This window comes from Paenibacillus durus ATCC 35681 (assembly GCF_000993825.1).
GTDB lineage: Bacteria > Bacillota > Bacilli > Paenibacillales > Paenibacillaceae > Paenibacillus_AQ > Paenibacillus_AQ durus_B.
On record NZ_CP011114.1, the window covers coordinates 5299959 to 5357629 of the forward strand.

48 protein-coding genes and 3 pseudogenes are annotated in these 57671 nt (G+C 47.0%); 38 read left to right on the top strand and 13 right to left on the bottom strand.

The features are described 5' to 3' along the window. Nucleotides 1-212 precede the first annotated feature (212 nt). Nucleotides 213-533 carry a helix-turn-helix domain-containing protein gene (locus VK70_RS24780; RefSeq protein ID WP_025700192.1) on the top strand — a complete coding sequence of 107 codons (321 nt, stop codon included), beginning with the start codon at nt 213-215 and terminating at the stop codon, nt 531-533. Between the two features lie 29 nt (nt 534-562). After that, complete coding sequence (locus tag VK70_RS24785; protein WP_046723231.1) at nt 563-1465, top strand: IS3 family transposase; 903 nt, start codon at nt 563-565, stop codon at nt 1463-1465. A gap of 277 nt (nt 1466-1742) precedes the next feature. On the opposite strand, the gene VK70_RS24790 is transcribed toward VK70_RS24785, so the two are convergent. The 3 genes from VK70_RS24790 to VK70_RS24800 form a co-directional block, all read right to left on the bottom strand. Continuing rightward, a complete protein-coding gene (locus VK70_RS24790; protein WP_233277736.1) occupies nt 1743-3311 on the bottom strand; it encodes an alpha-amylase family glycosyl hydrolase in 1569 nt (522 codons plus the stop codon). 43 nt (nt 3312-3354) lie between these two features. Further along, nucleotides 3355-4206, bottom strand: coding sequence for a hypothetical protein (locus VK70_RS24795; RefSeq protein WP_025698272.1), 852 nt, complete (start codon nt 4204-4206; stop codon nt 3355-3357). 113 nt (nt 4207-4319) lie between these two features. Then, nucleotides 4320-6869 carry a glycoside hydrolase family 31 protein gene (locus tag VK70_RS24800; protein WP_036641993.1) on the bottom strand — a complete coding sequence of 850 codons (2550 nt, stop codon included), beginning with the start codon at nt 6867-6869 and terminating at the stop codon, nt 4320-4322. 639 nt (nt 6870-7508) lie between these two features. On the opposite strand from VK70_RS24800, the gene VK70_RS24805 reads away from it, so the two are divergent. The 4 genes from VK70_RS24805 to VK70_RS24820 all read left to right on the top strand — a co-directional run bounded on the left by VK70_RS24805 (nt 7509) and on the right by VK70_RS24820 (nt 14061). Beyond that, nucleotides 7509-9311 carry a glycoside hydrolase family 66 protein gene (locus VK70_RS24805; protein WP_052756040.1) on the top strand — a complete coding sequence of 601 codons (1803 nt, stop codon included), beginning with the start codon at nt 7509-7511 and terminating at the stop codon, nt 9309-9311. An 86-nt stretch (nt 9312-9397) separates the two neighbouring features. Then, complete coding sequence (locus tag VK70_RS24810) at nt 9398-11194, top strand: cache domain-containing sensor histidine kinase (protein ID WP_025695950.1); 1797 nt, start codon at nt 9398-9400, stop codon at nt 11192-11194. A 19-nt stretch (nt 11195-11213) separates the two neighbouring features. Beyond that, complete coding sequence (locus VK70_RS24815) at nt 11214-12776, top strand: response regulator (RefSeq protein WP_025695949.1); 1563 nt, start codon at nt 11214-11216, stop codon at nt 12774-12776. A 22-nt stretch (nt 12777-12798) separates the two neighbouring features. Further along, entirely contained in the window at nt 12799-14061 is a 1263-nt protein-coding gene (locus VK70_RS24820) for an extracellular solute-binding protein (protein WP_025695948.1), read from the top strand. 210 nt (nt 14062-14271) lie between these two features. On the opposite strand, the gene VK70_RS24825 is transcribed toward VK70_RS24820, so the two are convergent. Beyond that, complete coding sequence (locus VK70_RS24825; protein ID WP_025695947.1) at nt 14272-14589, bottom strand: MGMT family protein; 318 nt, start codon at nt 14587-14589, stop codon at nt 14272-14274. 190 nt (nt 14590-14779) lie between these two features. Here VK70_RS24825 and VK70_RS24830 point away from each other — a divergent pair, with 190 nt between their 5' ends. From VK70_RS24830 to VK70_RS29155, 13 genes and pseudogenes are all read left to right on the top strand, one after another. Next, nucleotides 14780-15415: a hypothetical protein gene (locus VK70_RS24830; protein ID WP_025695946.1), complete on the top strand. Its 636-nt coding sequence runs from the start codon at nt 14780-14782 to the stop codon at nt 15413-15415. Between the two features lie 76 nt (nt 15416-15491). After that, entirely contained in the window at nt 15492-15788 is a 297-nt protein-coding gene (locus VK70_RS24835; protein WP_025695945.1) for an antibiotic biosynthesis monooxygenase family protein, read from the top strand. Nucleotides 15789-15815: 27 nt separating this feature from the next. Then, nucleotides 15816-16361, top strand: a complete 546-nt coding sequence (locus tag VK70_RS24840; protein WP_025695944.1) for a DUF1697 domain-containing protein — start codon at nt 15816-15818, stop codon at nt 16359-16361. A 253-nt stretch (nt 16362-16614) separates the two neighbouring features. Then, the gene (locus VK70_RS24845) at nt 16615-17022 is read left to right on the top strand and encodes a hypothetical protein (RefSeq protein WP_025695943.1); all 408 of its coding nucleotides are present in this window, start codon (nt 16615-16617) and stop codon (nt 17020-17022) included. 85 nt (nt 17023-17107) lie between these two features. Beyond that, entirely contained in the window at nt 17108-19222 is a 2115-nt protein-coding gene (locus VK70_RS24850) for a glycosyltransferase family 39 protein (RefSeq protein WP_046723901.1), read from the top strand. Nucleotides 19223-19313: 91 nt separating this feature from the next. Then, nucleotides 19314-20300 (top strand): glycosyltransferase family 2 protein, encoded by a 987-nt coding sequence (locus tag VK70_RS24855; RefSeq protein ID WP_025700680.1) that lies wholly within the window; start codon nt 19314-19316, stop codon nt 20298-20300. A gap of 100 nt (nt 20301-20400) precedes the next feature. Beyond that, on the top strand, nt 20401-21039 hold the full coding sequence (locus tag VK70_RS24860) for a hypothetical protein (RefSeq protein WP_025700678.1): 639 nt from the start codon (nt 20401-20403) through the stop codon (nt 21037-21039). A 205-nt stretch (nt 21040-21244) separates the two neighbouring features. After that, nucleotides 21245-23035: a cache domain-containing sensor histidine kinase gene (locus VK70_RS24865; RefSeq protein ID WP_025700677.1), complete on the top strand. Its 1791-nt coding sequence runs from the start codon at nt 21245-21247 to the stop codon at nt 23033-23035. Then, entirely contained in the window at nt 23013-24164 is a 1152-nt protein-coding gene (locus tag VK70_RS24870) for a response regulator (RefSeq protein ID WP_025700676.1), read from the top strand. The genes VK70_RS24865 and VK70_RS24870 overlap by 23 nt, the downstream gene beginning before the upstream one ends. 43 nt (nt 24165-24207) lie before the next feature. Beyond that, nucleotides 24208-25479, top strand: a complete 1272-nt coding sequence (locus tag VK70_RS24875; RefSeq protein ID WP_036643242.1) for an ABC transporter substrate-binding protein — start codon at nt 24208-24210, stop codon at nt 25477-25479. 416 nt (nt 25480-25895) lie between these two features. Then, on the top strand, nt 25896-28526 hold the full coding sequence (locus VK70_RS24880) for a glycoside hydrolase family 31 protein (RefSeq protein ID WP_046723905.1): 2631 nt from the start codon (nt 25896-25898) through the stop codon (nt 28524-28526). Nucleotides 28527-28630: 104 nt separating this feature from the next. Further along, nucleotides 28631-31165 (top strand): glycoside hydrolase family 31 protein, encoded by a 2535-nt coding sequence (locus VK70_RS24885; RefSeq protein WP_025695852.1) that lies wholly within the window; start codon nt 28631-28633, stop codon nt 31163-31165. A 141-nt stretch (nt 31166-31306) separates the two neighbouring features. Then, nucleotides 31307-31429 (top strand): annotated as a pseudogene (locus VK70_RS29155) (23S rRNA (adenine(2503)-C(2))-methyltransferase RlmN); the annotation flags it as partial. A 74-nt stretch (nt 31430-31503) separates the two neighbouring features. On the opposite strand, the gene VK70_RS24895 reads toward VK70_RS29155, so the two are convergent. Continuing rightward, complete coding sequence (locus VK70_RS24895; protein WP_025695854.1) at nt 31504-31827, bottom strand: winged helix-turn-helix transcriptional regulator; 324 nt, start codon at nt 31825-31827, stop codon at nt 31504-31506. Between the two features lie 185 nt (nt 31828-32012). Between VK70_RS24895 and VK70_RS24900 the strand changes: the two genes are divergently transcribed. Next, entirely contained in the window at nt 32013-32981 is a 969-nt protein-coding gene (locus tag VK70_RS24900) for an NADP-dependent oxidoreductase (protein ID WP_025695855.1), read from the top strand. A 141-nt stretch (nt 32982-33122) separates the two neighbouring features. On the opposite strand, the gene VK70_RS24905 is transcribed toward VK70_RS24900, so the two are convergent. Then, entirely contained in the window at nt 33123-33761 is a 639-nt protein-coding gene (locus tag VK70_RS24905) for an NADPH-dependent F420 reductase (protein ID WP_025695856.1), read from the bottom strand. 171 nt (nt 33762-33932) lie between these two features. On the opposite strand from VK70_RS24905, the gene VK70_RS29625 reads away from it, so the two are divergent. Further along, nucleotides 33933-34217 (top strand): winged helix-turn-helix transcriptional regulator, encoded by a 285-nt coding sequence (locus tag VK70_RS29625; RefSeq protein WP_411431713.1) that lies wholly within the window; start codon nt 33933-33935, stop codon nt 34215-34217. A 120-nt stretch (nt 34218-34337) separates the two neighbouring features. On the opposite strand, the gene VK70_RS24910 is transcribed toward VK70_RS29625, so the two are convergent. After that, a complete protein-coding gene (locus VK70_RS24910; RefSeq protein WP_025695857.1) occupies nt 34338-35330 on the bottom strand; it encodes a LacI family DNA-binding transcriptional regulator in 993 nt (330 codons plus the stop codon). 231 nt (nt 35331-35561) lie between these two features. Here VK70_RS24910 and VK70_RS24915 point away from each other — a divergent pair, with 231 nt between their 5' ends. The 7 genes and pseudogenes from VK70_RS24915 (at nt 35562) to VK70_RS24950 (ending at nt 42301) form a co-directional block, all read left to right on the top strand. Then, nucleotides 35562-36647, top strand: a complete 1086-nt coding sequence (locus VK70_RS24915; protein ID WP_051505083.1) for an extracellular solute-binding protein — start codon at nt 35562-35564, stop codon at nt 36645-36647. Nucleotides 36648-36731: 84 nt separating this feature from the next. Then, nucleotides 36732-37745, top strand: a complete 1014-nt coding sequence (locus VK70_RS24920) for an ABC transporter ATP-binding protein (protein WP_025695859.1) — start codon at nt 36732-36734, stop codon at nt 37743-37745. 11 nt (nt 37746-37756) lie between these two features. Continuing rightward, nucleotides 37757-38797 (top strand): ABC transporter permease, encoded by a 1041-nt coding sequence (locus tag VK70_RS24925; protein ID WP_052756041.1) that lies wholly within the window; start codon nt 37757-37759, stop codon nt 38795-38797. A gap of 13 nt (nt 38798-38810) precedes the next feature. After that, nucleotides 38811-39574, top strand: a pseudogene (locus tag VK70_RS28115) (IS5 family transposase). Nucleotides 39575-39723: 149 nt separating this feature from the next. Then, nucleotides 39724-40314 carry an ABC transporter permease subunit gene (locus tag VK70_RS24940; RefSeq protein ID WP_233277863.1) on the top strand — a complete coding sequence of 197 codons (591 nt, stop codon included), beginning with the start codon at nt 39724-39726 and terminating at the stop codon, nt 40312-40314. 17 nt (nt 40315-40331) lie between these two features. Next, the gene (locus VK70_RS24945) at nt 40332-41180 is read left to right on the top strand and encodes a glycerophosphodiester phosphodiesterase family protein (protein ID WP_051505145.1); all 849 of its coding nucleotides are present in this window, start codon (nt 40332-40334) and stop codon (nt 41178-41180) included. Between the two features lie 146 nt (nt 41181-41326). Beyond that, complete coding sequence (locus VK70_RS24950) at nt 41327-42301, top strand: phosphotransferase (protein WP_046723910.1); 975 nt, start codon at nt 41327-41329, stop codon at nt 42299-42301. 14 nt (nt 42302-42315) lie between these two features. On the opposite strand, the gene VK70_RS24955 is transcribed toward VK70_RS24950, so the two are convergent. Together VK70_RS24955 and VK70_RS24960 are read right to left on the bottom strand one after the other, a co-directional pair. Further along, nucleotides 42316-42924 carry a TetR/AcrR family transcriptional regulator gene (locus VK70_RS24955; RefSeq protein WP_025695473.1) on the bottom strand — a complete coding sequence of 203 codons (609 nt, stop codon included), beginning with the start codon at nt 42922-42924 and terminating at the stop codon, nt 42316-42318. A 30-nt stretch (nt 42925-42954) separates the two neighbouring features. Beyond that, a complete protein-coding gene (locus VK70_RS24960) occupies nt 42955-43971 on the bottom strand; it encodes an N-acyl homoserine lactonase family protein (protein ID WP_025695474.1) in 1017 nt (338 codons plus the stop codon). A gap of 188 nt (nt 43972-44159) precedes the next feature. On the opposite strand from VK70_RS24960, the gene VK70_RS24965 reads away from it, so the two are divergent. The 4 genes from VK70_RS24965 (at nt 44160) to VK70_RS24980 (ending at nt 49752) form a co-directional block, all read left to right on the top strand. Further along, on the top strand, nt 44160-44972 hold the full coding sequence (locus VK70_RS24965) for an N-acyl homoserine lactonase family protein (RefSeq protein WP_025695475.1): 813 nt from the start codon (nt 44160-44162) through the stop codon (nt 44970-44972). Nucleotides 44973-45275: 303 nt separating this feature from the next. Then, nucleotides 45276-47879 carry a phosphoenolpyruvate synthase gene (gene ppsA, locus VK70_RS24970; RefSeq protein ID WP_025695476.1) on the top strand — a complete coding sequence of 868 codons (2604 nt, stop codon included), beginning with the start codon at nt 45276-45278 and terminating at the stop codon, nt 47877-47879. Between the two features lie 156 nt (nt 47880-48035). After that, a complete protein-coding gene (locus VK70_RS24975; protein ID WP_233277737.1) occupies nt 48036-49088 on the top strand; it encodes an alpha/beta fold hydrolase in 1053 nt (350 codons plus the stop codon). 64 nt (nt 49089-49152) lie between these two features. Beyond that, nucleotides 49153-49752 (top strand): TetR/AcrR family transcriptional regulator, encoded by a 600-nt coding sequence (locus tag VK70_RS24980; RefSeq protein WP_046723914.1) that lies wholly within the window; start codon nt 49153-49155, stop codon nt 49750-49752. Nucleotides 49753-49901: 149 nt separating this feature from the next. On the opposite strand, the gene VK70_RS24985 is transcribed toward VK70_RS24980, so the two are convergent. Next, nucleotides 49902-50816, bottom strand: coding sequence for a phosphatidate cytidylyltransferase (locus VK70_RS24985; protein WP_046723916.1), 915 nt, complete (start codon nt 50814-50816; stop codon nt 49902-49904). 97 nt (nt 50817-50913) lie between these two features. On the opposite strand from VK70_RS24985, the gene VK70_RS24990 reads away from it, so the two are divergent. Then, nucleotides 50914-51456 carry a hypothetical protein gene (locus tag VK70_RS24990; protein WP_046723918.1) on the top strand — a complete coding sequence of 181 codons (543 nt, stop codon included), beginning with the start codon at nt 50914-50916 and terminating at the stop codon, nt 51454-51456. Nucleotides 51457-51512: 56 nt separating this feature from the next. Beyond that, nucleotides 51513-51992, top strand: coding sequence for a DinB family protein (locus VK70_RS24995; RefSeq protein WP_046723920.1), 480 nt, complete (start codon nt 51513-51515; stop codon nt 51990-51992). Between the two features lie 115 nt (nt 51993-52107). Here VK70_RS24995 and tlp read toward each other — a convergent pair whose 3' ends face one another. Continuing rightward, entirely contained in the window at nt 52108-52332 is a 225-nt protein-coding gene (gene tlp / locus VK70_RS25000; RefSeq protein ID WP_046723922.1) for a small acid-soluble spore protein Tlp, read from the bottom strand. Between the two features lie 83 nt (nt 52333-52415). Between tlp and VK70_RS28470 the strand changes: the two genes are divergently transcribed. Together VK70_RS28470 and VK70_RS25010 are read left to right on the top strand one after the other, a co-directional pair. Beyond that, nucleotides 52416-52586 carry a hypothetical protein gene (locus tag VK70_RS28470; protein ID WP_158454089.1) on the top strand — a complete coding sequence of 57 codons (171 nt, stop codon included), beginning with the start codon at nt 52416-52418 and terminating at the stop codon, nt 52584-52586. A 9-nt stretch (nt 52587-52595) separates the two neighbouring features. Beyond that, the gene (locus tag VK70_RS25010; RefSeq protein ID WP_082210259.1) at nt 52596-52907 is read left to right on the top strand and encodes a nitrilase-related carbon-nitrogen hydrolase; all 312 of its coding nucleotides are present in this window, start codon (nt 52596-52598) and stop codon (nt 52905-52907) included. 396 nt (nt 52908-53303) lie between these two features. Here VK70_RS25010 and VK70_RS25015 read toward each other — a convergent pair whose 3' ends face one another. Continuing rightward, nucleotides 53304-53915 carry a glycosyltransferase family 2 protein gene (locus VK70_RS25015; protein WP_324607970.1) on the bottom strand — a complete coding sequence of 204 codons (612 nt, stop codon included), beginning with the start codon at nt 53913-53915 and terminating at the stop codon, nt 53304-53306. Next, a pseudogene (locus VK70_RS25020) lies at nt 53915-54651 on the bottom strand (glycosyltransferase family 2 protein). Before VK70_RS25020 ends, VK70_RS25015 begins: the two are co-directional and overlap by 1 nt. Nucleotides 54652-55525: 874 nt before the next feature. On the opposite strand from VK70_RS25020, the gene VK70_RS26835 reads away from it, so the two are divergent. Both VK70_RS26835 and VK70_RS25030 read left to right on the top strand, forming a co-directional pair. Then, nucleotides 55526-56449 carry a hypothetical protein gene (locus tag VK70_RS26835; RefSeq protein ID WP_025699156.1) on the top strand — a complete coding sequence of 308 codons (924 nt, stop codon included), beginning with the start codon at nt 55526-55528 and terminating at the stop codon, nt 56447-56449. A 98-nt stretch (nt 56450-56547) separates the two neighbouring features. Next, complete coding sequence (locus VK70_RS25030) at nt 56548-57558, top strand: hypothetical protein (protein ID WP_025699158.1); 1011 nt, start codon at nt 56548-56550, stop codon at nt 57556-57558. Nucleotides 57559-57671 lie beyond the last annotated feature (113 nt).

Genomic DNA, 57671 nt, shown 5'->3' on the forward strand with positions numbered 1-57671 from the left:
TCAGATCATTGCAAAACAGCTAAAGTGCAGCTTTTTTCGATCAAAAACGTTGTTTCTCAGAGAAAACCTACAATTATACAGGAATTTGAGGCTGTTCTGACTGAATTTGAGGCTCAATGGGAACAAACCTGCATTTTCTCCTAGGCCCCCTAATTAAACTGGAGTCCTCCCACCCAATAATTTAAACTGGAGCTAAGGGGGAGATGACGAGGATGGGAAAGAGGCTGAAAGAGGAAGAACGGCTTAAAGTTGTTAAGGAAGCGTTAGCTGGAGTTAAGGTGGGGGTATTATCCCGCATGTATGACATCCATCCAGAAACCATACGCGGGTGGATTAGGGATCATCGTGACTCCATTCCACCCGAAGATATTCCGGTTGCAGATGAGCATCTTCAAGAACTTCAGCGACTACAGGATGTGGAACAGCGCTACGAAAAGGCCATGAAGGTGCTCGGGGAAAAAGAACTGGAGCTTGAGATTCTGCGAGAACTGCTAAAAAAGAAAGACCCCGCTTATCCGAAAAATTCGAAGTAGCAGACCTATTTATTAAGCGGGGGGAACCGGTGGCATGGGTTCTGCGCATCCTTGGATTATCCGAATCGACGTACTACGATCGTAAAAAACGAGCTGCCCGTCCGGCAACAAAACGCCCACCAGAAGGCCAGATGGGGCGTCCGGTGCCGGGCTACTCCTTCACGGTTACGGGAGAGAAAGTCAGTGACGAACAAATCAAGGAATGGCTGCTTGAGCTCCTCGAAGGCGAAGAGCATGTCTATGGCTACAAACTTCTTGCGCAATGTATTCGTAACCGGTACAGCGTAAAGCTGAACAAGAAGAAAGGATATCGCTTGTGTAAAGAGCTAGGGATTCTTCAGCAATCCCGTAAGCGCCTCCCCTCACATCCACGCCGGCTTCCCAAGAACCGGGTCGTCACAGGGTCCAACCAGTTGTGGCAAATGGACATCAAGTACGGCTACATCATCGGCCAGGAACGTTTCTTTTTCGTGCTTAGTATCATTGATGTATTTGACCGTGTCGTGGTCCAGCAGTACAGAGGACCCGTATGTGAGGCCAAACATGCGGTCCAAACCCTATGGCGAGCGCTACAGAGTCGTCTCCAATCCGGAGAAGTCATGCCCGTGATTCGAACGGACAACGGGCCGCAATTCGTCAGCAAGTTATTTGGAGATACCTGTGAAAGCCTGGACATGATTCACGAACGCATCCCGCCGCGGACACCGAATATGAATGCCTACATTGAATCCTTTCATAGCTTAATGGAACGCGATCTGTTCAGCAAAAGAGAGTTCATGACCTTCGACGAAGCCTATGAGGCCCTCGATCAATATATGGACTTCTACAACAACCGCAAGATGCATGGCAGCTTGAAATTAATGCCTCCAGCGAAGTTTTCAGAGTGGGTTAAAACGCTGGAAGACTCATCGACATTTCATAAAGCCATGTAATATCTTGAAATAAAGAGTTATTTTACGAACGCTTGTTAATTGTAGGGCATGACTCCGGATTAAAGGGGCCTAGCCGTTTTTGCAGGAATGTTATACATAGCTATTCTTAGTCGACCAAAAGATGTACAATTTCAGGTTTTCTGCATTATTTACTTCCCCCCTAAATTAAAGAAGAATCCCCCGCTTCCATTCGGGTGGCCCCGTCCACCTACCTAAATCCCACCTAAAAAAGGGCATCCCATTATGGGACACCCTCATTTGATGTTTAATTTGAGGCTTATTTCAAGCCGCAGGTTGTATAACCCGGGATCGTGATTTCCAGTTGATCGCCGGATTTCTTGACTTTTACGCTATTTGAAGTGGCAAAATCGAGCTTACGCCCTTGCCATTGTTCACCGGACAGTTCGATGGTTACCGTGTCACCGCTCAGATTGTGCAGAACGAGTACGGAGTCATCCTCAAAGGTTCTGGTGTACCCTATAATTCGGCTGTCTCCGGTCGGCATCTCCCGGATGTCGCCCTTCATTAAGGCGGGACTCTCATGACGGATGCGGATTAGCTCCTTGTAATGGGAGAGGAGGGACTCCTTATCCTTCGCCTGCGCCTCTACGGAGACGGCGTCCGGACCTGAATTATCGCGGGAGGGCTCCCAATTCGTCTGCCCTTCTCCGCTTCCCGGGTACCACCGGAACGGCTCGCGGATATTCTCATCCGGCTTCTCCCCGAGCATGCCGATTTCCTCTCCATAATAAATGAACGGGTTGCCCGGCAGGGTGAGCAGGATGGAGGCGGCGGTTTTGGCTTTATTCACGTCCCCGTTCAGTAAGGACATTGTACGTACCTGATCGTGATTGGTCAGGAATGGGGCGTCAATCGGGTTCGAAGCGTAGCTGCTGTACAAATCAAGGGTATTTGACGCAAAAGAAGCCAGCCCGTTGTCCGAACCGTTCTGCACGGCGTCCAAAATCTTCGAGGACACGTCGAAGTTGAACGAAGAATCCAGCGCTTTGTAGTAAGGCGCAATTTTGTACGGGCGGTCCCATACCTCGCCGACCAGATAAACATCCGGCTTCACTTCGGCCAGTCCCCGCTTGAATTCATCCCACCATGCGACATTCTTATCCGCCTCATCAGGCTTGCTGTAGATATGCATGGCTGCGTCGAGACGGAAGCCGTCGGCTCCCTGGTTCAGCCAATGCTTCCCGACATTGATCATCTCTTCACGCACTTTCGGATTGTCAAAGTTCAGATCCGGCATGAAATCTATGAACAAAGCGTAGTAATAGTCCCCGGAACCCGGATACGACTCGTGCCAGAGCTGCTGTCCCCACGGCCCTTTTTCATTCAAATCAGTGTTCTCGTCGGCCCAGATATAATAGTCCCGGTACGGGCTGTTCTTGTCCTTGGCGGCTTCCAGGAACCACGGGTGTTTGTTGCTCGTGTGGTTGAGCGCGAGGTCGATCGTTACTTTCATTCCCCGTTTATGCGCTTCCTGCGTCAAACTCCTGAAGTCTTCCATACTGCCGTACGCCGGATCTACACTGTAGAAATCGGTCGTATCATACTTATGATAGCTAGGGGAAGGACCGATCGGCATCAGCCACAGCGAATCGACGCCCAAATCTTTCTTGGTATGCGGGTTTCCGTCATTCAAATAATCCAGCTTTTGCAGGATGCCGTTCAGGTCACCTTTTCCGTCGTTATTGGAATCAGAGAAGGAATTGACATAAATCTCGTAATAGACGCCAAGGTTGGAGTCGTTCTGAATTTGCGGTTTAGCAAGAGCACCGCTGGCGAAGCTGAACAGCAGGGGTAGAGTTAAGGCCATTGATGTCATTTTTTTCATCGTTTGAAACCTCTCTTCCTTAAAAATAATGGGATTATGCATCTTAATTTGCAGAACCGTAATCAGCGTCAATGATCGAATCCATAGAATGTCCGCTTTCCGTCAACGTTTCAACTACCGGCCCCAAATACAGATCGGTCTGCCAATACCCGGATTCCGGCAGGTCAACGTGTACGGTATGCGTTCCCGGTCCATAGGTTTTAGTCACATTATCGTACACGTGCTGATTCTTGTAAGGCTTGCCGTCTTCCTGAGGAATGACGCCTTCCGGATAGACATAGCTGGAGAAGCTAATCCGGACTTGCCCGATGCCTTCAGGGACCGTAAACGTAGCCGTTCCTCCTTGAACATCGGAGTTGAAATACTGGTCGAACGGACGCTCGGGCTGGTTTGATCCGTCAGCTTCATGGGTTTCCTCTACGGTAATGGAATCGCTCCATAATACACCCGTTCCCGGATGGCCCGGACGCTGATAGGCTTTGAACATATAGTTTCCTTGTTCCAGCACAGCCGGCTTGAAGGTCAGCTCCTGCGATTCGCCGGGAGCGAGTGTCCCGATTACGCCTGAGGCAACAACTTCGCCGTTCTTGGGATTGCCGGTGTCGCTGCGGAATACCTCATAGACCGTTTCGCCCTTCATCCCGGAGCCGCCATTTATAACGGTTGCCGAAATTCCGGCGTAGGTTGTTTCTACCACGGTAAAGCGCAAGGAGCTTTTGTCCCATGCCGCTTTAGCCGGCTGGACCTTGCTGCTTATCTGGCTTTTCGTTTGTCCGTTGTTGACTTTTTCAGCAGATGCGGTATGTACAGGTTGGACAAGCGGGAGGGCCAATAACGATAGGGAAAGGACTGCGGCGGAGACTGTTTTTGTATACTTCACATTAGATATGCTCATTTCTTCGGCTCCTAACTAAGATGGATGCGTCATCGCCTTAAGGAAAAGAAAACGGGTAAATCCGAAGATGCTTACCCGTCTTCCTGTTCTTCCGGCAATAACCGTGAATCGTATTATTGAATTTTTACACTGCGGTCTTCATCGGCTGGGATCTTGACATACAGAACATGTTCAGCCGAATCGAAATAGTAACCACTTTCCTGCTGGTTCAATTGCTCCAAGCTGTTCACTTGGTCATATTTGTGTTTAGCCGCCTGAATTTTCTTCGGCTGCTCGGCATCATGCAGCTTCAGCGTGTAGGACTTAATGGCGGAATCGTAGTTTTGCGCTTTTTTGCCCTGCTCGAACTCGATGTGGTTACCTTTCTTCTCCACCTTGAATTCGGTGATATTGAATTCGCCATTCTTGTAATCCATAGACTCGGCATCGTCTTCGTAGAAGCTGTAGCTGGCTTTATCGTTCAGATACGTGTCGAGGATCAGATTTTCTAGCTTCTTCTCGTCAGTGGATTGCTCTACTTCCTGGCGAGGGATGATCGAATTAGTTTTCACGAAAATAGGCAGTGTTCCAAGATCGGCGTTAACTGTGATCGACTGGTTGCCTTCATACTTTTTGCCTGTCCAATAATCGACCCATGTCTCGCCGGCCGGCAGATACACTTCGCGGCTCGTTTGGCCTTCTTTGACAACAGGAGCAAGCATCATCGAATCACCGAACATAAACTGGTCTTCGATGTTATACGTCTTCGCGTCGTCCTGGAACTGGTAAACGAGCGGTTGTTGAACCGGCTGGCCGTTCTCGGCCGATTCCTTGAACTGGTTGTACAAGTAAGGCAGCAGCTCGTAACGCATCGAGATGTATTTCCGGCTGATATCTTCAACCTCTTTACCGAAATTCCAAGGCTCTTGCCCGCCTGCCAGTCCGGATTTCGCGCTGTTGTCATAGTGGTCGCGGGCAAACGGCAGGAAGGCGCCGACCTCGATCCATCTTGCGAACAGCTCAGGCGTCGGAACATTGCCCGGCGATTTCGCAAAGCCGCCGATATCATTGCCGACAAATGGAACACCGGACAACCCGACGTTGGCGTTCATCGGAATCGACATTTGCAGATGCTCCCAGTTACTTACGTTGTCACCGGTCCAGAGCGCCGCGTAGCGCTGCGTTCCTGCGTACATGTCGCGGGTTAATACAAATGGACGGGTGTTCGGTTTATTTTTGAGGAAGCCGTTATATGTCGCTTCGGTTTCAAGATGTCCATACAGATTGTGGACTTCCGTATGCGGCTTCTTCTCCCCGTTGTCGCCATCAAATACGACATCCAGCGGCATTGTATGGAAAGGACCGTCAAATACGGCAGGCTCGTTCATGTCATTCCAGATGCCGTCCACGCCTTCATTCAAGAGAGTTCCGAGATTGCCGGCCCACCAATTGCGGACATCCGACTTCAGGAAGTTCGGGAAGGCGGATCTGCCTGGCCACACATCGCCGAAGAAGGTGGAGCCGTCCGGATTTTTCGCCCAATAATCCTTGGCCGTTCCTTCTTGGAACATACGGTAGTTCTCGTCCTGCTTGACAGCCGGATCATTGATCGTAATGGCGTGGAAGCCTTCATCCTTCAGCGTCTTCAGCGCTTGTTTGTACTGGTCGTTCCAGGTAAACACGCGGTATCCGTCCATGTAGTCGATGTCAAAATGCATCGTATCGAGCGGAATTTTCTTCTCGCGGTAGGTTTTGGCCACATTCACGAGTTCTTCCGGTGTGTATCCCCATTTACTTTGATGGAAGCCCAGGGACCACATCGGAGGCGTCTCGGATTTGCCTGTCAGCTCGGTATACCGGTCGATAACGTCGCCGATTTCCGGGCCGTTGATGAAGTAGTAAGTAAGCGTGCCGCCATTGGCGTAGAAGTAGTAGTAATCATCCTTTTCACTGGCCATTTCATAATAAGAACGGAACGTATTGTCGAAGAAAATCCCGTATGCTTTCTTATCCTTTAGACCGATGAAGAATGGAATGGACGTATACAGATATTTGGTATTTTTGTTATAGGAATAAGCGTCCGTGTTCCACATGCCAAGGCTTTTGCCGCGCTTATTCAGTCCGCCGGATTGCTCGCCGAAACCGTAGAAGTTTTCACCGGAATCCGTCTTTTTAAATGCATAAGGCTTGCCGTTTTCATAGCCGACACCTTGCGCCGCGTCTTCGTTGATGACATTCCCCTGCTTGTCCAAAAATTTAACGCCGAACGGTTGTTTGTTAATTTTTACAGTAAGCTCGCTTGTAGAAAGGATATATTCTTTATCCGTTTCCTTGGAGCTGAATTTTGGCGTCTTCCAATCTTTCTTGGCGATTCCCGGCGAGATGAACTCGTCTTCACCGTTTTTAACGACCGAGATTTTGGCCATGTCTTCCGAGAAGAGGCGGATAAAGCCCTGGTAGTCGCCCAGGTTCAATTTCACTCCATTGTCCAATGCTTCTAGCGATTGTACGGATAACGGCTGAAGATTCTGTTTGTTTAATGGGGTATCCGCCTCAGGCTGGGTTTCCGCAAACGCCACGGTTGCCGGAAGCAAGCTCGCAGCCGTTCCTGACAGCAAGCTTACGCACATGATCGCCTTTGCCAGTTTCCTAGAAAGGCTCAAAGACTTTCCCTTTTTACGCATACATTACTCTCTCCTTCTCCGATTCAGTTTGTAAAATCGAACCGTCCGCCGGCGCTTGTCCGGCTTCCTGCCCTCTACCAAATTAGCAAGCACCTGGGGGCTGCAACAATGGGGATAACCTCCTACGGGATGGATAGACAGGCTTTATAAGCAGGTGGGAAAACGTTTACAATAAGAGGGTAAATCATTGCCAAACCAGCGCCACGCTTAGGATTCAATCTTTTAAACTCAACCTTTTTTTGCATCCGGAACTCTAATAATTAATTGCCAATTAATTGGATATATGAGGGAAATGATAGTTCCCGGGGTCTATTAAACCGTTTTTTTCCTAAATAGAGAGCGCTGTAGTCAACCTTTTATTTTGCTGTGTATCAAAAAATAGAACACTTTTTCCGGCAAATTTATGCTTCAGGAAGAAGAATCAGTAATTTTAAACCAAATAATGTAATTTGAAGGCGGGTGCAATATCTTTCTCTCTTCCGCAAAAATAAGACACTCTGCCATATGATAGCGGTTACAAGGGTCTCTGGACCATAGAAATTATGCGATACGAGACTCCAAAATAGGTACGTGTCCCAATTGATCACACGGGGTTTTTCACAGATAATGAACTGAAACCAGGGATAGGAGTGAGACAACATGAGACACGTCAGAATGATACGGATAGCCGCTGCTGCTCTGCTCTGGGTGACTGTCTGGCTGATATCGGCTTGCGAGAATGCTTCTGAGATCGTTTCTGACCCGCAAAAGGTTGACCGAATAGAGCGTGGCGTCCTGCTTGAGAAGCTGGTTACCGATAAAGCGGCTTACCGGCCGGGAGAGAATGTCCGATTTGATTTAAAGCTGAGGCGTCCGGCGTCCGGTGGAACGATACATATCCGCTATTTGCATATGGACCGGATCGTAGAGGAAGAAACCTTAAAGGCGCAAGGGGAGGAGATAACCTGGAACTGGACCCCCCCGAAGGAAGACGGCAGGGGTTACTTTGCCGAAGTGTTCTATATAAAGAACAAAAAGCCGGTTGATCAAATGAATATTGCCGTCGACGTTTCCTCTGACTGGGGGAAATTTCCCCGTTACGGCTACTTGGCGGATTTCCCGCAAATGAGCAATGAAGAGAGGTCCCGGGTGATCGAGCGCTTAAACCGGTTTCACATCAACGGCATCCAATTCTACGATTGGCAGTACAAGCATCAGGAGCCGATCCGTTTCGAGAACGGCCGCCCTGCGGCGGATTGGACCGACATTGCGGGCCGTCCGGTATCTTTTGACACCGTGAAAAGCTATATCGACCTTGCCCACAGCCGGGGCATGAAGGCCATGAATTACAACTTGCTCTTCGGAGCCTATGAGGGCGCGGAAAATGACGGTGTGAAGAAAGAGTGGGGAATGTTCAAGGACCCCGCCCACGGCGAGCAGGATAAACATCCTCTTCCGGATAATTGGGCGAGCGATATTTATATGTATGATCCCGCCAATCCGGAATGGCAGAATTATCTAGCCGGGAAGGAAATCGAGACGTTTAAGACGCTTCCTTTTGACGGCTGGCATGTGGACCAATTGGGCGATAGAGGCCCGCTGTGGACTTATGAAGGCAACCCGGTTGACCTGGCCTGGACCTATCAGGCTTTCCTCAAGGCGGCCAAGGAGAAACTGAATGTCGATTATGTCATGAACGCGGTCGGCCAGTTCGGCCAGGAGCATATTGCCCGTGAGGCTCCCGTCAAATTTCTGTATACCGAGGTATGGGGCAAGCATCCGGGCTACCAGAATTTAAAGGAAGTGATTGACCAGAATTCCGCATACAGCGGAAACCGGCTGAACACGGTACTAGCGGCATATATGGATTATCACTATTCCGATTCTCCCGGTGAGTTCAACACGCCGGGGGTCCTGCTGACGGATGCGGTGATCTTTGCCTCGGGCGGTTCCCATCTGGAGCTGGGAGAAAACATGCTGTCTAAAGAGTACTTTCCCCATAAAAATCTCAGCGTCTCCCCGGCGCTCGAAGCGCAGCTGATTAACTACTACGACTTTCTGACCGCCTATCAGAATCTGCTGCGGGACGGGACGGTGGAATCCGGATTAAAGGCCGAAGGGACGGGGGAGCTAGCGATTTCGGACCAGGCTTCGCAGGGGAAAGTGTGGTCTTTTTCCAAGCGGAAGGATGGTAAAGATATTTTCCATTTCATTAATTTCACGGATGCTTCCACAATGAACTGGAATGACGATCAAGGAAGCCAAAGGGAACCCGTGGAGAGACAGGATGTTTCCATATCAGTGAGAACCGATCGGCCGGTGGCCAAAGTATGGTTCGCTTCTCCCGATGTCAGGGGCGGCTCGCCCCAAGCTTTGGAGTTCACGCAGCAGGATGGCAGGCTTGAATGGAAGCTGCCCAAGCTGAAATATTGGGACATGGTGGTTGTCGAATATGAGGAGTAAAGGACTGTTTTCCTATAAGTACCATTGGTATCCAGCTTTGTATCCTGTACACTTTTATTAACGAACATAACACTAGGAGAGGCCGTATGCTGCATAAATTGCGAATATCCAATCGTTTTACCGCTAAGATTATACTGGTCCTCCTGCTGGTTATTATCATTCCAACTCTCTTTACCAGCTTGTCCTTCTATTGGCTGTCCGACTCCATTCTGAAAAAGAACGCGCGGGAGTCAACGATTCAAATCGCGAAACAAACGGCAGAGTCGCTCTCATTCATTCTCGATGTGGGCGTTGACACCTCTGATTTTATTGCCAGCGATATGAACATTCAGCGGGCGGCCATGGAACTGGGCAACAGTCCATCCTACGAAGAGAGCTGGAATTTTCAATATATAAATACACTGCTCAACAATTATGTCTATTCCAATTCCTTTGTCAAAATCGTCTATCTGCTGAAAGAGGAGGGGAGAGGATGGGGCAGCGGCACCTTTTCCGATCAGAAGCTGAAGGAGATCCAGCTGTCCGACCAGAATTGGGTCAAAGAAGCCAAACGTAAAGACGGCGAGCTGGTTTGGCAGGGCCTTCAGTATGATCATTTAAGCGGAGGCGGCGTCAATACCGATTTGGTTCTGCCGGTAGCAAGGGTCCTCAAGGATTTTAATACGATGCGGAATATCGGACTGGTGCAGATTAATTTGGACGGGCAGTCGGTTGTGGGGACGATCCGGCAGCTGCAGCTCGGGAAGACGGGCAAGTTCTTCGTGGTCGATTCCGGGGGGAGGATCATGATCGACTCCAATCCCGATATGATCAACAAGAAAGTGGAGAACCCCGATTTGTATGAGCGGATTGTCGGTGATAACGCCGTGGAGTTCGAGTTTCACATGGGTGGTGTCCCTTATTATGGGGTTAAGCAGCTGCTCAGCAACGGCTGGATGATTGTCGGCACCGTTCCGGTTGCGGAAATCAGCGGGCCGCTGGAGCGTCTTCAGACCTGGATTTTGCTCTCTTCGGCTGCTTTCTCCCTGGTCGCTATCGGAATCGGACTTTTTATTGCTAGGTGGGTGACCCAGCCTGTAAAGCAGCTCACCCAGAGCATGCTTTCCGTTCAGAACGGAGACCTGAGGGTCAGGGCGGACGTTCGGACATCCGATGAAATCGGCTTTTTGAGCAAGCAGTTTAACAAGATGATTCACAAAATTGAACAGTTAATGCGTCAGGTGGAGGATGAACAGAGTGAAAAGTATCATGCTGAGCTCCGCGCGGTCATGCACCGGATTCACCCCCACTTTCTGTATAACACGCTCAGCACGCTCAGGTGGCTTATTGATTCCAAGCAGAATGACCGCGCATCCGAGGTATTGTCCGCGCTGAACCATCTGCTTGAGGCGAATATGGGCAAAAGCGGCAGCAGGATTACCGTCGAAGAGGAACTGGATATTATCCGAAAGTATTTGATTATCTTGGAGCTTCGGTACGAAAAAATCTTTCAGCTGGACCTGGATGTCGAACCGGGCACGGAGAAGGTGATCATTCCCCGGATGCTGCTGCAGCCGTTAGTGGAAAACGCTATCTTTCATGGGATCGTGCCGAAAAATACAGACGGGCGGATATCGATCCGGATTCGGAAGTATGACAAATACCTGGAGTTTCTGGTGGAAGATGACGGTTTAGGCATTGGGGAGGATAAGCTGAAGGTGCTGAACAACCTGGAGACGGCAGTAGAAAATGGAGAGATCGGAATCGGCCTGCGTCATATTTACGATACATTGCGGCTCTATTATGCTCAAAATTGGAATTGTTCGATTACAAGCACGCCCGGACAGGGAACGACGGTGCGCATTTTATTAAAAGTACTATCCGAGATATCCTCAAAGAACTGACAGATCGGAGGAAACATCCATGTACAGAGTACTTATCGTAGATGACGAGCCTATCATCCGTAACGGGATCAGCGCATTTATCGACTGGGAAAAGGAAGGGGCTTCGGTTGAAGAATACGCGAATGGCGCAGAGGTATTGGCCCAATTAGAAAGCCGGGCCTACGATATTCTGATCACGGATATCAAAATGCCTTTAATGGACGGCATTGAACTGATGAAGCGAGCCTTGGTGCTGTGCCCTTGGTTGAAGGTGATCCTCATTAGTAATTACAGTGATTTTAATTACGTAAAGGAAGGCTTAAAGCTTGGCGCCGTCGATTATTTGCTCAAGCTAACGCTCAAGCAGGAAGATCTGCTTGCCGTCTTGCGCCGCAGTATTTCCATGCTTGAGGAGGAACGAAGAAAGGTCTTTGAACTCAAATCTTATCAGCAAGGCGCCTTGTACCTGGAGCGAAAGCGGGCAGAGCAGGAAATCAAAAGACTGATCGTACAAGAGCAGGCTCTATCCGCTTCAACCGTCTGGATTCCTTCATGGCTGGAGCATTCCTATGCCTGCGTGTATCTTATGCTCGATGGGGCTGAGGAATGGAAAGAAAATCACGGATACTTGTATGTTCAACTGCTGCTGGAGGAGCTGCAGGAAGCGTTCTATGAGCGTTCGGAGGAAGGAAGCGCGCTGCTCGCCGCTGAAAGCGGCCTGTTCCTGATCTTTCCCGGCCCGGAGGAGGAGGCCCGGCAGTGGCTTCTGCAGTGGAAGGAGCGGCTGCAAACGGAGTGGGGAATTTCAACGTCGGCTGGCTTCGCTGTAAAGCGGGGGGCAAGCCGGATATTGGCTGGATATTTCGCCAGCCGTTCGGCCTGTCAGAGACGGTTCTTCGAAGGGGTGGGCGGATTATATGCGGCAAGAGATACGGAAACCAGCTCCAGAGTTAAAGATACCGGGCTTGACTATGACTGGCAACCCTTCTTCGAGATGATGCGGAGCGGCGAACCGGTGTCATTCGCGGTTGATCTTGCGGTGGAACGCTGGAAGAGCATGGGGTTGAGTCCGGAAACGGTGCAGCAGGAGGCGATCTCTCTCCTTACCGAAGCCTGCCGGCTCCAAGCCGACAACGGCGCCTTGCTTCCCGAACGGTATGAGCAGCTTCGCAAGACAGAGACCTTGGAGCAGCTGGCGGCATTCATGGTTAATGAGCTGGAGGAAATCGGCAAAGCGTTTATTCCCAAATTGCTTGATAACGGGTACGGCGGACAGCTGGTCACAAAGGCACTGGAGTATATAGCCTCCCATTATACCGAGAACTTGACGCTGCAAAGCGTAGCGGATACCGTTCATCTCAGTAAAAGTTATTTTAGTCTGTTATTCAAAAAGCAGACCGACCGAACCTTTATCGATTATTTGATCGAGCTGCGGATTCGGGAAGCGAAGCGGCTGCTGACGCAGAATGACAGCCGGATTTTCGATATAGCCAAAGCCGCCGGGTTTAAAGACGTTAAATATTTCAGCAAGGTATTTAAAAAAAGTACGGGATTTACTCCCATGGAATACAGGGAAAGCACAAAGGTGTCAACTATTGTATAACGAATAAAGGAGGAAGCTTCGATTGGCCACGCGCTGGGTATCCTTTATTCTGATCCTGCTGTTAACGGCCGGATGTGGAGGGACTTCCATGATCTCGAATCCGGAGAGCGTACAGACCCTTCAAGGGAATGATAAGACCGTTCTTATTTTCTGGCATACGTATAACGATAAGGAAACCCGGATACTGATGCAGGAGCTGGTACCTGCTTTTGAGCGGGATCATCCGGACATCCGGGTCAAGTGCATAAACTTAGCCAACAACAACGAATTAAAGTACAGCTTGATTGCGCGCGCCTCCTCGGGCCGCGGTCCGGATGTCGTAAGGATGGACATCGCCTGGGTACCCGAGTTTTCGCATAAAGGGCTGCTTGAGCCGTTAAACGGTTTTCCGGGCTTCAACGATCTGAGAGACGCGTTTCATCAAAAGGCCATGAGTGCAGGTTATTATAATAACCAGTATTACTCGCTTCCGCTCAACCTGTTCACGAAGCTGACCATATTTAACCGGGAGCTCCTGGCGCGGTCCGGCTATTCGGAGCCTCCGCACACCATGGATGAAATTCTGGAGCTGGCCCGTAAGCAGCATTTTGTAATCGGTCTGGCGGGCTTGGGACCTTGGGACACCCTTCCCTACCTCTACAGTCTGGGAGGCTCATTTATGGACCGGGACTTTACGAGGGCTTCCGGATATTTGAATAGTGACCGTACCGTCCGGGCGGTGGAGAAGCTGGCGGATCTCTACAAGGACAAGCTCATTCATCTCTCGGCCGTGACCCAGGACCGGGATAACTGGGCAGGGGTACGGAACGGAAGCATGTTGTTAACGGATGAAGCACCATGGTTCTTTAGCTTGTTGAAAGAGTCCGACAAGAGACAGGCTCTTAAACAAACCCTGTCTGTACCTTTTCCAAAGGGAAATGGAACGAGCTCGATTATAGGCGGCGAAAATTTGGTCATTATGAAAGGCAGCAAGCATCCAATCGAGGCATGGGTTTTTATGAAATGGATGACTGGCCTCGAAGCGCAGCTGATTATGGCCAAGGCCGGGTTAATTCCGACGAATAAGGAAGCGGTTAAAGCGCTGAACGTTAGCAGGCACTCCTACCTCTATCCTTACGTTGAAGAGGTTGATGACTCTTTCCTGCGGCCGCCTGTGAAGAACTGGAGCAAAATCGATGAGCTGTATACCGTGTACCTGCATCAAATCTTTCTGGGCCATCTGTCCGCGAGGGAAGGCTTGGACCGTGCAGCCGAGGGAATTGACAAACTGCTTAAAGATTATTGAAGGAAAGTTTCTCCTGGATGTAGACGGAGGATGAGTTTCAAGCTGTCATTGCCGGTCTTGGAAATAGAGTGCTAATTGCGGCAAACATTGGCTTAGATACAAAAACTTGCTGGAACAAAGATTCGATGATTGGAAATGCAATAATTTTGAGCTACGATGTCCCGTTTGCTGAATGCACTCGGGCGAAGGAAGCGGTATGCGGACGCCGCGTTAGTCCAGCGGACCCGGATCATAACCGAACCGCTTCAGGTCGACTGCTCCCTGCTCATCGAACTCGACGCCTTCCCCCATGAGGTACAGCCGCTGAATCTCGCCGGATTCCCCATCCGCCAGCGAGATTCTTCCCTGCGCATTGATGATCCGGTGCCAGGGAAGCTTGTGGCTTCGGCTCATGGAGTGCAGAATCCGGACAACTTGCCTCGCCCCGCGCGAGCTTCCTGCTGCTGCGGCTACTCCCCCGTAAGTCATTACCTTCCCTTCAGGGATGGATTGTATGATGCGAATGGCTTTTTCCGTAAACGGCGTCACTTAGAGGAGGCTCCCTTCCTATGGCTGTGTCTTTTGATTATAGCAGAGAAAGGAAGAGCTGACTAAAATCATATACCCGTGCCCGGCTTTCGATTTCCACCTCCTGTTAATTAAAGGTATAATGGGAAGCAGTCAGGGCGAAAGGCCCGATTCATCGATAGATCATTTGATTCGGGAGGTGACCGGGAACATGGCGGATAAGGTGATGAAATACATAACGATGCCCTCGCATTGGGGCAGGGAAGTCAGACATAAATATTACTCGCAGGGATCGGATACGCTGGCGGTTGTTTTTCCGGGGAAAAATTATCCGGCGGAGCTTCCTTTACTGCATTATGCGGGCAAGAACGCACTGGAGCATGGCTGCGATCTGCTGCTGCTGGAATATGGTCACCAAAGCGCGCGAACTGAGCTGAAGCGCGAGGAAATGGGCATCATTGAGGAAGAATGCGCACAGGCGCTTGAGGCGGTTCCCGGCTATAAACGGCTGTTGTTTATCGGCAAAAGCATCGGCACGGTCATCGCAGGCAGTCTTGCAGCTTCTTCCACTTCTTCTATGAAGGCGCAGTGTCTGTATCTGACGCCTTTACGGGAATCGGTTCCTTACATCCAACGTGGGGGCGGCACCGTGATCTACGGCGGAAGCGACCCTTTGTTCAGCGAAGAGGATGCGGCGGGAATCAGCGGTATAACGAACGTAGCATTGTACAAAATCGACGAAGCTAACCATTCCCTTGAAGTCGGCAGCGTCAACGAGTCTTTGGCAGTTCTTATTGTAGTTAATAATTTGGTACATGAATTTTTCAGGGGAGCGCTGAGTTCGTAAGGAGCTCTAGAGGTTATGCGGATGAAAGTTGAACGGATTGACCGGGAAATCACGAATAGTAGAAAGGCGGATAACGATGATACTTGAGGCGGCCATGCTGCACATTAAGCAGGGAATGACGGAGGCGTTCGAAGACAGCTTCAAGGCAGCTTCGCCTCTCATTTCCTCCATCGACGGCTACTTGGGCCACGAACTGCAAAAATGCTTGGAAGACGATCACAAATACCTGCTGCTGGTGCGTTGGCGGAATCTTGAGGACCATACGGTCGGATTCAGGGAATCCCCGCAGTATCTGGAGTGGAAGGCGCTGCTTCATCACTACTACAGCCCGTTTCCGGTAGTGGAGCATTTTACGCGCATCGAATTGGAATAGGCGAAAGACGGAATAGGAGGCCTTCCCATGGAAAAATATATCGCCCTGATTCGCGGCATCAACGTCGGAGGGAATAAGATCGTCAAGATGCAGGACCTGAGGACGATGCTTCAATCCCTCGGGTTTCAGAACGTAAAGACCTATATTCAGAGCGGAAACGTAGTGTTGGACGGCCCGGATGACGGGGATGAGGCGATTGGGGAAGCTATTGAAAAAGGCATTCGCGAGACTTTCGGCTTTGACGCATCCGTAATCATCCGTACAGCGAAAGAGCTGGAGGCGGCAATCGCGAATAATCCGTTCGAGCTGACCGGGGCGGAGGAATTCAAGCGGTTGTATGTTTCTTTTCTGGCCGGAGAGCTTACGGATGAAGCCAGGGAGCGGCTGCGCCCCTATGAAGACGGAGAGGACAAGCTGCGCGTCGTTGGCAAGGAAATGTACATTCTCTACAAGACCAAAGTAAGCGACTCGCCGCTGTTCAAGGTCCCTCTGGAAAAAATAATGGGCGTATCCGCCACATCCCGCAACTGGAATACGGTGAACAAGCTTGCGGCGATGGCGCGGGAAGAATGATATGAAGGAGACGTCTTGTTCGTGAGTTCCTGGATTGGATAATAATGGACGTCAAAATCATGAATAACTGGCGCGCCCATTGATCAGGTGAACATGATTTGATTTCAGGCATTAATATGCATCGAACCGGTATTCGGGAACATGAAATGCTCCCCGGATGCCCCTGGTTCAGGTTGAACCATAGCTGCTTCCGGCGTTTTGCTGGAGGCAGCTTATTTGCTTTGCAATAAGACTTGATGTTGAGGCTTATGCCTTGAAGCGGCAGCAAGCATACCGCCCTATCGCCCTTAGGGCGGCCGGCAGCGGCGGAAGTTTCATCCTAAAGGCGGCAAAGGCGTCCGGTAGCGGCAGAAGGGTTCAAAAAGTTGCTGCGTTTATACATCTTTTTTCTCGTAAAGCCCTCTCCCTAATCCAATTCCTGCAAATGCGCAGGCACTTAGCATCCAATCTCCCCATAGCGGCGTTCAAGCATCAAATTGATGCACAATCGCATCCATTTCTTTTTCCCTGGGCGAAATTCAACGCGGAGCCTGCAGATTTGCAGGAAGTGCGGCCTGCGCTGCCAGCGCTACCTGTTCCCTCTATCCCTTTTCTGCACGACGATATGACCTGCCAAGCCGATCTGTTCCTTCAGAAAACATTCAGCGGGCACTCATTATGAGTTAAGGTAGGGATGCAATAATACAGTACGGAAGAGGAAGCGGCTGCCAACAGGCAGCCGGAGAAACGGGTGGAGAGTGATCAAGATGAGACTAATCAGGAAGCTGGGTTCGGATCTCGTTCTGGCGGCTATTTTGCTGCTTGCGGCATTTTTGTACGGCTACGGGATCTGGAACGACAAGTACGTCAATCTGTACTATACAACTGCGGTGGGAAGCATGCTGCAGAGCTGGCACAATTTCTTCTATGCTTCGCTGGACTCGGCGGGTTCGGTAACGGTGGATAAGCCGCCGGTGGTGTTCTGGATACAGACGCTGTTCGCCTGGATATTCGGGGTGAAGGGCTGGAGCGTCATTCTTCCTCAGGCGCTGGCCGGTGTAGGGTCGGTGCTGCTGGTCTATCTGCTAGTCAAACCGGCTTTTGGCAAAATGGCTGCCCGGATCGCTGCTCTGGCAATGGCTCTTACGCCGGTGGCGGCGGCCGTCAGCAGAACGAACAATATTGACGCCATGCTCGTGTTCACGCTGCTGCTGGCGACATGGTTCTTGTTCAGGGGAACCAGGAGCAGCAAGATCGGCCCCCTGATCGCCGCATTCGCGTTAATCGGCGTGGCGTTCAACGAGAAGATGCTGCAGGCTTATATGGTGGTTCCGGCCTTTTATCTCTTTTATTGGCTGGCGTTAAAGATGAACTGGAAGAAAAAAACAGGCGTCCTGGCGGCATGCACCGCCGTCATGCTCGTTATCTCCGTGTCCTGGGCGGCCATCGTGGATTCGATCCCGGCTAGCCAGCGCCCTTTTATCGGCAGCAGCACCACTAACTCGGTCATGAAGCTGGCCTTCGGTTATAACGGCGTATCGCGTCTCACCGGAGACCGGGGTAATGCAGGGCGCGGCGGGTTCCCGCAGGGCATGAACGGAGAGATGCCGTCATGGAACGGCGGCGAAGGTCAGGGCATGCCCGGAATGGGCGGAGGCCGCGGCGGCATGAACGGCGGAGCAGGCGGTATGTTCAACACCGGCACAGCGGGACCGCTGCGGCTGTTCCAATCGGAGCTGTCGGGCCAAGCCAGTTGGCTGATTCCATTCATCCTTTTAGGCTGCGTCGGCATCTTCTCCGGTCTGCGCAGAAGACATTTCACGCAGAAGCATAAGGAGGCCGTCTTCTGGCTGGCTTGGCTGATTCCGGTTGCAGGCTTCTTCAGTATCGCGGGCTTCTTTCATCAATATTATCTTATTATGATGGCTCCGCCGATCGCGGCGCTGGCCGGGGCGGGCTTTGTCAAGCTGTGGAGCTTGTACCGCGAGCGTACGGACTGGCTCTCCTGGCTGCTTCCGGCGGCTATTCTGGCAACGGCAGGCTTCCAGTCGTATATCCTCAGTCCGTATAACAAAACCATCGGAGCAGGCTGGTCCATCGGCATTTTGGCCGGAGGTATTGCGGCTGCCGGGCTGCTGGCGCTTTGCAAAATCAGCAGGAAGCAGCTGCCTCGAATTACGGCCATTGCCGGACTGCTCGTCCTTCTGATCGGTCCGCTCTACTGGTCGATCACGCCGATTGCCTACGGCCTGAACAGCATGATTCCGGCCGCCGGTCCTGACAGCCGGAGCAGCATGGGCGAAAGGATGAACAGAGCCATCGGCGACGGGGCTGGAGAAGACAGTATGATGGGCAATATGCCTGACGCTGCGGACGCCCAGAGCGGAACAAGCGCCCAGAGCGCAGCAAGCGCCCAGAATAGCGCGAACGGCCAGAATGGTACGGATACCCAGAACGATAACAGCGCACAGGACAGCCGCTTGGGCGGAGGCCAATTCGGTTTCGGCGGCAGCGAGGGCGAGAATGTTAACGAATCGCTGGTCGCTTATCTGAAAGAGCATAATACGGGGCAAGAATATTTATTCGCCACGATGAATTACAGCACAGGCGGGCCTTATATCATCGAAGGCAATAAGGTCGTCATCCTTAACGGCTTCTCCGGCTCAGATGTGGTGTACAAGGCGGATACCCTTCAGGCGCTGGTCCAGAGCGGCAAGGTTAAATACTTCTATATTTCCGGCGGCGGCATGGGCGGCGGACGTGAGGGGAACTCGGAATTGACGACATGGATCACCGAGCATGGTACAGAAATTCCGTCCTCGGAATGGCAGGGCGCAAGCAGCGGTACAGGCGGCACATTGTACGAGGTTGCGTTGAACTAACCGTCAAGACCTTTGGTTATAACAAGCGGGCGTACTGACAATCTATTGCCGGCGCGCCTGCCACCCTATTTTTAAAAAGGAGGAGCTGCTCATGAGTTCTAACGTGCGCTATTCCGTGATTATCCCGATGTACAACGAGGAAGAGGTTATTCAGGAGACCTACCAGCGGATCAAAAAAGTGATGGGAACGACGGGAGAGCCGTATGAGCTGATTTTCGTCAATGACGGCAGCGTCGATAGCTGCGCTCAGATGATCGAGGAGTACAGCTGCTGGGACGAGAGCGTGAAGCTGATCGACCTTTCCCGCAACTTCGGGCATCAGGTAGCGATAACCGCAGGCATGGACTATGCCCTGGGCGATGCCATAATCATTATCGACGCCGATTTGCAGGACCCCCCGGAGCTGATTTTGCAGATGATCGAGGAGTGGAAGAGCGGCTATGAGGTCGTGTATGCCAAACGCGTGAAGCGAAACGGCGAATCTCTGTTCAAAAAATGGACGGCAAGCCTGTTCTACCGGGTGCTGGCGTATTCAACCGACATCAACATTCCGGTAGATACCGGGGATTTCCGCCTGATCGACCGGAAGGTGTGCAACGAGATAAAGCGCCTGCCGGAGAAGAACCGGTTTGTTCGGGGACTGGTCAGCTGGGTAGGCTTTCGCCAGAAGGCGATCGAATACGTACGCGACGAACGGCTCGCGGGGGAAACAAAATATCCGCTGAAACGGATGGTTAAGCTGTCGCTGGATGGCATCACTTCTTTTTCATACAAGCCTTTGAAGCTGGCCGGATACCTTGGAGCGCTGCTGTCGGCGTCGGGCTTTCTGTACCTGTTGTACGTGCTGTATCTCGCCATTTTTACGGATTCGGCGGTTAAGGGCTGGGCTTCCGTCATCGGGATTACCCTTACCTTCAACGGCTTCGTGCTGCTGATGCTCGGAATTATGGGCGAATATATCGGCCGGATCTACGATGAGTCCAAGGGACGTCCGCTGTATATCGTACAGGAAGTGTATCAGGGAAAAAAACAGCAGCAGCCGGTCAGAATGCAAACGGCCCGCTATGAAACCAAGTAACCTATTATTTGAGAAATTTAAAATTTTTATATAATTTTAATAATTTGTTCATCTTTTCCAAGTACAATGAATGCAACTCCCTATTATCGAGGTGCATCCCATGAAAACGAAAAAGACCATCTGGATTCCGGCAATCTTGGCAGCTGTAGCAGCCGTACTGCTCGTCGCTTATTATTTTTACGTGTCTCCTTTAGAGGGAGGCGGAAGGCCGGCAGGCGGCGCTGGGGGAATCCGTCCTCCCAGAGAAGAAGGTCCTGAGGGCAGCAGGGAAATCTTTAAGACGCTCGGCACCATTGCCGTGTTCCTCGGAGCTTGCAGTTTCTCCTGGTTCTGGTTCAAAAGGAAGCTGAAATCGTCGTCGATGTTGGTACGGAGAACCGGGAAGCTTCTGCGTTCTGTGCACAAGCTGCTTGGCTGGGCGACCTTGGCCGTTATCGCAGTTCATGGCATCTATTTTTTGTTTGCCAAACCGGGAGACGACAAAATTTACACCGGTCTTGCGGGATTCGCCATTCTGCTCGCAATCGCCGGGTACGGCTTCTTCATTAACAAGGTTCGTAACAAATGGATGCGCATGGTACATCGTATACTTGGGCTGCTTTGGGTTCCCGTACTGCTGCTTCACGCCGGAGGATCGGTAATCGTAGCGGTCATTGCAAGCCTTGCAGTCTGGGCTCTTGTCCGGGTGCTCGAAAGAAAAGGGGAAGAACCCCTGAAACCGTCTAGCCAACAGAGTTGATTATATAGCGAAGGGACGGTCCCATAAGTCATGAAAGATGACCTAAGGGACCGTCCCTTTTGCTGTGTGCGGATTGAAGGGTGGAAATTAATTCCTAGGTAAGAAGCTGTATTTCTCTAATTATCCAATTATATCCATCCATTTTAATGTATTTCTTGTTTTATAATAGACCGTGACGGAAACCACGGAAAGGAATATCCATGTCATGAAAAGCAGCATCCGTAACCGCTTATTGGTCATGCTTCTCGTATTTATTATCGTGCCCTATTTCATTTCGGTACTGGCCATCTATTTTCATACCAAAGAGAAGGTAGAGCAGCACGAATATCGGATCAGCGAGGTACAGCTTCAAAAGGGCAGTGAAGAGCTCGGGCAATACTTTCAGGATATGGTCAATTTGCCGTATATTTTATACCTTAATCCCGGTTTATTCCGGATATTCGAAAGAGGCTTCGATAAAGAAATTTACTCGAATCAGCTTGAAGTTGATAAATGGTTTCAAGCCTTTTATCTGATGCGCAGAGAAATTCATCAAGTTCGGTTTTTTATGGTAAAAGAGGGGGATTCTTTTACCGTTTACGATGCTAAGGTGAGTGCCCGTATGAAGCGGCCTGATTTATCAGAAAGTCCTCCTATTCGGAACTTGATTAAATCCGACTCTAATTTTTTGATTGAACCACCGCATTTGATCCGGAATTATAATGGTTCTGCTGTTATGCCAATGTCGGATCGGACGTTGGTGATGACGATACATCATAAAATCAAAAATATACTCTCCAACGAATTTTTAGGTGTCGTCACCATGGATATCGACTTAAGCCGGTTTTCCACCATTTGCAGCCGTTTTCTGAAGGAAGGCGAATTGGTTATCCTTACGGATGAGAATGGGACCGTCGTATATTCAACCGATCAAACGCTGATGGGGAAACCTTGGAAAATCGATTCCGGATTGTCTTTAGCGAGTGGAAGATCAGGCGATATTACGATGTCCAAGCCGCTTCCGGGTGAGTTTGGGGAATGGCATTTGGTCAAGGTGACTTCAAGCGGCAACTTATACAGCGATGTACGGCAAACGGCATATATTAGCGCCTTTTTTGGTGTGGGTGTCGTGATTTTGGGGCTTATTATGATTCATTTTATTTCCAATAAGATCACTCGTCCTATTCAGTTGTTAAGTAAAAAGGTCCGAAAGATTGAAGGAGGGCATACGAATATTTGGTTTAATGATAGCGGCCGTGACGAAATCGGTCATTTGGAGAGGCACATCAAGGATATGATGGAACGAATCAACCTGTATATTGATAGGGAATATCGGCTGGAACTCGAGAACAAAACGAACCAATACCGGGCGATTCAATCCCAAATCAACCCGCATTTTTTGCATAATGCTTTACAATCCATCGGTGCGGTTGCCCTTCGTTCCCAAACTCCGCAAATTTATCAATTGGTGACTTCTTTGTCGAAAATGATGCGGTATACGATCCGAATGGACAATTGGGCTTCGATTCGTAATGAAGTGGACTACGTGAAAGCATATTTGGATCTGCAAAAGGAACGATTTCGGGTGGAATTGCGCCATTCTATCTTGGTAGAAGAATCCATAATGGACATGCCCGTCCCGGTCATGATCTTACAGCCTCTCGTTGAAAACTTCTTTAAGCATTGTTTTGAAGAAGGACATTATGGTTCGCATCTCAGCATTCGGGGATGGCTTCAAGAAGGGGTTGTGAAACTTGTTGTGGAAAATGATGGCCCAGGCTTGTCCCTCGAAGAGCTGAACGAATTAAGAAGGAAATTAAACGCAGTCGGCCATGACGCAGCATCACCTAATAACCGGATCGGTCTGAAAAATATACATGATCGTTTAATCTTGAACTACGGTTCTCGAGGAGGCCTGGAGGTGGATTCGAATCCCGGGGGAGGATTTACCGTCCTTATTACGATTCCAACCCAATCAAAGGAGGACGATAATCATGAAAGCTCTTCTTGTGGATGATGAGTTTAATGTGCGTGATGTGATTCGGTATCTGGGACATTGGGAGCAACTAGGCGTGACGGAAATATGGGAAGCTAACAACGGGGAAGAGGCCCAAACCATTATTAAAAGGGAGCGGCCCGAAATCATATTTGCCGATATCAAAATGCCCAAAGTCACCGGTATCCAGCTTTTGGAGTGGTTAAACCAGCAAGCCTACCCGGGAAAAGTGATTATTGTCTCGGGGTATGATGACTATTCTTATATGCGCAAAGCCATACAATACTCCAGCTTTGATTATTTATTGAAGCCCGTTGAAGCAGACGCCTTAAATACGGTCTTGGAGGGCGCCATATTGGCCTGGAACCGTGAGGAAGCCGAACGGCGAAGCGATTCCGTCGTTGCCCAAGAGGCCGAAAGGATGCACAGTAACCGATTAATTACGGCAGCCTGTGAAGGAGAGCCTTGGAATGGGGAGGACCTGGCGAGGTATCTTCCACAAGCCGATGCCTACGATCTTACCTTGCTGTATTTTTACCATACTCACAGCGCCGATACTTACATCAATCCGCTCGCTGAGGAGATGATGGCTCAGGAGTGGGGCAATGCGTTTGTTCTGCAAAACGGCGATTGTATAGGTCTTGTGATCAGCTCGCGCGGCAGCAAGCTCTCTATAGAGCAATGGATTTCAAACCACTTTGATATTCCGGTACGGCTGGTTAGCGGCGACCCGTTGACATCCTTACACGATCTGCCAAATGCTTATCAATCGGCAAAAAAAGCGATGGAGCTGCAGAATTTCAGGACCATTCATCGTCTAAGCGATTTGGATGACGCACGGCGAATGAATGACATCGTCACCTATTTAGAGGAGCACTATACGGAGGAGCTTTCTTTAGACAAACTGGCCAATCGATTCTTCCTAAGCCGGGAGCATATCTGCCGTCGATTTAAACAAGAGCAGGGGATCAACCTATCCAATTATTTAATTCAATTAAGAATTGAACAAGCCAAACGATGGCTAAGTCAAACAGAGGAAAGAATTTACTCGATTGCGGTGAACCTCGGGTATCAGAATGAAAAGTATTTTTCAAAATTATTCAAGAAAGAAGTGGGTATGACGCCGGCCAGGTACCGCAGCCTTCACTGAAACCAAAATAAAAGGAAAGGAGGGGAGATATCTGAAAAAAGCTATGAAAATAATGTTGACGGGGGTACTGTTCGTATCGCTTGTGGCGTGCGGGGAAAAGAATGAGGAAGGGCAAACCCATCAAAAAAAAGCACCGGATCATAAGATCGTTTTGAGCGTATTAAATCCGAAGGTGGAGATTGCCACCCAGTTTGAGCAGCTGGTCAAAGAATACGAGAAGGAGCACCCGGAAGTGGATATTCAAATTCGGACGGTCGGCGGGGGCGCTGATGACCGTGCGATGCTGATGACCCAGTTTGCTGCCGGGAAAGGTCCGGATATTTATACAAACGGCGGATATGAGGAAGCCAAGCTGTGGAAATCGTACCTGGAGGATTTATCCGATCAGCCTTGGACCCGATATGCGTATGATTACGCGTTGAAACCGATAACAATGGACGGCAAAATCTACGGAATGCCGATTAATGTGGAGGGCTACGGTTTTATTTACAATAAGGATTTGTTTGCGAAAGCGGGAATTACGGCAACACCGACGACACTGAGCGAATTGACGAAGGTTTCGGAAAAGCTCAGCGTCAAGAATATTACTCCTTTCTCGAACGGATACGCGGAAAAATGGATCCTTGGTGTAATTTTGTTGAACACCGGATTTGCGCACCAGAGCAACCCGGACGCCTTTATTAAGGAATTGACGGACGGAAGGCAAAAATTCGAAGGAAACAAACCATTTGAAGGGCTGCTCCAACTGCTGGATCTAACCGTACAATACGGCAACAAGAATTCGCTGACCACAGATTACAATACGGCAGTCACCAGCTTTGCAACGGGTAAAACAGCAATGATCCTGCAAGGAAACTGGATCCAGCCGATGCTGGATAAAATCTCACCGGACATGAACATTGGATTTTTCCCAATCCCGGTCAGCGATGAAGCGGCGAAAAATGATGCGCTTGCGATCGGCATTCCCAACAATTGGGCCGTGAACAAACAAACAACCGCCAAGAAGAAAGCGGAGGCCAAGAAGTTCTTAAACTGGATGGTTTCTTCGAAACAAGGCCAAACATTTATGACCGAGCAGCTTAAATTCATTCCCGCATTTTCTAATATCGAATGCAAAAACTCCGGTCCGCTTGCTGATGACATTATGAAATATATAAAAAAAGGCAAAACATTATCCTGGAACTGGTACAAATATCCTGCGGGAGTGAGCGATGAGTTTGGGCCTGCCATGCAAGCTTATATTAATAAACAAATGAACAGGGATCAACTTCTGCAGGAATTCCAAAAATCATGGAACAGATATTCGGAAAAATAGGTTGAAATGGGCTAAGAATCCATCATATTCTTAAGCCTTTTTTTATTTTCTTTTTAATTTTTACCTGTTAATTAATACCATATTATGATTGAAGCTGGATTTCCTTATTTAAGACCTATATTTATATTGATACAGCTTCGCTTGCTCATATGCAGATTAAAATCCTTGATTCGCATTCATATTGGCCCTCCTGCCGCTTGGTTTGTGACGTCCACTCAGGGGGCAATATCAATCTAGATACGTCCCGCCGCTCCTGTGCAGGGCGCTTAAGATTTGAGTCCTTGTCGCTATTGCTGCACACTGCCCCGTTAACCTAACATGGAACATGAAATCGGAGTCCATTTGGGCTTTTAACAGAGAGGAGGGAACATTAGCAGAGGGCAAGATGAATTCATCGACAAGGAGAGAGAAACCGAATGAAACGAAAAAAAACGAAGAAGAAAGCTATACCATTGCTGCTCGCAACTGCTGTTCTATTTTCAGGAAATGCCGTTTCACAGTTCTATCTCGCTCAACCTGTATTTGCGGATGATTTAGTTTTCCCGGTAGAAGCATTTAGACCGACCGATGACAGACCTCTTGATAAAAACCATTTGCAGCAGCCAATGACGGTTCAAAGCTTTGAGCAATTGGACAATGGCGTAAAGCTTAATTTAGGCGCGCAAGAGGCTTACATACGGATGCTTACATCCGATATGGCCAAAGTGTCGCTCTTGAACAAAGGCGACAAAGAATATACCTCTGTGGGGATCGCCAAAACGGATTGGTCCGCTCCTAAATTCAAAGTGAAGGAAGATGACAAGAGAATTGTCATTACAACCGACAGCTTGACCGTGGACATCAAGAAAAGCCCGTTTGGAATCAAATATATGGATAAAGACGGAAACGTCATTAACGAGGATGGGGAGCAAGGGATCGGTTACGAAAACGGGAAGCCTTACGTGTTCAAAAAGACCGATAACAACGAGAATTTCTACGGGCTGGGCGAAAAAACCGACGGTTTGAACAAACGCGGCAAGGAAGAAGGCATCTGGCATCAGGACCCGTTCCCGTATGAGTCGAAATACATTTACCAATCCGTTCCGTTCTTTATCGGGTTGAAAGACAAAAAGGCGTACGGCATTTTATTCGACAATACGTACCGCACTTATTATAACTTTGCGAAGGAAAGTGACGATTACTATTACTTCTACGCCGATGGCGGCAAACTGACCTATTACTTTTTCAATGGACCTCAGATCAAAGATGTCGTTGACCGTTATACCGATTTGACCGGCAAAATCCCGCTGCCGCCTGAATGGTCTTTGGGCTTCCATCAATCAAGCTGGGCTTATTCCCAAAATGACATGGAGGAAGTAGCCGCAGGGTATCGCGAAAAGAAAATTCCGGCAGATGGATTGTTTTTTGACATCGAATATATGGACGACTATAAAGCCTTTACGTGGGGTAAGAAAGTTCCCGACCCTGCAGGACTGGGCAAGCGTATGGAAGAGCAGGGTTTCCATCAAGTTAATATTTTCGATCCGGCGATCAGGGCCTTGCCGGGCTACAGCGTTTATGATGAAGGGACCGCGAAGGATCTCTGGGTTAAAAACCCCGATGGAACCAACTTCCTTGGCAAGCTTTGGCCATGGAATCCGTCGGCCCCGCCTTCTTCCGTTTATCCGAATTTCCTGAAAAAGGAAACCCGCGACTGGTGGTCGATGCAGTACAAGCCGTTCTTTGACACAGGCATAGACGGTATTTGGAACGACGTGAACGAACCGGTCAGTTTTATAGCCAAAGACCACTGGACGCTGCCGCTGGATGCTGTGCATGAGGATGATAACGGAGTCAAACATGCTCATGAAGAGGTCCATAACATTTATGCGCATTTGGAGGAAGAAGCGTCTTACAACGCATTCAAAAAACTCAAACCGAACGTCCGTCCGTTTGTGTTGACGCGTGCCGGATATACGGGAACGCAGCGTTACGCCGCAACCTGGACTGGCGATAACCACAGCACTTGGGAGCATCTCAGAATGTCGATTCCTATGAATGCCAATGTTGGATTGGCTGGTCACCCGTTTGTCGGCAATGACATCGGCGGATTCACCAAAAATAAACAATTGGGCGAAATATGCACGCCGGAATTATTTGCACGCTGGCTTGAGCTTGGCGCCTTCCTGCCGTTCTCTCGGGACCACTACAATAATGACGGTGACAGCCCGTCGGTTAAGCAAAACATTAATAGACAAGAACCGTGGCAATTCGGCAAGGACGTTGAGGATATTAGCCGCAAGTACATTTCCATGCGCTATGAATTGATGCCGTACCTGCAAAACGCGTTCAAGCAAGCGCACGAAACCGGAAATCTGATTCAGCAGCCGCTTGTATTCCAGTTCCAGGATGACCCGAACACCTATAACAACGAAGACCAATTCATGTTCGGCGATTCTCTGATGATTGCACCGGTTGTGGAGAAGGGCGCAACGTCCCGCAGCGTGTATTTGCCAACGGGCGTAAAATGGATCGACTACTGGACCGGCGAAGAGTTTGAGGGCGGCCAAACGATCACAAAACAAGCCGATCTCGGAACGCTTCCGATCTACGTGAAGCAAAACTCGATTATCCCGCGCCGCGAAGTCCAGCAGTATGCCGGCGAGAAAAAGCTGACGAATCTGATTCTCGATACTTATCTTAACGGCAATGCTTCCTACAGCTACTATCAGGATGATGCGACTACGGAGGATTACACGAGAGGCGAATTCAACGTAACCGATTTCCATGTGGACAACAAAGGAAACCACGTCGAATTTGATCAGGACAAAAAAGTTCAGAGTTACGCATCCGACATTCAGTCCTACACGCTGAAGCTTCATAACGCTGTAGAACCGAAGAAAGTACAAGCCGCAGAAAACAAATACGCAAAAGCAAGCAGCGTCGAAGACCTGAACAAGCAGGAAAGAGCTTACTTCTTCGATGCGAATGAAAACGTGCTGTATGTCAAAATCCCGGTAAACGAGGATCACAAAGTGAAGATTCAAGCGGATTCCAAAGGCAACTAATAGAGTTGCAGGCAAGGCGAACTACCGAAATACGGGTTGGAGAGTTCTCATCTCCAACCTGTTTTTCAAGTATACGATCAGTTTCTTACTAGGAGTGAAACCAAATGAAGCCGAAAAAGAAATGGGTGCCATTAATTTTAGCAGGTACAGTCCTTCTCTCAGGCAATGCTCTTTCACAGCTTTATTTTCCCCAAACAGTCTATGCGGAAGTCCAGCAGCCGGCGCCCGATACGCCGCTCAATAAAAACAAACTGCAGCAGCCGATGGCGGTGCAAAGCGTCAAGCAGTTGGACAATGGCGTCAAGCTTGATTTGGGCGGAGAGGAAGCTTATATCCGTCTGCTCACTTCCGATATGGCCAAGGTATCGATCTTAAACAAAGGCGAGGAAGAGTTTGTCTCTCCGGGGATCGCGAAAACGGATTGGTCTGCTCCCAAACTCAAAGTGAAGGAAGACGACAAGAGAATTGTCATTACTACCGACAGCTTAACGGTAGACATCAAGAAAAGCCCATTTGGAATCAAATATCTGGATAAAAACGGGAACGTGATTAATGAAGACGACATTAAAGGATCAGGTTATGAAGACGGAAAGCCATACGTGTTCAAGAAAACGGACAAGACCGAAAACTTTTACGGTTTCGGTGAGCAGACTGGCGGTTTGAACAAACGCGGCTACGATATCGGTATGTGGAATACGGACGCGTACTCCTATACGAAAGACACGAAATATGTGTATGCTACCATTCCGTTTTTTATCGGTTTGAAGGACCAAAAGGCGTACGGTCTCTTCTTCGATAATACGTACCGTGCTCATTTCAACATGGCAAAGGAAAGCGACGATTACTATTATTACTACGCTGATGGCGGAAAGCTGACCTATTATTTTATCAATGGTCCGGAAATCAAAGACGTCGTTGACCGGTATACCGATTTGACCGGGAAGATCAATCTGCCGCCGGAATGGTCTCTCGGTTTTCAGCAAAGCAAATGGGGGTATTGGCAGGATGATATGGTCAGGGTGGCCAAAACATTCCGCGAAAAGCAAATTCCCGCCGATGCGATGTACGCGGATATCGATTATATGAATGACTATCGCGTATTTACCTGGGGGCCGAAGTACTCTGATCCCGACAAGCTGAAAGCAGATATGGACAACCTGAATTTCAAATATGTTACAATCAACGATCCGGGTGTCAAAGTTGAAGACAGCTTCGATACCTATCAGGAAGGAACCAAGAACAACTTCTGGGTTAAAAATGCTGACGGCAGCAACTATGTCGGTTATGTTTGGCCGGGTGACTCCGTTTTCCCGAACTTCCTGAAAACCGAAGTCCGCGACTGGTGGGCGAAAAAGCATAAAGCGCTGTTTGACAAAGGGGTAGCCGGTATTTGGAATGACATGAACGAACCGGCCGTGTTTGGCGGTCCAGGCTGGTCCATGCCGCTCGATACCGTCTATGAGGCGGATGACGGAACTAAAAAACAGAACAAAGAGATTCATAATATCTTTGCCCATCTGGAAAATGAAGCGGCGTACGAAGGATTCAAAGTGAACAAGCCGAATACCCGTCCGTTCGTGCTGACTCGTGCCGCGTATGCGGGAACCCAACGTTACGCCGCCATTTGGACCGGTGATAATACAAGCAACTGGGATCATCTCCGTTTGACGATTCCGATGAATTCGAATCTCGGATTGTCCGGCGCAGCGTTTGTCGGCAACGACATCGGAGGCTTTGCAAAACCTACGGCGCAGGACCAACCAACGCCGGAGTTGTTTGCCCGCTGGATCGAAGTCGGCGCCTTTGTGCCTTTCTCCCGGGACCATTACAGTTGGGATAAGGAGCAGGAACCGTGGGCATTCGGCAAGGAAGTCGAGGACATCAGCCGGAAATATATTTCCTTGCGCTACGAATTGCTGCCTTACCTCTATAACCAGTTCAAACGTGCGCAGGAAAGCGGGCAGCCTGTACAGCAGCCGCTCGTCTACCATTTCCAGCATGATTCGAATACCTATAACAACGATAATCAGTACATGTTCGGCGATTCGCTAATGATCGCACCTGTAGTGAATCAAGGAGCCACGTCCCGCAGCGTGTATTTGCCGGCCGGCGCGGAATGGGTCGACTACTGGACCGGTGAAGAATTTGAGGGCGGCCAAACCATCACGAAACAAGCCGACCTTGGCACACTTCCGATCTACGTGAAGCAAGACTCAATCATTCCTCGCCGCGAAGTTCAGCAGTACACAGGCGAGAAAAAGCTGACAAATCTGATTCTTGACACTTACCTTGCAGGCCAGGCTTCCTACAGCTTCTATGAAGACGATGCCAAGACCGAGGATTATACAAGAGGCGAATTCAACGTAACCGACGTCCGTGTAGAGCGGAAAGGAAACCACATCGAATTCGAGCAGGACAAAAAGACGCAAAACTACGAATCTGATATCCAGTCCTACACGCTGAAGCTGCATGATGCCAAAGAGCCGAACAAAGTGCAGGCGGCTGAGGACAAGTACGCGAAAGCAAGCAGCCTTGACGAACTGAACGAACAAGAAAGCGGCTATTACTTCGATGCGCCGGCGAAAGTACTGTATGTTAAAATTCCTGCGAACGAAGGCCACAGAGTAAAAATCGATTAATCGTATGACATCAAATGAAAAACGGGTTGGAGACATTGTCGCTCCAGCCCGTTTTTTATGTTATGACCAGCTTTGGCAGCGAAAGGGCTAAAAAGTTTCTCACTCGATATTCGTATCCATTTCTATCCGAACGGAAAGATCTACGATATTCTGAAGAAGCATGGCGTCAACAGCACCATCCGTCAGGAGCAGGGAACGGATATTGATGCCGCATGCGGGCAACTTAGAAGCAAACAGATCCAAAGTCCATATTGCCAAGAGTAAAGGGAGTTGATGACATGGATCGATCATGTCTTCTTCCGTCCGCTTTGGTGCCGGGGATGGGGAGACTTATACGGCTAATTTTCCCATCTTCCTCCCCATTGACCCATTTCCATTAAGACGGATTGCAGGTCGCGCCCTTTGTCCGTCAAAGAATATTCGACAGATACAGGTACGGTTGGATACACGACACGGGAAACAATCTCATTTTCTTCGAAATGGCGGAGAATATCGCTCAATGATTTTGTGCTAATACCGCCAACATTCCTGCGCAACTCATTAAAACGCTGGGGACCGTTAAGCAGCTGACCGAATACGAGGAGAGACCATTTTCCGCCGAAAATAAACATCACTTTATTGACTGAGGCTACACACTCTTCAATCCTTGTGGGAGAATCCAATATAATCATCTCCTTCATTTAAGTAAGGCAGTTTATTGGGGTTAACTACGTTTAAAAATAATGCCTTCTTTCAATACTGTTCAGCACCAGTGTACAATAGTTTTGGGAGTTGTTAAAGGAATGATCTACCGGCCGGTTTCGTTCTTTCCCCTATGCTTGTTCCGTTAGAAGGAGGATATGATGAAATGAAAGCCATTCAGATTCAAGCTTATGGAGGAACCGAGGTTCTAAAAGTAATCGATGTTCCCCGCCCTGAGCCGGCCCCGGGAGAGGTTCTTATACATGTTCAGGCGGCAGGGGTCAACCCTGCTGATATTCATATTCGTTCGGGATTTGCAACGATGCCGCCGGAATATCGGCCGGCTAATGTTTTGTCGCTGCCGCGGATCCTGGGTTCGGATGTATCAGGGATTGTCGAGGAAATTGGACCCGGTGTAACGGCTTTTAAAAAAGGCGATGCCGTTTATGGCCTGATTCGTTTCCCCAGTGGGAATCCTGAAGGCGCGTACGCGGAATATATCTCGGCTCCGACTGAGGATTTAGCCTTGAAGCCGGAATCCATGAGCCATGTTCAGGCGGCGGCTTTGCCGATGACGGCATTGACAGCTTGGCAAGCGCTCTTTGATCACGCCAATATGAGCAAAGGCCAAACCGTCCTGATCAATGGCGCTTCGGGCGGAGTCGGGCACTTGGCTGTACAGATTGCCAAGGCAAAAGGAGCGCATGTCATTGCGGTTGCATCCGGAAGAAACGCGGAATTTGTGGAAAGGCTCGGGGCCGATCAATTTATAGATTATACGAAGACTGAGCTTGAAAATGCCGTGTCCGATGTGGATTTAGTCATAGATACGGTAGGTGGACCCAATGGTGGCCGCTTCATTGACGTATTAAAGCCGGGCGGAAGGCTGGTGCCCATATTCTACGGCACGTATCCCGCTGAGCGTGCCGCCGCGGCAGGCGTGACGGTCCGGGGCATGCAGGTTCACTCAAACGGATCACAGCTTGCTGCGATCGGACAACTCGTCGATGAGAAGTTGCTTCGAGTCGAGATTGAATCTGTATTTCCGCTGGAAGAGGCCGATCAAGCACACGCGCGAATAGAGAGCCGCCGGACCCGAGGGAAGATCGTTTTGCGGGTTGGCGATGAACTATAAGCTCCATGGCCCGATCTTTTGTCATCCTGATCCATCCTTGCAGCATGTGAATGATATGGTGAACCGTATCACAAATAGTGGTAAAGCGGAGGGTGGAGGTTAGTTTTAGTCTAAAGGATCTCTTCAATGTAAGTGAATAAATCAATGTCTTAGTAAGGCAAATGCCGATCCTGGCGACTGTAATTGAATTTCACTAATCACACATGCAAGCATGATTGATTCTTGCAAGCGGCTTTGTCTAATGTCGCCTAAGTCAACAATCGTGGACCAACCAAGGTCTTTAAGAAGAGCACTGACCTGATCTTTGGAACAATTATTGTTCCCGGATATAAACATGATGGGTGAACCTTCTTTGAACTTTGGATGAATCATGATCTTGTCGCTAATGGTATTGAGTGTTTTAACAACCTGACTTTCCGGCAACAACTTTTGGACAATTTCTCCTGCTGATGTATCGACAAGCAGTAAACGTGGTCCGTTGTCAAAATGTACGGCATTGCTTACATCAATGACCGTCTTATTTTTCAAATAGCCAGGATCGATGGTTTCAACCACATCTTTTAAACAGAACCACGGGAGTGCCGCAATAATGATCTCACCAAACTGGGCGGCTTCATCAAATGATGTTACGTCCCCCGACTTATCTACCTCTTGCTTCCAAAAAAAGTGTTTTGGATCATGGGGCTCTCGACTGCTGATTAATACATGATGACCTGCCAGAACTAATCCTTTGCCTAAAATCTTGCCTACATTTCCCGCCCCAAGAATACCAATGTTCATTCTCATCCGCTCCTCTCTACGGGTGATTATATGAACTTTAAGTCTTGTGAACAATTAGGCACTTTTTAGTATCCAAATGTTTGATTATGTTATGGTGTATAATGTTGGTAAAAGTGGGGTGAGAGAATGCCTGTCCAGCTAAATGACTGCCCGGTAGAGGTCGTATTATCTATGTTAAGCGGGAGATGGAAAATCCCCATATATCGGTACTTATATAAAAATTACAAGCCAGTACGTTATAGCGAATTGCTGCGGCATCTTCCATCAATTTCGAAAAAAATACTAACAGAGCAACTTCGCGAGCTTGAGCGTGACGGAATAATTGAAAGGAAATCATATCCGGAGCCTCGACCAAGAGTAGAATATATGTTGACTTCGTCAGGACGATCAATGATTGTATTTCTTGATAAGATGAGTGAGTGGGGTGAAAAGCACATCCTACCGAAAAAAGAGTAATATTGAAATAAATCCAGATGCCTCAAAAAATAGAAAAATATCGCCTATCTCCGATGTAAAAATCGTTTTGGAGATAGGCGATATTTTCTTTTATATACCTTCTTCAATGGGAATGATAAGTCAGCCTTTGAATGCTTTGCAGCTTGCACGAATATTCAGCTCCGTTGGAACGAGAACCTTTTTGGTCAACGTACGTTGACCCTCTATTCGCTCAATCAGCGTCTGTATAGCTGCCTGCCCCATATATTCGGTGGGGATTTGGACAGTTGTCAGATGAGGGGTGGTGTATTGTGCCATTTGGTGGCCGTCTAAACCCACGATGCTGAACGTCTCCGGAATCTGAATATTTTTCTCCTTGAGGAAGTCCAAAACTCCAAACGCTATAGGGTCATTAGCTATAAAAAAAGCTGAAGGAAGAGGCCCATCGTGAAGCGCGCGTTCCATTAACTTGTATCCGCTCATAAGATTTTCCCCCAAATATATCCGAGACGGTTTAAACTCTGGAAACTTAGACATATATCGCAGAAAGATTTGATCTCTCCGATCCTCCATGTCCAGATCCTCATTCTCAGTGCCGCCCATATAACCGATGTCACGATGTCCCAGATCCACTAAATAGTTTAACGCCGAGTGGATGGCTCTTTTCGTATCGAACCAAACACTGTCGTATTTGTTATCATTCGGACATCTTCCAATGATCAGAATTTGCTCTGTGTTCAACACGGATACCATAGCTTCGATTTCTTCATTCGTATAGTTTCCTTGAATAATGGCGCCATGTAAATTGTCAACGGATACATTTGAGAAATTAAATACATTCACGATGTCAATTTCGTATTGTGAGCAGATTTTATCGATGCCGTTTCGAACAGAAAAGTGGAAATCATTCTCTAAGTGGCTGTTGAAAATGGTAGGTTTGTATACGAGAGCTAACCTGTAATATTTCTTGTTGTAACGCTCCACAATCGTTTTATATCCCAATTGCTTGGCTGCTTCCAATACTTTTATTCGAGTCAGTTCAGAAACGTTAAACGATTGATCGTTATTGAGTACCCGAGATACTGTGGTCGTAGAAACATTTGCGAAACGGGCGATATCTTTCATTGTAGCCATAGGGATCAAACTCCTAAATCTATTAGTAATTTATTTACTTAATACAAATCCATTATAGTTTATTCTTGGAAAAATGAAAGCCTGAATATACGATTTAAATCGATTTAACTAAATATTAATAAGATTATTGATTGAAGTTTACACTTGAATAGTAAATTTATAAACTGTAAGAAGTAAATATATTACCTTTTTTATGTTTGCATTTTACTAAATTGAGGGGATGAAAACCAGATGAAAATGTTCAAAAAAAGAATGATGGCGACAAGCGCAATGGTACTGATCTTAGGGGTGCTGTCCGCATGCGGAACTGCTGCTCCCACTCAAGACGCAGTCAATAAGCAGTCGGCAAGCCCCGCGGCGAACCAAAAGAAAGTTGTCATTTATACAAATTCCGGCGGTGAAGGCAGAGGAGAATGGGTTCAACAGGAAGCAGCCAAAAAAGGATTTGATGTGCAAATCGTACAGGCCGGAGGAGGAGATATCGCAAATCGACTGATTGCCGAGAAAAATAATCCGGTCGCCGATGTCATCTGGGGACTCAGCAGCATTGACTACGAAAAATTCAAAAAACAGGACATGCTTGAAAAGTACCGTCCTTCCTGGACGGATAAAGTCGATGCAAGATTGAACGATAGTGAAGATTTCTATCATGCCACCGCGAAACAAGCCATTTTAATGATGTACGATAAGAATGTTTACACGAAGGAAACGGCGCCGACAGATTGGCCCGACCTGTGGAACAAACCGCAGTATCAAGGCAAATACGCCATCTTGGCTCCAGGCGGAGGAACAGCGAGAACCGTTCTTGTGGGGATTCTGATGCGGTATAAGGACCCGAACGGTGAATACGGGATTTCAAAACAAGGCTGGGACGAATTGGCTAAGTTTTATAAGAATGGGTACCAATTGAAGCAAGGGGAAGATCTCTTCCAGACCTTAGCGAAGAAAGAACAGCCAATCAGTCCGATTTGGTCCAGCGGAATAGCAGGTTTCGAGCAGGATTACAACATGCAAATGGACATTGTATCCCCGAAAATCGGGGTGCCTCATGTCGTAGAATCGGTTGCGCTTATCAAGGGCGCGAAAGACGCCGAAGCCGCAAAAGAATTTATCGAGTGGTTCGGCACCGCCGAAGTTCAAGGTGCGTTTGCGGCAAAATTCAGCTACCTCCCTGCCAATAAAGATGCATTGAAGGATGCTCCGCAAAATGTGAAGGACATTGCCGACGCCGTTACGGTGCAGGACATTGATTGGAAATTCGCATCTGACCACATCGAAGAATGGGTGCAAAAAGTTGAATTGCAGCTCAAGAAGTAAGGGTCCAATTTGCCGGTTCCATATGGATATTCGCTCTGCGAATATCCATATTTCTTAACCTACTCTGTGCAAGGGGATAAGATCATGATTGAATTTCAGAATGTCGAAATTAAATACAATGATTTCGTCGCGTTGGAGTCGATGAGCTTCACGGTAAACCAAGGCGAATTTTTCACTTTGCTCGGACCGTCCGGCTGCGGGAAAACGACAACGCTCCGAAGCTTGGTCGGATTCATCATACCCAGCAAAGGCAAAATTATGGTGGATGGTAAAGACATTACGCACCTTCCCGTCGAACAACGAGGGATCGGTATTGTTTTCCAGAGCTACGCGCTCTTTCCGACGATGAACGTCTACGAAAATATCGCTTTCGGACTAAAAGTTCAAAAACGGCGCAAAGAAGAAATTCATGCCATCGTTACGGAGATAGCGAGGAAAGTCGATTTGAGTGAGCAGCAGCTTTACAGGAATGTGTCCGAATTATCGGGCGGGCAGCAGCAGCGGGTTGCGATCGCAAGGGCGCTGGCTTTGAAGCCGGATATTCTCGTCCTTGACGAACCGCTCTCCAATCTGGACGCCAAACTGCGCGGGCAGATGAGAGCGGAGTTGAAAAGATTGCAAAGAGAATTCGGCATTACCACGATTTATGTCACCCACGATCAGGAAGAAGCCTTGACGCTCTCCGATCGCATAGCGGTCTATAACAAAGGGAAAATCGAGCAAATTGGAACGCCTCACGAGATTTACAACAAGTCGGCTTCACGGTTCGTCTGCGAATTTATCGGCGATATCAATATGCTGAATGAAGCGGCATTGCGGCAGGTCAGTCAGCAAACCGGGATGAATTTCGATTTGTCGAAGCCCGGCTATATCAGACTGGAGCGAATTTCGACGTCTCCCTTGTCGGCCGTCGCCAAACCGGTTTGTTTACAAGGTGTCGTGTCCGAGAATGATTACAACGGGATCTATACCAAATATACGTATAGTATGAATGGCGGCTTAATCCGAAATATCGAAAAAAACGATGGATCCCTTCTCTATAGCAACGGGCAAGAAATCCGGTTGTTTTTGAATGCCGATGATATTATGCAATTTTAGAGGTGGGCGAGATGAATAAAATGCACGCAATGAAACGATGGTTGAGCCCTTCCAAACTGACAGGAATCGCAATCGCGCTTTTTCTCGTATGGTTTATTTTCGCTTTTCTGGTGTATCCGAATGTGAGCCTGCTCCTGAAGACATTTCTGAAGGACGGCACGTTCACGGCCCAGCCGTTTCAGCAATTATGGCATTCCGCCAAGGCGATGAAAAGCCTGTTAAACAGCTTCATTCTGGCCTTTTCCTTGATGATTACCGTCAATATCGTGGGTATCTCGATCGTTCTGCTTACGGAATACTTCGATGTTAAAGGCGCAAAAATCGTAAAACTCGGGTTCTACACCACCTTAATCTGCAGCGGGATTATTCTCGTCACAGGCTACGAGTATATATACGGACCGACCGGCGTTGTCACCCATTTGTTAGTGAGGCTGTTTCCGGAGCTGGATCCGAACTGGTTCACCGGATATGGCGCGGTACTATTCGTCATGACATTAGGCATCACGTCAAATCACGTGATCTTCCTCTCTTCAGCATTAAAAAGAATCGATTACCAAACGATTGAGGTAGCCAGAAATATGGGAGCTTCCGAATTCAGCATTATTACACAGGTGCTGCTCCCGGTGCTGAAGCCTTCGCTGATCGCCATCACGATTTTAAACTTTTATACCGGCATTACCGCTTTGTCCTCACCGCTGATCCAGGGGGGAGACAGCTTCCAGTCGATCAACTCGATGATTCTGGTTTTAGCCGGGAGTGAATATTCCAGAGGCGTTGCCGCCGCGTTGTCCATCATTCTCGGAGTGGTTACGTTTTTCGTATTCCTCTTCCTGATGCGAAAAGAAATGAAAGAAAATTATATCGCTGTCTCGAAAGTGTCTTCCAAACTTCAAAAGAAGAAGATAAGGAATAAACTGGCCAACTTCCTTGTTCATGCTGCAGCTTACTTGTTATTTGTGATCTATGTGCTTCCGGTGGCTGTCATTATCGTCTTTTCTTTTATGGATTCTTCTAGGGCCTGTACGCAAACTGTACAACTCGTAGAAATCTAGTAAAATAAGGAACATGAGACGAAGATACGAGTTAACGGATGAAGAATGGAATATACTTGAACCCCTGTTGCCCCCGGCCCGAAAAAAACAAGGAGGACGTCCGCCTAAGGATCGGCGCCAGATGCTCAATGCGGTGCTCTGGGTAGCTCGAACGGGAGCGCCATGGCGAGATTTACCGGGTTATTATGGCCCTTGGTCTTCCGCCTACAGTTTTTTCTGGCGATTGCAGAAAGCAAACCTTTGGGATGAAATATTGAAGCATGTCGCCATCGAACCGGATTGGGAGCAAGTGATGGTCGATGCCACCATCGTCCGCGTCCATCAACATGGAGCGGGCGCAAAAGGGGGCAGGACCGGCAGGCCATCGGGCGTTCGAGCGGAGGATTAACCACTAAAATTCATGCGATGGTGGACGCGCTCGGCTATCCGCTGCGTTTCGAATTGACGCCAGGACAAGACCACGATTCGGTCACCGGCTATCGACTTCTTCATGAATTGGACTTCTGCCCGGGCGAAGTGTTGGCTGATCGCGCCTACGATACGAACGCCATTCTGGAGCTTTTGCAAAGCCGAGCGATCACTCCGGTGATCCCAAGCAAACGCAATCGGCGGGTAAAGCGTCCGTTAGATTCTGAAGCGTATAAAGAGCGACACTTAATCGAATGCTTTTTCAACAAAGTGAAAAACTATCGAAGACTGGCGACCCGCTATGAAAAAACAGCGAATATGTTCATCGCTTTTTTGACGTTGCTTTCCATTCGTTTATGGCTCAAATAGGTTTGCGTACAGGCCCTAGTTTCAATAAAGGGATAATTTCGCTCGATCGATTCACGCTTTCCAATTATTACTATGTGTTCAGCCAACCGAACGGGTACAAGCCTTATTTGGTCAGTTTGATTTATTGCCTCGGGGCTTCCGTATTGGTCGTGGTTCTCTGCATGATCGTCGCCCGAATTTTGCATAAAAGCAAGAACAAGCTGGTTATGAAAACGTTGGAGTATACGATGCTGATTCCCTGGTTCCTGCCGCATTCGATGATGGCGCTTGGCTTGATCTTCACTTACAATACGCCGCATTGGCTTATGGGCAATTATGTGCTGGTTGGAAGCGTCTGGCTTATGCTGCTTGGATTTATCGTCATTCAGATCCCCTTTTCCATCCGTTTGATCAAAGCATCGTTATTCGGGATTGACGGCGCCTTGGAAGAAGCGTCCAGAAGCATGGGAGCGAAGACGTTGTATACGTTCAGAAGAGTCATTCTGCCGATCATATTGCCGACAGCCATGGCGGTAATTGCCCTTAATTTCAACAGTCTGCTTGTGAACTACGACGTGACGGCCTTCTTGTACCACCCGTTACTTCAGCCCCTCTCCATCGTCATCACAAGCAGCGTTTCGGAAACTCCAGGCAGCACGCAGGTCGATACGAGAGCAGTTTCCATGGTTTATTCGGTTGTTATCATGATCATTTCCTCCATTTCGCTCTATGCGATTTATGGAAGAAACAGCAAACATTGAATAGGAGATATTGGCTAATGAACACCATTCATCCGAATCACTTTGATCGCATGTATTCCGAGTTTAACAATCCGAACGGCCGAGTCATGGTGATCGCCCATCGCGGCGACTGGCTTAATGCACCTGAAAATACAGTGCCGGCCATTATCAACGCGATCGATTTAGGCGTCGATATGATCGAGATCGACGTGCGAAGGACACGTGACGGCAAACTGATTCTCATGCACGATGAAACCGTGGACCGAATGACGAGCGGAAGCGGAGCTGTTGCGGAGCTCAGTTATGATGAACTGCTGTCGTTGCAAGTAAAGCAATCGGAAGGCGGGGAGTCGGCGGAGTTAACCGGTGTGCATATCCCAACACTTGAGGAAGTCATGAAGCTTGTGAAAGGCAAGGCGCTTATCAATTTGGACAAATGCTGGGATATCCGGGAAGAGGTTTATCAGGTCCTGCTGGACACCGGTACCGTGAATCACGGCTTGTTCAAGAGCGATGCGGAGCTGGATGAAGTCGCGGCATTCCTGGAATCAAAGGCGATTCGCCCCGAGTATATGCAGATCATTCAGGCAAGCAATGCATATTTGCTTCATGACCCGGATGCCTTGCTAACCCGAATCAAGCCGAAGGCGGTGGAGTTCGTTTTTGAGGATGAGACCAGTCCGTTTTCGATTGAAGAATCGTTCCATATGTTTTCCGGCAAATGCAGACTCTGGATAAACACGATGTGGGATTCTCTATGTGCGGGGCACTCCGATGAACAATCGTTGGAAAACGCTGCAGACGGTTGGGGATGGGGAATCGCCAGAGGGGTGAATATGATTCAAACCGATTATTCGCGGCAATTATTGAATTATTTGCAGAAGTGATGTAAATAAATAGAAATTATTCAACAAAAAAAGCCTCGGGAACCAAATTCCTTGGGCTTTTCATATGGAATAAGAAACAGTTTATACTTTTTTTCCCAAATCACCTATATTGATCATACAATAATTCAATAGAAGGAGAGCGGAATATGGACGGATGGAGTCATTTATTACAGGGAAAACTCGGGGTTTGGGTAGAAAGGATCTTTGGAAAGGGGTATCATCCGGAAGAGGCAGTGCAGCTGCGCGGCGGAGCGCAGAAGATCGTTTATTTGGTTCGTTGTTCGAACGGCTTTCGTTTTATTCTGTATGTTTGGGATTTGCGGATGAACTACTTTCGGGAAGAGCTGGAGCAAGAGGAACCATCGGAACCCCTATCCGGTTACGGGGGGAAACCATTTCAAACGGTTAACGCCTGTCTGAGGAACCTACAGGTTCGTACACCGGAACTCTATCACTTTGAACCGGGAGGCCTTGAGGGCGAGGCGGATTTCGCATTTGTCGAGTACATCGATGGAAAAGAAGCCTCGGATTTCTTTCAAGCTGATCCCGAAATTCAAGATCAAGTATTCCAACCTCTTGCCGGGATGCTGAACAGAATGCATCAACAAACTAGGGCACATTGGGGGAAACTACATGAACCGATACCGGAAGCGCCTTCCGGGTGTCATTTACCCATGCTAACAAATGCTTACCGGCAGCTGGAGTATTTGTCCGCTAATATTTCGGAATTTCAGAATCATCACGGCAAGTTTGTTCAAGTAATAGAAGATTTAGCTGCAAAAATCGTAACAAGATCGTGTTACAGCTTTATCCATGCTGAGCTGGGACCGAACCATGTTCTCGTGGACAATCAGTTGCGTCCGTGGCTGATCGATATCGAAGGTGCCTTGTTTTTCGATCCTGAATACGAACACAGCTTCATGGAGTTCCGGTTCGACAACTACAGGCGTTACTTGAAGCATACTCAGCTGGACCCCCATAGGATGGCTTTCTATAAGCTGTATCATCATATTTCCTACAGTGCTGGTCCCCACCGGTTGCTTCAAAGAGGATATCCGGACGCAGAATTAGTTAAACAAATCATGGAGTTTAATATGCAGAGTGCCCTTCAGATGCTTTGAAACATTGGAAGACTTTATCTCCCGCGTGCGGGGGGAAACTGAGCGGCCAGCTTCTCCGCAAGTAAGGACACATAAGCATTGTCATCTGTTTGCTGTAAATGAGACACTTGGTAATACTTTTTAGCAATATAGTACCCGAAGATTCCGTTGAAGAAAGCATCGATGGACATGCGTAATTCTTCTTCATCTATCACTGCTAGCTTTGGTTTTAATAGAGTCACTAGTTCCTGTGTTCGTTGTTCGAAAAATCCTGCTAACGGAGCTTTTACTTCATTATCGTCAACAAACAGAACAGAAAAGGATAGTCGTAAGAACGAATCATCTTCATTGATGTATCGAATTAACTGTCTCCCGATCACATTCAGTGTTTCTACAGGATCCTCTTGTGCTTTTGCAAGTTGAATAAATTTGATATTTTCAAAAGTAAGCATGTCGACGATTGCCTTCACCAGGTCAATTTTACTTGGGAAATAATAATAAAGTAACGCTTCGTTCATGCCAACTTCCTTAGCGATCTCCCTCACACTGGTACCATGGTAACCTTTTTGAGTAAAAATATGCAATCCTGCCTGCAGAATAGAGTTTCTTCGTTCCTCGGCATGCATGGTTTTTTTTCTTGGCATAATGTTCCTCCCGATTTAGGTGAAAAAATCCTATTGTATTTCTGACCGGACCGTGCCAACCGCTTGTCCTTGTTGAGGTTTCTCAAAATGTGGCAGCGATTTCGAAGTAAGCATGCCAGTAGCATCAAACAACGATTGTTCGTATTGTTTCAGCAGGTTTCGTTCTTCTAAAGATAACATTCCGTCAGAAAAGAAGGGATGCAAGTACTTGAACTGATAATCATAATGGTCATGGTTAGGCACAATAATCAGATCTGGCTTTGCTTTGCGTAATTGATTTACGCTGTTTACTGATTGGACATACTGAGACACTCGCTCCTTATTCCCAGGTATGAACGACCAGATCTGGTCCACAGCTAAATGTCTAATAGTGTATAGACAATCCCCAGTCAAGAACAATTCATATTCTCCCATATTCAGCAATAAGCTGCTGTGTCCTGCAGAGTGTCCAGGCGTCGGAACCATAACGATACTTCCATCGCCGAATATATCATGGCTCGTGGCAAACCCGGGAACTGAACCGGAAGTGAAGTCAATAAATTCCCAGTTTTGTACCATCGCGTAGGACGATTCAAAATAAATCGGTCGAAAACCGAGTATCTTCTCAAACCGTGCTTGCCATTCCTTAAGGGAGACGAACGTTTTGGCACTTTTAAAATACTGCAACCCTCCAACATGATCCTCGTGCAGATGGGTTAAGATAACATGTTGAATATCTTCACATCGATAACCTAACCGCTCCAGTTGATAAGGCAACTCCTGCTCATGTGACAGAGCATACTCGTCGTCATCTGTTGTAGCACCAAATATTCCTTTATAGTACTCCTTGTGCCGATGGGTCTGATCCCAACTAATTCCCGTGTCCACAAGAATGGGTCCGATGCTCGGATGCTCGATTAAATAGGCGTGAATGGGTACTTCGATAAAGTGGCTTTTGTCTGTGGCCATGTGCCAAAATGAGCCGATTCCGGTCCATCCTTCTTTTCCGCTGTAAAGCTGTCCATAAGGAAGTTTGGTCGAGCCGGTTTGTAAAATGTGTAGTTTCATTGGGTATCTCCCCCACATTATTTATTAAACGTTCACTAAAATAATTGTATGAGCTCGATTTTATTTTGTCAACAATAACCAGCCCTGACTGGATGAAATAGCACTGTAGATTTTCCTTGACAATAGATGACGTGTCACTTATTATCGGATATAGATGATACATCATTTAATTACGAGGAGAGAGAAACATGAGCCAAACTAAAATCCATGTACTACACACTGGAAGTGTCAATGTTGATCGTGCATTGCCGTTTAAGGAGAAAACCCTTCACCCATTGCCATTCTCGGGCTGGCTGCGTCCCAAGAGCTGGAGAATGTGGGTTCCCGTATCCGCCTATTTGATTGAGCACCCGAAGGGGCTTATATTAATTGATGCCGGCTGGCATGAAGATATGCGCGTGGACGTGCGCAAGCATCTGGGCTTCTTGGCAAGCACCATGATCACGGGAATATTGCCTCCAGGACAATCCATCAGAGAACAACTGCAGCGTTTGGGATATACGGATAAGGATCTTGATCTTGTCATTATGACACATCTACATTCCGACCATGTCAGCGGACTCAAACAGGTTGCCGGCGCGAAGCGTGTTATTGTTTCTGATTTAGAGTGGAATGCGGCGCAAAAAGATGGCAACTATATTAAATCCATGTGGGAAGGCGTGAACATGGAAAAGTTCGAGATGAAGTCTATCCCTCACGGACCTTACAAGAAAGGCTTGGATCTGTTCGGGGATGGTACGATCTACCTGGTACTTACACCGGGACATAGTGTAGGTATGGTTTCTTTACTTGTCAAAACCGATGACGGCTGGGTCTTGCTTGGCAGCGACGTAGGGTATGCAAGAAAATCGTGGGAACAGCACATACTGCCGGGTGTGACGACAAGTGTGGAAGAAGCGGATAAATCTCTAAGATGGCTGGGCGAATTTTCCAAAAGGGACGATTGCAGAATGGTCATTGTCAACCACGATCTCGAGATTGCACCTCAAATCATAACTTAAAAAGGTGTGATAATGGACATAATGAGGGGTTAGTGGCAAGTTCCGGATATGGATGAGTACTTTGCCGGACAGAAATGAAAATAACCCCTTAAAAAGGGGGTGGTCACTAAGCGTGACTGCATAAAAAAAGAACCTGATAAAGCAGGTTCTTTTATATTGCCTATATACAGACACAATGATATAATCAAAGTGCATTTTTTTGATAAAAATATTCAAAGTTAACTCATCTTACAATTTAATTGTACCATGCCCCTAAACTCTTGTCAAATGCTTTTCTCAATTTAATTTTAGGAGAGATGTTGAATGAGTTGTTTGGTTCTTGATTTTCAGGAAATGGATGAAACACAGCTTTTGCTCGTTGGCGGGAAGGGGCTGCATTTAGGGGAATTATCAAAAATGGAAGGAATACAAGTACCAGAAGGCTTCTGTGTTACAACGGCGGCCTATCAAGCAGCCATCGAACATAACGAAACTTATTATGCTTTGCTGGATCGACTAACCCCGCTAAAAGTAGAAGATCGAGATCAAATTGGCGAAATTAGCAGGAAAATCCGACAAATCATTATGGAAGCAACAATTCCTTCCGGAGTTGTGGAAGCAGTTACTCAATATCTCTCCCGGTTTGGTAATGAACATGCTTATGCGGTGCGTTCTAGTGCGACTGCCGAAGATCTGCCGCATGCCTCTTTTGCCGGTCAACAAGACACCTATTTAAATATCATCGGCCAAGAATCAATCATGCAGCATATCAGCAAATGTTGGGCTTCCCTGTTCACGGATCGCGCGGTAATCTACCGTATGCAGAATGGATTTGACCATAGTCAAGTTTATCTATCCGTTATCGTTCAAAGGATGGTTTTCCCGCAGGCCTCAGGGATTTTATTTACCGCTGATCCGATTAATTCCAACCGAAAGCTGCTATCCATCGATGCCAGTTTTGGGCTTGGAGAAGCTCTGGTCTCCGGCTTGGTATCTGCCGATTGTTATAAAGTGCGGGAAGGGGAAATCGTCGAGAAGAGGATAGCAGCCAAAAAATTGGCTATTTATGGACGAAAAGAAGGCGGAACAGAGACCCGGCAGATCGATCCCGATCGGCAAAAGATTCAAACCCTTTCTGAACAACAAATTTTACAACTGGCACACATCGGAAGACAGATCGAAGCTTATTTTGGATGCCCGCAAGATATCGAATGGTGTTTGGCTGATGATACCTTTTATATTGTCCAGAGTCGGCCGATCACGACGATATACCCGATCCCAGAAGCGAATGATCAAGAGAATCACGTCTATCTATCTGTTGGCCATCAACAAATGATGACAGATCCCATAAAACCATTGGGATTGTCTTTTTACCTGTTAATTACTCCTGCACCTATGCGTAAAGCCGGTGGGAGGTTGTTTGTTGATGTTGCATCTAGGCTGGCTACACCTGACGGCCGGGAAGCTTTATTAAATACCATGGGATCCGATCCGCTTATACAAGGCGCACTCATGACTATAATAGAGCGGGATTTTATAAAATTGTTACCAAATGATCAAAGAGCACCGATTCTGGGCAGAAGTAATACAGATATGCTGGCACAATTCGAGAACGATCCGACAATCGTTTCTGATTTGATTAAGCGTAGTCAAACCTCGATAGAAGAGTTAAAACAAAACATCCAAGCGAAATCAGGATCGGATTTGTTCGATTTTATTCTGGAAGATATCCAGCAATTAAAGAAGATCTTATTTGACCCACAAAGTACAGCTGTGTTTATGGCTGCTATAAATGCTACATCATGGATCAATGAAAACATGAACGAGTGGTTAGGCGAAAAAAACGCAGCAGATACGCTTTCTCAATCTGTACCAAACAATATTACTTCGGAAATGGGTCTGGCGCTGCTGGGTGTCGCGGATGTGATTCGTCCATACCCGGAAGTCATTGACTATTTGCAGCATGTGAAAGAAGATAACTTTCTGGATGAACTGGTTAAGTTTGATGGAGGAAGGGAAACCCGAGACGCTATCCATGCTTATCTCAGCAAATACGGAATGCGGTGTGCCGGAGAAATCGATATTTCGAAAACTCGTTGGAGCGAAAAACCAGCATCACTTGTCCCCATGATTCTTGGTAACATCAAGAACTTTGAGCCAAATGCCGGCAATCGGAAATTTGAGCAAGGGCGGCAGGAAGCTTTAGAAAAAGAACAAGAGTTATTAGATCGATTGAAGCAATTACCGGACGGTGAACAAAAAGCGAAAGAAACCAAACGAATGATCGACCTCATCCGGAATTTCATCGGCTACCGGGAATATCCAAAATACGGCAAAATAAGTCGCTACTTCGTTTATAAGCAGGCTTTACTGAAAGAAGCCGAACAACTCGTTCAAGCTGGCGTTATCCATGACAAAGAAGATATCTACTATCTCACTTTTGAAGAACTTCACGAAGCCGTACGCACCAATAAAGTGGATTACCAGATCATCACCAAACGAATAGACGAGTACAAATGTTATGAAAAACTAACTCCCCCGCGTGTCATCACGTCTGATGGTGAAACACTCTCCGGTGAGTACAAACGAGAAAATTTGCCGACTAATGCGATTGTAGGTCTACCTGTTTCTTCCGGAGTGATAGAAGGAAGAGCGCGTGTCATTTTAAACATGGAAAATGCCGATCTGGAAGATGGAGATATATTAGTCACTTCCTTTACCGACCCTGGCTGGACACCATTGTTTGTATCTATAAAAGGTCTAGTCACCGAAGTTGGCGGACTGATGACCCATGGAGCAGTTATCGCGCGTGAATACGGCTTACCGGCAGTTGTCGGGGTGGAAAATGCCACCAGACTGATCCAAGACGGGCAACGAATTCGCGTGAATGGAACAGAAGGGTATATCGAAATTTTAGAACGGCATTGAGCAAAATGAGGTCAAAGAAGGGCCGTCCTCCAAAGGATGGCCCTAAAACTTGCACAGTGCTGCTAATTCACGGGATTGACAATAAGCGGGAAAAGATATACTTTAATAATGAGTGAGTTACTCATTCATTAAATTCACCTTCTGAAGGAGTTGCAAATGATGAGTAAAAAGAACATCCTGCCGGATTTATTACTGCGTAAACGTAATCGGCGTAAAAACGCAAGGCTGCTTCAGGTTCATACGCCGAATCGTATCGTTGAAAGCCGTTATGTTAAAATCGGCGGTATCGACCAATGGGTAACCATACGGGGAGAGGATTATCATAATCCCGTTCTATTGTTCATCCATGGCGGACCAGCTTCCCCGTACTCCATTTTCAGCCCGTTATTGCGTTCGTGGGAGAAACATTTCATAATCGTTCAATGGGATCAGCGAGGCGCCGGCAAAACGTTCACTAGGAACGGAAAAGACGTAAGTGGTACGATCACCTTCGACCGCCTTGCTCAGGACGGCATCGAGTTGGCGGAATATCTGTGCAACAAACTCCGGCATCGGAAAGTGATTCTCATCGGCAGTTCAGTAGGCAGTCTGATTGGAATTATGATGGCTAAACAGCGTCCTGACCTGTTTTATGCGTATATCGGTACAGATCAAAATGCTCCGGATCCTCAGCATCAAACGTATAAAGTGACACTCGACGCTTTCCGTAATGCAGGCAATGCGAAGGGAGTTCATTTGGTCGAGAAAATGGGGCCGGATCCCACGCGATGGAGCCGCAAAGATTTCGAACTGAGGAATCAATATATCGTTAAAGCGATCAAGGATGTGCCAAATATGATTATGGACCTCATGTTACCCTCTATGCTCTCTTCCCCTGAACACAAGTTCAGCGATCTCATCGATATCTTCAAAGGGATGAATTTCTCCCTTGGCTGCCTATTTGACGAGTTAGCGGCTTTTGACTTCGACAAGGTTGGACTGTGCTTAAAATTGCCTTTCTTTATTATACATGGCGATAAAGATATTATAACGTCAACAGCAACGGCAAAAGCATACTTCGACAAGATTGAAGCTCCTTTTAAAGATTTTGTACTGATTCGGAATGCTGGCCACCTTGCGTGTTTTGCCCGGCCCGAACAATTCCTAGAGGAACTTATTAATCGGGTACGTCCTCTAGCGACCGCAACAGAGAACGAATTGCCGAGGTGATGAATTTAGAGATTTCGTGGTACTATGAGGATAATTTCTTAATAGGATTGGAGATTGAGGATAATTGTCCCCATTAAATAAACACCAACTGAATCAGATCCGCGACGAACGCAGAGAACAGATTAAGCAAGCGGCGCTCAAACTATTTGCCCGGCGCGGATACTCGGGAACGAAAACGAGCATGATCGCTGCGGAAGCCGGTATCAGCGAAGGCCTAATTTTCCGATACTTCAAATCCAAAGACGAGCTTTTCACCACGCTCGTTCAGGAGTTAATGGAAGAGGCGAAGAAGGAAACCGAGAACCTTCAATATTTGTCAGGCTCTCCCTTTGATCAAATCAAGACTTTAACCCAAGGCATGCTAGACGAGAGCAGTAAATATGCATTTATGCTCATTCTAAGGGCACGCAAGACGAGGGAAATTCCAGAGGAGGCCGCACGGATTCTTGAACAATATTCAGTGGATGTTGTACTCGACAGGCTGATTCCAATCTTTGTTCAAGGGCAGCATGCTGGAGAATTCTCCTCGGGAGATCCACGGAAGCTGTTGGCTTGGTACTTTTACATCATCAATTGTCTTATTATGGAGGAAGTTGAGAAGGAAGAGTACGGGTTACCGGATGTGGACTTCTTAATGCGATTATTGACAAACGGGAAACGCTAGTTCAATCATTTCAAATGATAGAGCTATCTACAAAGGATGGCCCCAAAACTTGCCGTTAAAGACAGCACGGTGAACCGTATCATAAACGGCAGCAAGTTTTCTTGTTGAAATCTATGCAAAAGGCGCGGATAAAGTTTTGGACGGTACACCTACATAAAATCAAAAAAATAACGGATCACGTGGAAAAAGACCGGCGAGGTGTAGGTCAGGCTGTCGACCCGGCTTAAGTAACTTTTTTTCAACGCATCGAACTTATCGTCATCGCCGATTAACAAATCCCGCTTCAGTACGGAAACGGTTAAGCTGCCGAAAAAACCGCTTAGGCTGATCAGCATGCCGGAAAAGATACCGAAAGTCAGGTCAAGCGGCGTCAGGTAGGGGTAGATCAGATAAGATGCCGCTGTCGTTACGAGAAATGCGCATGCGAAGCCTTCCCAAGTCAAACTCGGGTTGGCGGTCGGGACGACCTTCCGTTTGCCGAAATAGATTGATGCCAGATAGTTTACAGCATCGCCAAGCTGCGTCAGCACCACCAGAAAAAGCACAAGACCCGCTCCGTACTGCGGTGTGGCAATTTGGAAATAGGCCAGGTGGCTAAGTCCGAAAACCATTAGCATGAGTCCCCATTGGGCCTGGCTGACGCTGCGCAGAAAACCGACCGTTCCTTTGTTGATCAACCTAGGGAGCGGAAGGAACAAGAATACATAGATAGGAATGAAGACAATAAACATCCCGTACCACCCGATATAAATCCAATAGAACTGCACGGGAATCGACAAATACGCCCATAGAAACAGTCTGCGGTCGGCTTTTTTTGACTTGATCATGGAAAAATATTCCTTCAGCGCGAAGAAGGTGAGCACCATTAGGGAAAGGAGCGAAACGGCCGGGTTAAAAAGGGTAGCCAAGCAAAAAATGAGAAACATGCCCCACCAGGTCTTGATGCGAAATCCAAGTCCCGTATAGTCTTTGTCCGGCTGTATTCTGCCCATCCCATAATACAGGAGATGGATGACGGATAAGCCTGCAAAAATAAGAACCATCGTTAATAGCGAACTGTTCACTGCCAATCACCAACTTGCCCAAGGGTAAGATTCCATGAAAGGGATCTTATGTTATTATGAAGGAAACGTTCGAACTTGATAAGGGGAAAATTTGTAAATGGAAGCTGATCGATCGGTCTTTATCCTGCTTACGAATACCGGAACACTTTTTACGAAAATCATTCAAGGCTATACGAAAGCGCCTTACAATCACGCCTCGATTTCCTTCAACCGGGAGCTTTCGGAGCTGTACAGCTTCGGGAGAAAGCATCCGAGCAACCCCCTGAATGGCGGATTTGTGAAGGAGGATCTCAAGACAGGCACATTCAGCAAGTATCCGAATACGACGTGCGTCATCTACGAGCTTCGAGTAACAAGCCGGGAAGTTGAGAAAATGAAGCGGGTTCTGCAAATCTTTATCCGAAGCCGCCAAAAGTACCTCTATAACATTCTGGGCTTGATCGGCGTCGCGCTAAAAGAACCGGTCGAATTCAGCAACTCCTACTTTTGTTCGCAATTCGTCGCGGAAATTCTAGAGCGGTCCGGTATAAAGCTGTGGAATAAGCTGCCCGCGCTTGTTACACCGGATGATTTTCGGCAAAACGACCGTCTGCATTTGATCTACGAAGGGAAATTAAGCGAGTACGAGCCGGAGCTCTGAAAAGGAGTGCGGCGGATTCCTTAACCTTCGAGTATCCAGTTGAAAGGGGAGAGAAAATGGTTCATGCAAAGGATGTCCTTAGCAATCAATTATTAGCCAACGCTAATGACCCGAGCTGGTATATCCCGTTCATGCAGGCGGCCCGGGATATCACGGAGGAAGAAGCCTTTTGGAAGCCTGACCCGAACAGCAGCAGTATCGCTGAGCTTACCCAGCATCTGCTGTATTGGAATGAAACGTGGCAGATCAGGTACCAGCAGCACCGGATGGACGCTGTACCCCCTGTTGGAGATAACAACAACAGCTTTGTCATACCGGAAAACACTACATTTCGCGACTTGAATGCAAAACTTCTAGATGTGCTTCTAGGGTGGCAGAAGCTGCTGACCGAAGAAAGCCTCGAAGCCGGAGTGACAGGATTTCCAGCACCGGCTAAATGGTGGGAGATCATCAGCAACGCAGCGACCCACAATGCCTATCATATTGGGCAAATGGTCTATATCCGCAAGCTGTGGAAGGCAACGGTGAGGGAATAAGGTGCCCGGGTTAGTGATTCCGGACAGTAATCGGCTTGTCCGAATTGGGAGACGGACTAAGAAAGCGCAGATCCAGCTTCGTTTGAACTTTTCAGGCCGGATCTGCATTTTTTAACTATTCTTTCGAATGTGCCGCTTCGTCCTTTACTTCTTCCCGAAAGCCTTTAATACTCTCTTTACGGCGCTCATTCTTATCTTCGATTTGCTTGCGTTCCTCGCTGCTGATTTCAGAGGCAAATTCATCTAAATAGTCTTCAGCTTCATGAAGATTTCTCTGTGTATTCTGAATACTTTGCTGTAAATGCTCAACATTGTCTTCCCGATTATCCGGTTTTGCCATTCGTTATCGCCTCCTGGAGTTTAAAGTGCTTATTGGAGCACTAACAGGTAGCTTGAACGCGATTGGGTGATTTTATGCAAATCATGGGTATCAAGAAAATGACAATGAGATTTTGCGGGAGGTTTGAGAAGCTAATCAATCATTCGGCAGATTCGGTCGATTTGGTGGTTATGCCTGAGCTATTCTCAACAGGTTATTTTTTTGACTCGGCAAGCGAATTGATGGAAATCGCAGAAGAAATTCCTAACGGGTAAGTCTTTGATATCAATGGGTGTAAGGTAGGAATTGTTATATGTTTCGAAGGGTGGTTCCCGGAAAGCTCAAGAGAATTAATGCTAAAAGGGGCGCAAATTATTTGCCATACTGCATTAACCTGTCAGGAAAGAACCCTTGATATCATGAGAATTCGGGCGATTGAAAACAAAGTGTATTTGATTTTAGCCAATAGTATAAGCACGGAATATCATAATAATGAGTCCATAACCTTTAGAGGAGACAGCAGGGTAATAGATTATGATGGAAATATTTTAGTCAATGCAGGACAAGAAGAAAAACTAATTACAGCAGAAAAATGAAGAACATACGATTCGCAAAGACTTGGAAGATTGTAAGGATTTGATTGCGGAAGTTAAAAAGCATACATACTAATTTATGAATATACAATTTTTGGTGTTTATTTATTTCCTGCTAATCCATTACTTACACTTCCAAATTAATGGTAATTCCACGGATTATTTTTATTTACTATGTTAGTATAATCTTTGTAATTTTCTTCATAACCTTTTCTTTTCCTCCAGATTTGGGTGATCTGGAGGTTTTTTTAGTTTGGAGCTTGCGGCCTTTTTTGACGAGATACAGAAGCTTAGCCTCGGGATACAAATTTTCTAAGGTTTTTCACCTTCAGCACTTTAGCATTTCTTGTTAATAGAGATTTATCGCTTACGATCCAGGTATGATCTTTAGAATTCCTTCTACGGACCGCGTAAAAAGTTATATGGACTTCCTGAATAAAGCCTAAAGCCTTTTGCCAAGCAATCAGCACAAAATTTTACGCATTCTCCCCGATTTCGATTCGGGAAATGAACCTTACTGAACACGTGCCGTCGTACGAGCAGGGTCGCTCCTTGAACAAGGGGAACCTGCTTATTAGCCATATTATAGTAACGACGCAGAAGCACTTTTTTACCATTCAGATACATATAGTCGGCTCGTTTTCCTGCAATATCGGCGTTTGTCTTTAGCAAGATTCGCACACTGTCCGTTAAATAACCCGGAGCATAATAATCGTCATCATCGAATTTAGCAATGAGCTTGTATTTGGATAATTTAACTCCGTAATTCAGGCAATTCCCTAGCGAGACATGAGCAGGCAAGCTGTAGATCCTGACGTTCTTATATGGGTTTGCCGCCTCTGTATACTCGCTCACCTTCAGGTTGTTATGATTTAATATGACGATCAGCTCTTTATTCCGATACTTCTGCCTGCTGTAATTATGAAAAAGAGTGTCCATGCATTGCCGCCGTTTGGTGCAAGTAATGATGGAAACCGCATTCTGAGCACTGGAGATTTCGGGTCCCGCCATTAGAGAACGCCCTTTGGCTTTCTTTGTGAGAATCGTTTGTAGTTCTTAACATTAGGGATTGTTTTATGGTGGGCGATAAGTTCTTTGTCGCTGATGATCCAGGTATGGTTAGACGAGTTTTTCCTGCGAATGGCCACAAAATTATATTTTCCCGCAGAATAAATCTTGTATCCCTTTCTCTTGCTTCTTACGCAAAACAGATCATCCTCCCCAACGCTTTGGTTAGGAAACTGCACTTTGTTTAATACGTCCCGTTTAATGACCAGTGTAGCGCCGGGAAGCTTGGTTGCGGGCCGATTTTCATCCTGGGGAAAACGAAGAATAAGAGTCTTCGATCCTCGTAAATACATATAATGTGCGCGCTTTCCTATAATATCCGCTTTAGTTCTCTTAAATGCCTGCAAGCTATCGGTCAAATAATAGGGGGCGTAATAATCGTCGTCATCGAACTTGGCAATGTAGCTGTATTTTGCTTTCCGGACGGCAAAGTTAAACAAGCACCGAGAGATTGATGTCCCGGAACGCGGAACACTTGTATGTTTTTATGCTTTTTGGCTAAGCGCTGATAGGGCGCAAGCGGTATTTTATCGTTGTTCAAAATAATGATGAGCTCTTTCCGTGGATGCTGCTGTCTACTGTAATTCTTAAACAGGTTCCCTGCATAACCTTGGCGATTCGTGCAGGTAATAATGAAAACTCCCTGCTGTTTGATAGATTGTCTTGGGCTGGCGTCCATCACATCGCTCCCCTTATCCGTGATACTAGAATATCTCACTATACAATATGTAATAGATAGACAAGGGTAACGGCAAATCTACCATGGAGAATAAGCATAAAAACATGCTGATACAACGTGGTGAACCGTACCATAAGTAACGGCAAGTTTTTTTATAACCCGTCAATACTGTGCATGAGATGTCGGATGGGTCGTTCCAAGGTTTGTTATTCTGTACCTGAAGGGAGGTCATTCAATTGGGTGGGCTTGTTCATTTGAATAGAGCATTACAATATATTGAAGAGAATGCCTTTAGGGACAAGAAAAATCTATGCTGCCGGACGGCTACGTGCGGATCTCGTCCGAATCGGCCCAATACCAGCGTAGCTGACACCACCCGCAAACGTATGGAATGAATTTCTTCCGGACGTAAAGCAGGTCCTTGTAGCTTTCGCCATGATCACCGGCGCTGACACGCTTCAAACCTGTATTTGTTCCCAAGCCGTAAAGAGCGAGTATCAATTTCATCCACTGATGGCGCCGGACCACCCAGCCTGGCCGGAAAGCACAAAACGATTAGCCGGGACTCCGAATATATTCGGGCGGCGATCGACTTGTAAACGAATATATGAAGGAAAAACAGAAGGAAACACCCGTCGAGACAATTCCTCCGTTTTGTAAATATGGAAATTAAAAGAATTTTGTTGGATTATTGTAACATATTCTTATGATTTCAAGTTGTATAATTTAGGGGGGATTATTTTATTCGTCGAGAGGAGGAAAATAAAAAATTTTGTTTTATGTGCAAGAAAGTTCCAAAAGTCTTGTGGAACTATCCTATCGTTCGTAACACACTCAAAAAATCTATATGCAGCTAACAAGGAGGAAAATATCTATGAAATTGATAAAGAAGCATTTTAAGTGGGTAGCAGTAAGTTTTTCTACTGTTTTACTGCTGTCGTCTAATGTTCTGGTAGCGGATGCTTCCACCGGCTCTGAGCAAAAGATCGAACAAGGGGTTCAAGCATCGCAGCAAGTACAAACTGATTTAGAATTAATACAAAATAAAATTCCAAAAAAAATGAAACCGGGGACTATTCTTACTTATGACTCACATCAAAAACCTATCATTACATTTGACACGAGTGCCGCTGACCATTCTGCAATTTCACAAAATGCTAGAAATTCAGAACAATCGGATCCTACTGAAGTTCCCGATGTAGCAGGAAGAGCTGCGGAAGATGCTTTTTTTAATTCTGTGAAAGAATCAGCAAAGAATTTACCTGTTGTGAATTTAGAATATGATCTTCCTGATCCTGTTCCAGGTACAGTGGTCATGTACGGTTCGGATGGGCTTATCAACCGTATTTATGTTGATAAGGATATAGCTACAGAACAAGTTACAGCTACTTCTATTCCAACTTCCACCGTACCTTATCCGGGACGTTTGCCTGAAGGTACATATAATTATGGCACAGGGCAACAAATAGTGATTACTTCGGGTGCAGTTACAGGGGAGGGCAGATTCACAGTCTTTCGCGCCGGGGTTGGCGGATCGGGTACGGTAGGTTCAAGTGGGAAAACGCTTGGAGCTGGTGATGTTGCAACAAAAAGACAAATAGATAATCCTAAACATAATACTGCAATTAACGCGAGATGTTTGGACAATAATATTCTAAAAACTGTCTATAAGAATGATATTGGTGAGCTTCCTGATGCAGTACTGGACAATTACTTTTGGGGTTGGAATAGCGAGTATTTTGGACATATGTACAGCGATACATTATCCTTTAGTGGAAGATACTTCTATCAATTTTAAATTTTTAAAAAATCAATTTTTTTGATGTTGAAAATTATGCCTATGGCGATTATGCCATAGGCATAATTAATTAAAGCATATCTTAAGGGGAGATTGATTTGAATAAACATTTAAAAATTTCAATTTTTATATTATTGATGGCGATGCTGTTACTTTCGTGTTCGTCTAACGGGAAGAGTTATTCAGCAGATTATATTTCCCTTACTTACTCAGATTATGCCACCACAAACACGAATGGGAAAATAAAAACTCAAATATTAAGTTATGATAGTTCGACAAAAAAAGTAGAAAAAATTTTTGAATTTGATTATACTGCTCAATATCCTTTAGGCTATTATGATAAACCCAATCAATTAGTCTACTACACTAAAAGAGTAGGAGACGAAAAAAAATATGGAGATCAAATATTTGTTAGAGATTTATCCAACAATAAAGACATTCAATTAACAGACAATCTGTTTGCGATCAATTATATTATTCCAGTAGCAACAAATAAATTGTTTTTTGTAGCTAGTTTGAAGGGAGAGGAAGTTTTAAAGCTTGGTTCAATAAATATTGATACAAAAGAAATGTCTTTCTGGGGAGATAATGATACGATTATCGAAGCTGCAACAATTGATAAGAAAAATAAAAAAATATATGTATCCACTTACTCTATGAAAGAAAGAAACTATAGTCTTACGCATCAGAACGGACCAGTCGGTCAAAATAATTTTAAAATGCCTAAGTACACTGTTTTTGAAACTGATTATAATTTTAAAAATAATTTGAAACTTTTTAGTAAGAATTATTGGATACGAAGCATAATGACTAACGATAATTATGTTATTGCTCTATGTGATAAACAATACAACGACGCTGAAGTTCCTTCTACAGTCATTAGTTACGACTTGGCCGACCATTCTATAGATACAAAATTATGGAAAGGTGCAAGATTACAAGTAGGGGATGCGAATTTTTCATTTGATGGAACTAAGATCTATACAATTTCTGTTGTTAATAAGAAACGTGGACTTTATGAGTATAATATGAATACTCAGAAGTATACACCACTATTCATTCCCGACAAAGGTTTCATTAATAATATACAGGTTGTAAAAGAGCTATAAAGAAGAAAGAAACAGACATTGAAAAGGGCTTCTTTATAATGCTATATAAAACTAGTATAACATCCTATAAATAACGAAACTCGCAGGGTTGGTCAGGTAACGATTAGGTTACA

What these genes read in the sequence shown, in the direction of transcription:
- VK70_RS24975 (WP_233277737.1), top strand. Translation starts at nt 48,036, where the DNA reads ATGATGAGTAAAAAGAACATCCTGCCGGATTTATTACTGCGTAAACGT.
- VK70_RS24905 (WP_025695856.1), bottom strand. Translation starts at nt 33,761, where the DNA reads ATGAACATTGGTATTCTTGGGGCGGGAAATGTAGGCAAGATTTTAGGC.
- VK70_RS24915 (WP_051505083.1), top strand. Translation starts at nt 35,562, where the DNA reads ATGAAAATGTTCAAAAAAAGAATGATGGCGACAAGCGCAATGGTACTG.
- VK70_RS24950 (WP_046723910.1), top strand. Translation starts at nt 41,327, where the DNA reads ATGGACGGATGGAGTCATTTATTACAGGGAAAACTCGGGGTTTGGGTA.
- VK70_RS24840 (WP_025695944.1), top strand. Translation starts at nt 15,816, where the DNA reads ATGGAAAAATATATCGCCCTGATTCGCGGCATCAACGTCGGAGGGAAT.
- VK70_RS24925 (WP_052756041.1), top strand. Translation starts at nt 37,757, where the DNA reads ATGAATAAAATGCACGCAATGAAACGATGGTTGAGCCCTTCCAAACTG.
- VK70_RS24780 (WP_025700192.1), top strand. Translation starts at nt 213, where the DNA reads ATGGGAAAGAGGCTGAAAGAGGAAGAACGGCTTAAAGTTGTTAAGGAA.
- VK70_RS26835 (WP_025699156.1), top strand. Translation starts at nt 55,526, where the DNA reads ATGAAATTGATAAAGAAGCATTTTAAGTGGGTAGCAGTAAGTTTTTCT.
- VK70_RS24795 (WP_025698272.1), bottom strand. Translation starts at nt 4,206, where the DNA reads ATGAGCATATCTAATGTGAAGTATACAAAAACAGTCTCCGCCGCAGTC.
- ppsA (WP_025695476.1), top strand. Translation starts at nt 45,276, where the DNA reads ATGAGTTGTTTGGTTCTTGATTTTCAGGAAATGGATGAAACACAGCTT.
- VK70_RS24810 (WP_025695950.1), top strand. Translation starts at nt 9,398, where the DNA reads ATGCTGCATAAATTGCGAATATCCAATCGTTTTACCGCTAAGATTATA.
- VK70_RS28470 (WP_158454089.1), top strand. Translation starts at nt 52,416, where the DNA reads ATGGGTATCAAGAAAATGACAATGAGATTTTGCGGGAGGTTTGAGAAG.
- VK70_RS24870 (WP_025700676.1), top strand. Translation starts at nt 23,013, where the DNA reads ATGAAAGCTCTTCTTGTGGATGATGAGTTTAATGTGCGTGATGTGATT.
- VK70_RS24855 (WP_025700680.1), top strand. Translation starts at nt 19,314, where the DNA reads ATGAGTTCTAACGTGCGCTATTCCGTGATTATCCCGATGTACAACGAG.
- VK70_RS24815 (WP_025695949.1), top strand. Translation starts at nt 11,214, where the DNA reads ATGTACAGAGTACTTATCGTAGATGACGAGCCTATCATCCGTAACGGG.
- VK70_RS24900 (WP_025695855.1), top strand. Translation starts at nt 32,013, where the DNA reads ATGAAAGCCATTCAGATTCAAGCTTATGGAGGAACCGAGGTTCTAAAA.
- VK70_RS24955 (WP_025695473.1), bottom strand. Translation starts at nt 42,924, where the DNA reads ATGCCAAGAAAAAAAACCATGCATGCCGAGGAACGAAGAAACTCTATT.
- tlp (WP_046723922.1), bottom strand. Translation starts at nt 52,332, where the DNA reads ATGGCAAAACCGGATAATCGGGAAGACAATGTTGAGCATTTACAGCAA.
- VK70_RS24830 (WP_025695946.1), top strand. Translation starts at nt 14,780, where the DNA reads ATGGCGGATAAGGTGATGAAATACATAACGATGCCCTCGCATTGGGGC.
- VK70_RS24860 (WP_025700678.1), top strand. Translation starts at nt 20,401, where the DNA reads ATGAAAACGAAAAAGACCATCTGGATTCCGGCAATCTTGGCAGCTGTA.
- VK70_RS24960 (WP_025695474.1), bottom strand. Translation starts at nt 43,971, where the DNA reads ATGAAACTACACATTTTACAAACCGGCTCGACCAAACTTCCTTATGGA.
- VK70_RS24800 (WP_036641993.1), bottom strand. Translation starts at nt 6,869, where the DNA reads ATGCGTAAAAAGGGAAAGTCTTTGAGCCTTTCTAGGAAACTGGCAAAG.
- VK70_RS24965 (WP_025695475.1), top strand. Translation starts at nt 44,160, where the DNA reads ATGAGCCAAACTAAAATCCATGTACTACACACTGGAAGTGTCAATGTT.
- VK70_RS24790 (WP_233277736.1), bottom strand. Translation starts at nt 3,311, where the DNA reads ATGAAAAAAATGACATCAATGGCCTTAACTCTACCCCTGCTGTTCAGC.
- VK70_RS24945 (WP_051505145.1), top strand. Translation starts at nt 40,332, where the DNA reads ATGAACACCATTCATCCGAATCACTTTGATCGCATGTATTCCGAGTTT.
- VK70_RS24990 (WP_046723918.1), top strand. Translation starts at nt 50,914, where the DNA reads ATGGAAGCTGATCGATCGGTCTTTATCCTGCTTACGAATACCGGAACA.
- VK70_RS24805 (WP_052756040.1), top strand. Translation starts at nt 7,509, where the DNA reads ATGAGACACGTCAGAATGATACGGATAGCCGCTGCTGCTCTGCTCTGG.
- VK70_RS24880 (WP_046723905.1), top strand. Translation starts at nt 25,896, where the DNA reads ATGAAACGAAAAAAAACGAAGAAGAAAGCTATACCATTGCTGCTCGCA.
- VK70_RS29625 (WP_411431713.1), top strand. Translation starts at nt 33,933, where the DNA reads ATGTTAAGCGGGAGATGGAAAATCCCCATATATCGGTACTTATATAAA.
- VK70_RS24865 (WP_025700677.1), top strand. Translation starts at nt 21,245, where the DNA reads ATGAAAAGCAGCATCCGTAACCGCTTATTGGTCATGCTTCTCGTATTT.
- VK70_RS24885 (WP_025695852.1), top strand. Translation starts at nt 28,631, where the DNA reads ATGAAGCCGAAAAAGAAATGGGTGCCATTAATTTTAGCAGGTACAGTC.
- VK70_RS24835 (WP_025695945.1), top strand. Translation starts at nt 15,492, where the DNA reads ATGATACTTGAGGCGGCCATGCTGCACATTAAGCAGGGAATGACGGAG.
- VK70_RS24875 (WP_036643242.1), top strand. Translation starts at nt 24,208, where the DNA reads ATGAAAATAATGTTGACGGGGGTACTGTTCGTATCGCTTGTGGCGTGC.
- VK70_RS24995 (WP_046723920.1), top strand. Translation starts at nt 51,513, where the DNA reads ATGGTTCATGCAAAGGATGTCCTTAGCAATCAATTATTAGCCAACGCT.
- VK70_RS24910 (WP_025695857.1), bottom strand. Translation starts at nt 35,330, where the DNA reads ATGGCTACAATGAAAGATATCGCCCGTTTCGCAAATGTTTCTACGACC.
- VK70_RS25015 (WP_324607970.1), bottom strand. Translation starts at nt 53,915, where the DNA reads ATGGCGGGACCCGAAATCTCCAGTGCTCAGAATGCGGTTTCCATCATT.
- VK70_RS24850 (WP_046723901.1), top strand. Translation starts at nt 17,108, where the DNA reads ATGAGACTAATCAGGAAGCTGGGTTCGGATCTCGTTCTGGCGGCTATT.
- VK70_RS24920 (WP_025695859.1), top strand. Translation starts at nt 36,732, where the DNA reads ATGATTGAATTTCAGAATGTCGAAATTAAATACAATGATTTCGTCGCG.